At 53.7% G+C, this 57,417-nt stretch carries 55 protein-coding genes and 4 tRNA genes (1 of these 59 only partly in view); 20 read left to right on the forward strand and 39 right to left on the reverse strand.

Going from position 1 to position 57,417, the window contains the following annotated elements; translation table 11 throughout:
* Positions 1-643: transglycosylase domain-containing protein (locus KK078_RS13925; RefSeq protein WP_254090895.1), on the reverse strand; the 643-nt coding region annotated here is incomplete at its 3' end.
* Positions 644-739: 96 nt separating this feature from the next.
* On the opposite strand from KK078_RS13925, the gene KK078_RS13930 reads away from it, so the two are divergent.
* Together KK078_RS13930 and KK078_RS13935 are read left to right on the forward strand one after the other, a co-directional pair.
* On the forward strand, positions 740-1,063 hold the full coding sequence (locus KK078_RS13930; protein ID WP_254090896.1) for a hypothetical protein: 324 nt from the start codon (positions 740-742) through the stop codon (positions 1,061-1,063).
* Complete coding sequence (locus KK078_RS13935; RefSeq protein ID WP_254090897.1) at positions 1,060-3,570, forward strand: Hsp70 family protein; 2,511 nt, start codon at positions 1,060-1,062, stop codon at positions 3,568-3,570. Before KK078_RS13930 ends, KK078_RS13935 begins: the two co-directional genes overlap by 4 nt.
* A gap of 9 nt (positions 3,571-3,579) precedes the next feature.
* Here KK078_RS13935 and KK078_RS13940 read toward each other — a convergent pair whose 3' ends face one another.
* The 3 genes from KK078_RS13940 to KK078_RS13950 form a co-directional block, all read right to left on the reverse strand.
* On the reverse strand, positions 3,580-5,142 hold the full coding sequence (locus KK078_RS13940; RefSeq protein ID WP_254090898.1) for a hypothetical protein: 1,563 nt from the start codon (positions 5,140-5,142) through the stop codon (positions 3,580-3,582).
* 117 nt (positions 5,143-5,259) lie between these two features.
* Positions 5,260-6,717 carry a hypothetical protein gene (locus KK078_RS13945; RefSeq protein WP_254090899.1) on the reverse strand — a complete coding sequence of 486 codons (1,458 nt, stop codon included), beginning with the start codon at positions 6,715-6,717 and terminating at the stop codon, positions 5,260-5,262.
* 95 nt (positions 6,718-6,812) lie between these two features.
* The gene (locus KK078_RS13950; protein ID WP_254090900.1) at positions 6,813-12,413 is read right to left on the reverse strand and encodes an alpha-2-macroglobulin family protein; all 5,601 of its coding nucleotides are present in this window, start codon (positions 12,411-12,413) and stop codon (positions 6,813-6,815) included.
* Between the two features lie 115 nt (positions 12,414-12,528).
* Here KK078_RS13950 and KK078_RS13955 point away from each other — a divergent pair, with 115 nt between their 5' ends.
* Complete coding sequence (locus tag KK078_RS13955) at positions 12,529-13,161, forward strand: response regulator transcription factor (protein ID WP_254090901.1); 633 nt, start codon at positions 12,529-12,531, stop codon at positions 13,159-13,161.
* Here KK078_RS13955 and KK078_RS13960 read toward each other — a convergent pair.
* The 5 genes from KK078_RS13960 to KK078_RS13980 form a co-directional block, all read right to left on the reverse strand.
* The gene (locus KK078_RS13960) at positions 13,153-13,983 is read right to left on the reverse strand and encodes a sensor histidine kinase (protein WP_254090902.1); all 831 of its coding nucleotides are present in this window, start codon (positions 13,981-13,983) and stop codon (positions 13,153-13,155) included. The two genes, KK078_RS13955 and KK078_RS13960, sit on opposite strands and share 9 nt — an antisense overlap.
* Before the next feature lie 324 nt (positions 13,984-14,307).
* On the reverse strand, positions 14,308-15,411 hold the full coding sequence (locus KK078_RS13965) for a chorismate mutase (protein ID WP_254090903.1): 1,104 nt from the start codon (positions 15,409-15,411) through the stop codon (positions 14,308-14,310).
* 12 nt (positions 15,412-15,423) lie between these two features.
* Positions 15,424-16,335: a prephenate dehydrogenase gene (locus tag KK078_RS13970; protein ID WP_254090904.1), complete on the reverse strand. Its 912-nt coding sequence runs from the start codon at positions 16,333-16,335 to the stop codon at positions 15,424-15,426.
* Complete coding sequence (locus KK078_RS13975) at positions 16,332-17,501, reverse strand: pyridoxal phosphate-dependent aminotransferase (RefSeq protein WP_254090905.1); 1,170 nt, start codon at positions 17,499-17,501, stop codon at positions 16,332-16,334. The genes KK078_RS13970 and KK078_RS13975 overlap by 4 nt, the downstream gene beginning before the upstream one ends.
* A 29-nt stretch (positions 17,502-17,530) precedes the next feature.
* Positions 17,531-18,373, reverse strand: coding sequence for a prephenate dehydratase (locus KK078_RS13980; RefSeq protein WP_254090906.1), 843 nt, complete (start codon positions 18,371-18,373; stop codon positions 17,531-17,533).
* 334 nt (positions 18,374-18,707) lie between these two features.
* Between KK078_RS13980 and KK078_RS13985 the strand changes: the two genes are divergently transcribed.
* The 3 genes from KK078_RS13985 to KK078_RS13995 all read left to right on the forward strand — a co-directional run bounded on the left by KK078_RS13985 (position 18,708) and on the right by KK078_RS13995 (position 21,162).
* Positions 18,708-19,169 carry a hypothetical protein gene (locus tag KK078_RS13985; RefSeq protein ID WP_254090907.1) on the forward strand — a complete coding sequence of 154 codons (462 nt, stop codon included), beginning with the start codon at positions 18,708-18,710 and terminating at the stop codon, positions 19,167-19,169.
* A 126-nt stretch (positions 19,170-19,295) separates the two neighbouring features.
* Positions 19,296-20,381: a glycine cleavage system aminomethyltransferase GcvT gene (gene gcvT / locus KK078_RS13990; protein WP_254090908.1), complete on the forward strand. Its 1,086-nt coding sequence runs from the start codon at positions 19,296-19,298 to the stop codon at positions 20,379-20,381.
* Positions 20,382-20,454: 73 nt separating this feature from the next.
* The gene (locus KK078_RS13995; protein ID WP_254090909.1) at positions 20,455-21,162 is read left to right on the forward strand and encodes a 2-phosphosulfolactate phosphatase; all 708 of its coding nucleotides are present in this window, start codon (positions 20,455-20,457) and stop codon (positions 21,160-21,162) included.
* A 112-nt stretch (positions 21,163-21,274) separates the two neighbouring features.
* On the opposite strand, the gene KK078_RS14000 is transcribed toward KK078_RS13995, so the two are convergent.
* Positions 21,275-22,393 carry an acyltransferase family protein gene (locus KK078_RS14000; RefSeq protein ID WP_254090910.1) on the reverse strand — a complete coding sequence of 373 codons (1,119 nt, stop codon included), beginning with the start codon at positions 22,391-22,393 and terminating at the stop codon, positions 21,275-21,277.
* A gap of 93 nt (positions 22,394-22,486) precedes the next feature.
* Positions 22,487-22,813, reverse strand: coding sequence for a nucleotide pyrophosphohydrolase (locus tag KK078_RS14005; RefSeq protein WP_254090911.1), 327 nt, complete (start codon positions 22,811-22,813; stop codon positions 22,487-22,489).
* A 142-nt stretch (positions 22,814-22,955) separates the two neighbouring features.
* Between KK078_RS14005 and KK078_RS14010 the strand changes: the two genes are divergently transcribed.
* A complete protein-coding gene (locus tag KK078_RS14010; protein WP_254090912.1) occupies positions 22,956-23,624 on the forward strand; it encodes a DUF2459 domain-containing protein in 669 nt (222 codons plus the stop codon).
* A 57-nt stretch (positions 23,625-23,681) separates the two neighbouring features.
* Here KK078_RS14010 and KK078_RS14015 read toward each other — a convergent pair whose 3' ends face one another.
* From KK078_RS14015 to KK078_RS14040, 6 genes are read right to left on the reverse strand one after another with little or no spacing between them, the layout of a single operon-like run.
* Positions 23,682-24,356, reverse strand: coding sequence for a M15 family metallopeptidase (locus tag KK078_RS14015; protein ID WP_254090913.1), 675 nt, complete (start codon positions 24,354-24,356; stop codon positions 23,682-23,684).
* 18 nt (positions 24,357-24,374) lie between these two features.
* Positions 24,375-24,893 carry an O-acetyl-ADP-ribose deacetylase gene (locus tag KK078_RS14020; RefSeq protein ID WP_254090914.1) on the reverse strand — a complete coding sequence of 173 codons (519 nt, stop codon included), beginning with the start codon at positions 24,891-24,893 and terminating at the stop codon, positions 24,375-24,377.
* Positions 24,890-25,342, reverse strand: a complete 453-nt coding sequence (dtd, locus tag KK078_RS14025; protein ID WP_254090915.1) for a D-aminoacyl-tRNA deacylase — start codon at positions 25,340-25,342, stop codon at positions 24,890-24,892. Before dtd ends, KK078_RS14020 begins: the two co-directional genes overlap by 4 nt.
* A 15-nt stretch (positions 25,343-25,357) precedes the next feature.
* Positions 25,358-25,993, reverse strand: a complete 636-nt coding sequence (locus tag KK078_RS14030; protein ID WP_254090916.1) for an NAD-dependent epimerase/dehydratase family protein — start codon at positions 25,991-25,993, stop codon at positions 25,358-25,360.
* On the reverse strand, positions 25,990-26,391 hold the full coding sequence (locus KK078_RS14035) for a YkvA family protein (RefSeq protein ID WP_254090917.1): 402 nt from the start codon (positions 26,389-26,391) through the stop codon (positions 25,990-25,992). The genes KK078_RS14030 and KK078_RS14035 overlap by 4 nt, the downstream gene beginning before the upstream one ends.
* A 49-nt stretch (positions 26,392-26,440) precedes the next feature.
* Entirely contained in the window at positions 26,441-26,962 is a 522-nt protein-coding gene (locus KK078_RS14040; protein WP_254090918.1) for a DUF7935 family protein, read from the reverse strand.
* Positions 26,963-27,031: 69 nt separating this feature from the next.
* Between KK078_RS14040 and KK078_RS14045 the strand changes: the two genes are divergently transcribed.
* The 5 genes from KK078_RS14045 to KK078_RS14065 all read left to right on the forward strand — a co-directional run bounded on the left by KK078_RS14045 (position 27,032) and on the right by KK078_RS14065 (position 29,946).
* A complete protein-coding gene (locus KK078_RS14045) occupies positions 27,032-27,409 on the forward strand; it encodes a HesB/IscA family protein (RefSeq protein WP_254090919.1) in 378 nt (125 codons plus the stop codon).
* Between the two features lie 82 nt (positions 27,410-27,491).
* Positions 27,492-28,301, forward strand: a complete 810-nt coding sequence (locus KK078_RS14050; RefSeq protein WP_254090920.1) for an MOSC domain-containing protein — start codon at positions 27,492-27,494, stop codon at positions 28,299-28,301.
* A 14-nt stretch (positions 28,302-28,315) separates the two neighbouring features.
* The gene (locus tag KK078_RS14055; protein ID WP_254090921.1) at positions 28,316-28,852 is read left to right on the forward strand and encodes a CopD family protein; all 537 of its coding nucleotides are present in this window, start codon (positions 28,316-28,318) and stop codon (positions 28,850-28,852) included.
* A 10-nt stretch (positions 28,853-28,862) separates the two neighbouring features.
* Positions 28,863-29,498, forward strand: coding sequence for an SCO family protein (locus KK078_RS14060; protein ID WP_254090922.1), 636 nt, complete (start codon positions 28,863-28,865; stop codon positions 29,496-29,498).
* On the forward strand, positions 29,488-29,946 hold the full coding sequence (locus KK078_RS14065; RefSeq protein WP_254090923.1) for a c-type cytochrome: 459 nt from the start codon (positions 29,488-29,490) through the stop codon (positions 29,944-29,946). Before KK078_RS14060 ends, KK078_RS14065 begins: the two co-directional genes overlap by 11 nt.
* Positions 29,947-30,074: 128 nt before the next feature.
* Here KK078_RS14065 and KK078_RS14070 read toward each other — a convergent pair whose 3' ends face one another.
* Entirely contained in the window at positions 30,075-30,491 is a 417-nt protein-coding gene (locus KK078_RS14070) for a DUF2141 domain-containing protein (RefSeq protein ID WP_254090924.1), read from the reverse strand.
* 215 nt (positions 30,492-30,706) lie between these two features.
* Here KK078_RS14070 and KK078_RS14075 point away from each other — a divergent pair, with 215 nt between their 5' ends.
* From KK078_RS14075 to KK078_RS14095, 5 genes are read left to right on the forward strand one after another with little or no spacing between them, the layout of a single operon-like run.
* A complete protein-coding gene (locus tag KK078_RS14075; RefSeq protein ID WP_254090925.1) occupies positions 30,707-31,183 on the forward strand; it encodes a (2Fe-2S)-binding protein in 477 nt (158 codons plus the stop codon).
* Between the two features lie 37 nt (positions 31,184-31,220).
* Positions 31,221-33,368, forward strand: coding sequence for a xanthine dehydrogenase family protein molybdopterin-binding subunit (locus KK078_RS14080; protein ID WP_254090926.1), 2,148 nt, complete (start codon positions 31,221-31,223; stop codon positions 33,366-33,368).
* 52 nt (positions 33,369-33,420) lie between these two features.
* Positions 33,421-33,846, forward strand: a complete 426-nt coding sequence (locus tag KK078_RS14085; protein ID WP_254090927.1) for a c-type cytochrome — start codon at positions 33,421-33,423, stop codon at positions 33,844-33,846.
* Between the two features lie 50 nt (positions 33,847-33,896).
* The gene (locus tag KK078_RS14090; protein ID WP_254090928.1) at positions 33,897-35,093 is read left to right on the forward strand and encodes an XdhC family protein; all 1,197 of its coding nucleotides are present in this window, start codon (positions 33,897-33,899) and stop codon (positions 35,091-35,093) included.
* Positions 35,094-35,153: 60 nt separating this feature from the next.
* Positions 35,154-35,750: a nucleotidyltransferase family protein gene (locus tag KK078_RS14095; protein ID WP_254090929.1), complete on the forward strand. Its 597-nt coding sequence runs from the start codon at positions 35,154-35,156 to the stop codon at positions 35,748-35,750.
* A 299-nt stretch (positions 35,751-36,049) separates the two neighbouring features.
* Here KK078_RS14095 and rpsJ read toward each other — a convergent pair whose 3' ends face one another.
* The 20 genes from rpsJ to recF form a co-directional block, all read right to left on the reverse strand.
* Positions 36,050-36,355, reverse strand: coding sequence for a 30S ribosomal protein S10 (gene rpsJ / locus KK078_RS14100; RefSeq protein ID WP_079688288.1), 306 nt, complete (start codon positions 36,353-36,355; stop codon positions 36,050-36,052).
* 28 nt (positions 36,356-36,383) lie between these two features.
* Positions 36,384-38,498, reverse strand: a complete 2,115-nt coding sequence (fusA, locus tag KK078_RS14105) for an elongation factor G (RefSeq protein WP_254090930.1) — start codon at positions 38,496-38,498, stop codon at positions 36,384-36,386.
* Between the two features lie 17 nt (positions 38,499-38,515).
* On the reverse strand, positions 38,516-38,983 hold the full coding sequence (rpsG, locus tag KK078_RS14110; protein WP_254090931.1) for a 30S ribosomal protein S7: 468 nt from the start codon (positions 38,981-38,983) through the stop codon (positions 38,516-38,518).
* Positions 38,984-38,996: 13 nt separating this feature from the next.
* Positions 38,997-39,419 carry a 30S ribosomal protein S12 gene (rpsL, locus tag KK078_RS14115; RefSeq protein ID WP_254090932.1) on the reverse strand — a complete coding sequence of 141 codons (423 nt, stop codon included), beginning with the start codon at positions 39,417-39,419 and terminating at the stop codon, positions 38,997-38,999.
* A gap of 173 nt (positions 39,420-39,592) precedes the next feature.
* Entirely contained in the window at positions 39,593-39,925 is a 333-nt protein-coding gene (locus KK078_RS14120) for a DUF3467 domain-containing protein (RefSeq protein WP_254090933.1), read from the reverse strand.
* Between the two features lie 82 nt (positions 39,926-40,007).
* The gene (gene rpoC / locus KK078_RS14125) at positions 40,008-44,321 is read right to left on the reverse strand and encodes a DNA-directed RNA polymerase subunit beta' (RefSeq protein ID WP_254090934.1); all 4,314 of its coding nucleotides are present in this window, start codon (positions 44,319-44,321) and stop codon (positions 40,008-40,010) included.
* A gap of 36 nt (positions 44,322-44,357) precedes the next feature.
* A complete protein-coding gene (gene rpoB, locus KK078_RS14130) occupies positions 44,358-48,230 on the reverse strand; it encodes a DNA-directed RNA polymerase subunit beta (RefSeq protein WP_254090935.1) in 3,873 nt (1,290 codons plus the stop codon).
* Between the two features lie 163 nt (positions 48,231-48,393).
* Positions 48,394-48,768 carry a 50S ribosomal protein L7/L12 gene (gene rplL, locus KK078_RS14135; protein WP_254090936.1) on the reverse strand — a complete coding sequence of 125 codons (375 nt, stop codon included), beginning with the start codon at positions 48,766-48,768 and terminating at the stop codon, positions 48,394-48,396.
* A 36-nt stretch (positions 48,769-48,804) separates the two neighbouring features.
* Positions 48,805-49,341, reverse strand: a complete 537-nt coding sequence (gene rplJ / locus KK078_RS14140; protein WP_254090937.1) for a 50S ribosomal protein L10 — start codon at positions 49,339-49,341, stop codon at positions 48,805-48,807.
* 11 nt (positions 49,342-49,352) lie between these two features.
* A complete protein-coding gene (gene rplA / locus KK078_RS14145) occupies positions 49,353-50,051 on the reverse strand; it encodes a 50S ribosomal protein L1 (protein ID WP_254090938.1) in 699 nt (232 codons plus the stop codon).
* Between the two features lie 8 nt (positions 50,052-50,059).
* Entirely contained in the window at positions 50,060-50,503 is a 444-nt protein-coding gene (rplK, locus tag KK078_RS14150) for a 50S ribosomal protein L11 (protein WP_254090939.1), read from the reverse strand.
* 6 nt (positions 50,504-50,509) lie between these two features.
* Positions 50,510-51,067, reverse strand: coding sequence for a transcription termination/antitermination protein NusG (nusG, locus tag KK078_RS14155; protein ID WP_254090940.1), 558 nt, complete (start codon positions 51,065-51,067; stop codon positions 50,510-50,512).
* 10 nt (positions 51,068-51,077) lie between these two features.
* Positions 51,078-51,272 (reverse strand): preprotein translocase subunit SecE, encoded by a 195-nt coding sequence (gene secE / locus KK078_RS14160; RefSeq protein WP_254090941.1) that lies wholly within the window; start codon positions 51,270-51,272, stop codon positions 51,078-51,080.
* Positions 51,273-51,300: 28 nt separating this feature from the next.
* Positions 51,301-51,373: transfer RNA gene (locus KK078_RS14165), tRNA-Trp, on the reverse strand.
* 198 nt (positions 51,374-51,571) lie between these two features.
* Entirely contained in the window at positions 51,572-52,759 is a 1,188-nt protein-coding gene (gene tuf, locus KK078_RS14170; RefSeq protein WP_254090942.1) for an elongation factor Tu, read from the reverse strand.
* Between the two features lie 150 nt (positions 52,760-52,909).
* Positions 52,910-52,981, reverse strand: a tRNA-Thr gene (locus tag KK078_RS14175).
* Positions 52,982-53,054: 73 nt separating this feature from the next.
* Positions 53,055-53,127, reverse strand: a tRNA-Gly gene (locus KK078_RS14180).
* 116 nt (positions 53,128-53,243) lie between these two features.
* Positions 53,244-53,326, reverse strand: a tRNA-Tyr gene (locus KK078_RS14185).
* A 168-nt stretch (positions 53,327-53,494) separates the two neighbouring features.
* On the reverse strand, positions 53,495-53,803 hold the full coding sequence (locus KK078_RS14190; RefSeq protein ID WP_254090943.1) for a DUF721 domain-containing protein: 309 nt from the start codon (positions 53,801-53,803) through the stop codon (positions 53,495-53,497).
* Between the two features lie 19 nt (positions 53,804-53,822).
* A complete protein-coding gene (gene recF, locus KK078_RS14195) occupies positions 53,823-54,917 on the reverse strand; it encodes a DNA replication/repair protein RecF (protein WP_254090944.1) in 1,095 nt (364 codons plus the stop codon).
* Positions 54,918-55,001: 84 nt separating this feature from the next.
* Here recF and pdhA point away from each other — a divergent pair, with 84 nt between their 5' ends.
* The 3 genes from pdhA (at position 55,002) to ribH (ending at position 57,358) form a co-directional block, all read left to right on the forward strand.
* Entirely contained in the window at positions 55,002-56,045 is a 1,044-nt protein-coding gene (gene pdhA / locus KK078_RS14200) for a pyruvate dehydrogenase (acetyl-transferring) E1 component subunit alpha (protein ID WP_254090945.1), read from the forward strand.
* An 80-nt stretch (positions 56,046-56,125) separates the two neighbouring features.
* Positions 56,126-56,815 (forward strand): YfgM family protein, encoded by a 690-nt coding sequence (locus tag KK078_RS14205; RefSeq protein ID WP_254090946.1) that lies wholly within the window; start codon positions 56,126-56,128, stop codon positions 56,813-56,815.
* Between the two features lie 75 nt (positions 56,816-56,890).
* A complete protein-coding gene (gene ribH, locus KK078_RS14210) occupies positions 56,891-57,358 on the forward strand; it encodes a 6,7-dimethyl-8-ribityllumazine synthase (protein ID WP_254090947.1) in 468 nt (155 codons plus the stop codon).
* On the opposite strand, the gene KK078_RS14215 is transcribed toward ribH, so the two are convergent.
* On the reverse strand, positions 57,355-57,417 hold the 3' portion of the coding sequence (locus KK078_RS14215) for a virulence RhuM family protein (protein WP_254090948.1). The gene runs 942 nt beyond the window's last position; the window shows 63 of its 1,005 coding nt (coding positions 943-1,005); its start codon lies off the right edge, out of view — the gene reads right to left on this strand; its stop codon occupies positions 57,355-57,357. The two genes, ribH and KK078_RS14215, sit on opposite strands and share 4 nt — an antisense overlap.

The raw sequence follows: 57,417 nt of genomic DNA on the forward strand, positions 1-57,417 counted from the left end.
ACCGGTCGGGTTTGGCTTTGAGGTGGTCGCGGTTGGGACCGGGGGGGATCAGCGCGGGCGCGTTGGGCAACACCGCCAGCAGGGCTGCCTCCCCCCAGGAAAGCGACCGCGCGTCGCGGCCGAAGTAACGCCAGCAGGCGGCGTCTATACCCACCACATTGCCGCCGAATGGCGCGTGCGAGGCGTACAGGGCCAGGATCTCGTCCTTGCTATGCCGCCATTCCAGGCGGGTGGCGAGTATGATCTCGATCAGTTTTTCGCCCACGGTACGCCCCGCTCCCTTCCGGGCCAGCCGTATCACCTGCATGGTAAGCGTACTGCCGCCGCTCACCACACGCCGGGCGGCCAGGTTCTGGCGGAGTGCGCGGCCCAGGGAAAGCACGTCCACCCCCGGGTGGCTGCGAAACCGTTTATCCTCATAGGCCATGAGGGCGACCGTAAATTTTTCTGGGACAGAGTCCGTTTCCGGGAATCGCCATTGGCCGTCGGGGGCAATGACGGCGCTCAGCAGGTCGCCACGGGCCGATTCCAGCACCGTAGAGTAGGGATCGGTAAAAAGCGTGGCCGGTAACGAGAAATAGTAGGCTATCAGGGCGACACCCAGTAAGACCGCACTAATTTTCCATTTTAACCCGCGTGACATGTTTGGGCAAAAATACCATTTTCCTGGCCGCGGGGAGTTACTAAATTCACCGCCTGAGAATTATTATCTACATCTATCTAACCGCTACCGTTTCGCATGAGTGCATTGATCAACCTGGTGAACCAGATCTTTGAGATCGAGCAAAAAAATGCCAGTAAAGGAGATCCCGCGGACCTGGGCCGCAACATGGAACGCCTCCGTCACCACCTTGACGAGCTGGGCCTGCAATACCACAGCCCCCTGCACGAAAAATATACCGACACCCGCACCGACTGTGTGGCCAGCATTGTTGGCGACCTGGTAGACGCCTCGATGTATATCACGAAGGTGATCAAACCCGTGGTCTTTCAAAAAGATGCCGGGGGCAACCGTACCATTATACAAAAAGCGGTCGTTATCGTTGAACATCGTACCGTATGAGCAGCACCATCGACTTTGCCATTGACCTGGGCACCACCAACTCGCTTATCGCGAAAGGACAGTTCGGAGCCATCGAAGTATATAAAAACCCCATCGGCCACAAAGAGACGCTGCCGTCTGTCGTAGGCTTCCGCAACGACCGGATCCTGATCGGCGACAAAGCCCGCGAGTATGTTGAAAAAGACCCTGAGAATGTATTCGGAGGGTTTAAACGCAAAATGGGCACCTCGGAGACCTTCTTCGTCAAAAACCTGCAGGCGCAAAGGACACCGATCGAGCTCTCGGCCCTCGTGCTGAAAGAGCTCAAGACGTTTGTACATAACGCTCCGGCTATACCGTCGGTGGTCATTACCATACCCGCGTCGTTCGACACGGTACAATCCAACGCTACCAAAAAGGCCGGCTACGAAGCTGGTTTCAAAGAAGTGGTGCTGCTGCAAGAGCCCATCGCTGCCTGCCTGGCCTTTGCCAACAAAACCGACGGCGTACAAAAGCAAGGGAAGTGGCTGGTATACGACCTGGGCGGCGGCACGTTTGACGTGGCCATCGTCTCCATCTCCGATGCCGAGCTGACCGTGATCGACCACAAAGGCGATAACTACCTGGGCGGTCTGGACTTCGACAACCTGCTGGTAGAGCGGATCATTCTTAAGCAGCTTTTCCAGCGCCCCAACCTGACCACCCTGCAAGCGAAAGCTGCCAGCCAGGCCATCGAGTTCAAGCGCTTGTATCAGATCCTGCTGCACAAAGCCGAGAACGCCAAGAAGGAACTGTCGGTAAGTCCGCAAACCGAAGTGGAGATTTCGGTGGAGGACGATGCGGGCGACACACAAGATATATTCTTAACGATTACCCGCGCGGACTTCAACAGCTGTATCGAAGAAAAAGCGCTGTATACCATCGACCTCATCCATGAGCTGCTGCAACGCAACGCCATCGCCAATGCCGACATTCAGCAAGTGGTGCTCGTGGGTGGCAGCACTTATATACCGTTGGTGCGCGAACTGATCGAACGCAAGCTGAACATCAGCGTCAATGCCTCCGTCGATCCTACAACGGCCGTGGTGGTGGGCGCAGCCCAATACGCCGCTACAAAACGGGTCGAGGTACAGGCCGATGTTGTCGCGCCGCCGAAGAGCACCGGCACCGCGGCCCGCATACGCGTAAAGGCATCGTACCTCAAGACCAGTATGGATACCGAGGAGCTGTTCCTCGCCACGCTGGAAGGCGACATCAACAATGTACACTATCGCATTCAGCGGGAAGACGGCGGCTACGACTCCGGTCTGAAGAAGGCCACCGAAAAGATACGGGAGTATCTCACGCTGCTGCCCGGCCAGCTGAGCCGGTTCCAGGTGAAGTTCTTCGACGAGCGCAACGACCCGGTGGAGGCCGATATCGACCCCATCGAGATCGTGCAGGGTAAGTACAACATTCACGGTCAGCCACTGCCGAACGACATCTGCCTGGAAGTAGACGATCTGCAGGAGCGCACCACCAAGCTGGAATTGATCTTTGGCAAGAACAGCGTCCTGCCGCTCAAGAAGACCATCTACCGCGAGGTGTCCAAAACGATCTATAAGAACAGCAAGGATAAACTTATCGTCAGCATCCTGGAAGGAGATCGCTTTGCTTTCCCCTCCACCAACCAGGTTATCGGCCTGATCGAGATCAACCCCGAAGAGCTGAATGCCGACCTGGTCAAAGGATCGGACCTCGAGATCAAGCTGGAGATCTCCGAGTCACGCGATATCAATGTGAATGTATATCTCAGCATGACCGAACAAGAGTTCAAGAACGTCTTCAGCCCGTCAGAGCGCTATGTAAGCATCGGCAAGCTGGAAGAGGAGGTCGACATTCTCATTGCTAAACTAAAATCGGAGCTTCGTCAGAATGAAGCCAGCGAAGACTATGAGACCGCCGGCAAGCTCGACAACTACTTGCAGGAGGCGATGATTATCCGCCAGGGCCTGGATAACCTAAGCACATCGCTGAACAGCGACGAGAAGTATCACCTGGAAGAACGCAAGCGCAAGCTGGCCCAGAAGTATGATCAGCTCGGCAGGTTCCGTAAGCTGACCGCCGCACGGATAGAATACTTTGAAGTGAAAAACCGGCTCGCCTTTGAACTGGACCACAGTGCCGAAGCGCGTGCGAAGTATGAATCGCAGTATAAACAGGCTATCGAAAGCGAACCGAGCTTTATTGCGTCCGAAAGCGTGTTCCTGGTGGAAGCGAAGACCAAACAGCTCCGCATCATTCTGAACGACGTACTGCTCGCCTCGACCGATTTCCTCATCAGCCTGTACTACGACCTGGCCAGCCGGTCTAAAGACGAGTTTACGGACAAGCAAAAGGCGATCGGCTATCTGGAGCAAGGCGAGAAGGCGCTGGAGCGGCAGAATTATAGCGAGCTGAAAGTTATCAACCTCAACCTGCTGCATTTGCTGCCCGACAAGAGTGAATACGCACGCCTCAAAAATTTCAAAGGAACGGGCATCGGTTGATGCCTGTTCTTATTTATACTTGGCAAAGCCCTCGAATTCTGTAAAATTTTCGTTGTTACACCCCAGCACCTGCAACCCGTCTTCGTTGGGTGAAGTAAAGGCAATGCCTATCACACCGTGTGACGGATACGAACCGAGGTACTGATAGGACCGGTTGAGATAATTCAACGTGGTCGAATCCGACGACAAGAACGCGCCGTGCACTGTGCGCTCGACACCGGCACGCATAAACAGGTGCGCCTTGAATGTAACGTCATAGGACCAGTCATTGCCGGCATAGAACGACAGGGCGTCCTGTGCGACCATCTTCGTTTCTACCTTTTGTCCTTTCGCCAAGAATGCCACGTAGGTGGCTTGCTGGTTGCGCAGGAAGACTACGATGTCATACTCCGAGTTATTGGTCAGTTCCGTACGAACGGCGTTCTGAGGTTGATAATTCAACATTGGCTCGCAGAAATCAGGATATAGCGGTGCTTCTGCAGGTGGAATATACAGCGGCTGCCGACGAATGACCTCGGCAATGGAATCTTTCCCGTGGGCCGTTAGCTGTCGTTTTACAATATGCTGAATCTGTGCGGTAAAGGTTTGATACCCCATTTCTGAAAGCGTGATGACAGCCGCGCTGGGAATGTCGACCTGGTTAACGCCGGGCGGTGTATACCCCTGGTCGTCGTCGTCGGCAATATTGATCAGGACCCGAAGTAACGTAATGATAAAAAACGCAATGCCGACAAAAGCCCCGCACCCCGTCCGTGAGCCCCCCCTGTTCGAGGACGCTTCTTGCTTCTCCTGGTGGCGGTTAAAGACGGCGCGGTTTTGCATAATGATCCGCTTCGTCTCCTGGCTGCAATGAAGGCCTTGCAGGTAAGAGTATATATGCTGGCAAAAGTCGGGATGTGTAGTTTGTATCTCTACCGACAAGTTGATGAACGCGATCGCCAGCATCTCGCGATACTGCGAAAGCGCCTCGGGCAGGTCGTTCAGAAAATCGACAAACGTGCCGTCTACAAAACCATAGTGGCCCGGAACAAAGTTAATCTCCTTCCGTTCCGTGCGCTTGATCTCCTCCGCCAACGACTTGAGCGAGTGTCCCAGCTTGCCAAAAGTGTCGTCAAAAAATGTCGGCTCCAGCGGGTGGCGCGCGGAAAGGAACGCACGGGCCGTGGCAAAGTCCCGTTTCAGAACGGCCTGGTTCACTCCCTTGCCTACGGGTTGCACCAGGTAGGGCGACACAAATATTTTGAACTGCCTGAACTCCGCCCGATAGCTCAAATTACGGTCGTACAACGGCCCGCCTCCGGGCGCAGTACCCTTCTCCAGTAAAGCCAGCAGGCGGGGGTTATCGTATACCCACTGGTGGAACAGAAACGATTGTTGTTGTTTCAGGTCCTCGATCAGCGTCAGGATGTCGTCCTTGGTAAGTGACTGGGTGCCTATGGGCAGGCTGCCCGTGCCGCCGTGGTCCAGCTCGACCAGCAGCCGTTTTTGAATGCGCAGCAGGCTGTTTACGTCGGGTTGCTCCTGGGGCGCTCCGGCATATTGCAAGACGGGGATCGGCGATCGGTACTGCATGATACGCCGGAAAGATAACGCAAACCCACGCCGTTACGCTGCTATTTGCGGGTGAAACCTTACGTGCAGGATAATTCATCCGGAAGTAAAGTTTATCCGGCCTATCGGTTGGGGTCGTTAGGGGCTCTTTTCCGATATTTCTTCCAGCACCTGGCCTGGATCGAGCAGCAGCCCGCTGTCACCCGTCGTCAACCGAATACATGCCGGCATTGTATGCGCGCCGGCCGCAGAAAGGCAGTAGATTTTATCAAGCAAAAGCAACGTCGTACTATCTACGCTGGTAAAAATTCCATACAGGGCCTTAACGTCCGTCCACGGATAGACACCGCGCTTCATACTGCCGGGGGGCACCCAGCTGTTCCCCACATAAAACGCCAGCCTGTCGCCTGCCTGGATCGGTACTTGCAACGAGTCGCCCCGGGCAAGAAAACCATTATACAACGCCGAATCACTCATAACGAACAGCACCGCGTCGTAGGGCGACCGGTTGACCATCGTCAACGGTTGTGCGCCAGCGGCCCTATAATCCGACAGATGCGTGCCCGGCACAGCATGATGCCACAAGGTATGATCGTTGTTCACCTGTGGATTGGTGAGCAATATATACCGCATGGAGTCGGCGCCCGAGGGTGTCATCTGCTTTTGAACAAGCGTGCGCAGGTGATTGCGATAGGAACGATATGTATCGGTGCCCACGGCCGACGAAGGATACGAATCAATATCGCCGAGCATGATCAGACTATAGACTATTAAACACAAGCTCATCCACATCGCCAGTAGCTTGACCGGTAGCCACCTGAAACTGCGGTAGTTGGATAACAATACCTGGCGCACATGCGGGGGGCACTGCATTTCCAGCAGGCACTTGTAGGCCTTGCGGGAAAAGGCGAAGCCCGCTACTTTTTTTGCCAGCACGTTTACAAGCCCCACGCTCAGCCATTCGCGAAGGGCGGCCTGGCTTTCAGGAAGGCCGTTCAGCAACGTGATAAAGTCTGGGGTAACGAACCGGCCAAACCGTTCGCGATCAAACGCCTCTTCCCCCATCTCCACCCGCCTGAGCGCGTGCGCCAGGTCCTCCAGCAAACCGGCCAGCCGCGCCTGGACCTCTTCCACATGCGCGGTTGTCAACAACGCGGTCGCCTCCAGAAGGCGCCGTACCCCACTGAAATTATACTGTGCAAATGCCTGACTTAACGCCCGGCCGATCGACTCCGCCAGGTAAGGAGAGACAAAGGACTGAAACGATTCGAAGGCGGGGTGGTCTGCCAGGGCAGGATTATAGAGCGGGCCTTTGTCGGACACCTGTCCTCGTTCCAGTAATCGCAAAAGCGCGGGATCCGCGCTGATCCACTGGTGATACATACGCTCTTCTGACGGGCGCAGGGCATCGGTCAGCTTGAGAATGTCGTCTTTGGTCCATCCCTCCTTCTCTATTTGCAGCATACCGCCACCGTGGTGCTCGAGCTCCAGCAACAAATCCTTCTGTATCCTCAAGATCCAGGCTTCGTCCCAGGAGCCGGGGTCGGGCCGGTAACCGTTCAGGTATAGAAGCGAAAAAGGGGACCTGTATCGCATTTACCGGAAAGGTATAGAGAAGTAGGGTATCTCGGAAATAAAAAGATCTCCGGAATCGTCCGGAGATCCTTTATAGTATACAAACAGCGCAGCAGCTACTGTGCGGGGGTGCCTTTTACGACCTCCACCACCTGGCCTTTTTTGCGGGCGTAGATGCTCTTGTCGTACATCGCCTCGCAGCTGACCGCCGGCAGATAATACGAACCGGCGTAACCCGCCGTCAGCATGACGTGGAACGTCTTGCGCTGGTTGGCATAAAGATCGAAGTAGGTATATACCCGGTCGTCGCGAATGTCCTGGTATTGGAAAGCGCTGTTGGCCAGCTGGCCTTCGTCGTCGGTAATGCGCAGGTTGTTGATCTCCCAGCCCGAGGGGAACACCTGCGACAGGGCCAGGTTTTCATACGACGAGCGCGTGCCATTGTGAATGACCGTTACCTCAGCCAGGAACTCCGTGCCCTGCTCCAGGCGCGTTATGTCCAGGTCTTTGCCATCGGTGTCGGTATACCGCACGGCGAGGGTCAGGTTGCTCTGCGCATCTTCTTCCTCTCCGCGGGCCGGCGTGCCTTCCAGGATCAGGCGCGTAAACAGCATGCCGCCGCTCTCGTTGGTGATCCGGACGCTCTCCTTTTTCAACCCCGTCAACGGGATGGCAACCTGCGCTACGGGCAGCTCGGTGCTGGCCTGTACCGTCTTGCCGTTGAGCACATACGAGAATTTCAGCGCACCCCGTTTATCCATACCGGCAAAGGAACCGATCGCTTTCAGACAGAAGGCTGTCTCTTGCGTGCTCATCCAGTAACCATAGTCACCCAGGTAGCGCGATACATCTTTCAGTACCGCAAAGGCCTTGGTCTTGTCGTCCAGCAGCACCAGTGTTTCCAGGATCAGCGCCTTGTCGCGAACATCCGAACCATAACTGTACCCCAGCTCGCGATACGGCTTCACCGTGGTCGACAGGTTGGCGATCAGTTTCTTCGCGGCTTCGGGCTGACCAGCCTTTGCATAGGCGGCCGCCAGCATCCAGGCGGAGGTGGTGTTGAGGTTGCCCAGCTCACGCAGGCGGTTCATAGCGCCCATTTCCGGAGCACCGGCCAGCGCCAGTGTATACAGACGGTACGCCTGCATCAGGTCGTTGTTATAGTATGCGTCGTTGCGCCGCCACTCCTGCGCTTTGCTCTTCTGGTACTTCTTCCAGCGCTTCATCATATCGGCCGGCACATAGTAGCCCTTCGCCTCCGCGTCTACCAGGAAGTGCCCGGCGTACGTAGTGCCCCAGGGATCGGAATGCTCGGCCGGGCCGGGCCAGTAGCCAAAGCCGCCGTCGCCCTGTACAAACGACTTCAACCGTTCGATACCTGCCGTGACGTTACGCTGGATATTTTTCTTTTCGAATTCCGTCAGCTCCTTTACCTGTGCCAGGTAGAGTTGCGGCAATACCGACGATGTTGTCTGCTCGATACAACCGTGCGGGTATTGGATCAGGTATTTCAAACGGCTGCCCAGGTTGATCGGCGGCAGGTTGGAAACTTCCACCACGGCCGTGTTTGTACCCGTTATGCCGAACGGCACCGCTTCGCCGGCCCAGCTCTTGCCAGCTTCCAATACCGACTCCGTTACCCGGGTTACCGGCGTGTTCGGGTTCCGCACCTCGATCTCGATCACATCCGTCGATTGGAATTTACCCGCGCTGGCTGTTACCTCTACCTTGGCAATACCGGCTTCGGCCTTCACCGCCAGGTCAAAGTCCACCGTCAGGTCGCCGCCGGCCGGCATAGCCACCGACTGGCTGGCGTCACCCGCCAGGTGCAGCGGGCCCGATACCTTCACGTCTATTTTTACGTTCTTGATCCCTTTCTCTTGCGTAAACAAGGTGACCGGCAGCTTTACCGTTTCCTCCGGTCCCAGCACACGCGGCAGCGTGGCCAGCACCATCAGCGGCTTACGCACCGGCGTAGCCTTCTCGGCTTTGCCATACGCGCCTTCATAGCCCGCTACCACCATCGTTTTCACCGAACCGATATACTGCGGCATGACAAACGTGTGGCTATTGCTGCCACTGGAAAGCGTATAGGGGCCGAAGAACTTCACCACCGGCTTAAAGCGGTTGGCACGGGCATCGTCTTCCTTCGCGGCCAGTTCTGCGTCACCCCCGATCGCCAGCAGGCGTTCGAGGCGTGCGCCGAACGCGCCCATCACATCGTCAAATACATCCCACGTGCGAACGCCCAGGGCCTCACGCGCATAGAAGCGGCTCCAGGCATCGGGGGTCTTAAAGCGCGTAATATCCAGCAATCCTTCGTCTACCACGGCAATGGTATACGTCATTTTGCGGTTGGTCTTTTCAGAAATGCGGATCGTTACCTCTTTACCCGGTTCGAGCTCCTCGGGCATCGCAATGACCGGTTCCAGGTGTGTATTCGGATCTTCTACGCGAATGGACGACACGCCATACAACCGGATCGGCAGGTCGTTTTCCGTTTGCGCGTGCGGTTGCAACAGCGACACGTGCACATAAATATTCGGTGCCATGTCCGGCGAAGTGTCAAAGCTGAACTTCGTCTCTCCTTTTTGCGTCTCTACCCAGAAGGTTTTCAATACACGGCTGCCGTTCTCGAGGCTGACCAGCGCACGGCCACCCGAGGCACTGCTGGGGATCGTGATGTTCACTTTCTCACCGATGTTATAGTTGGTCTTATCCGTCGTGAACGAAAGCATCGTGGCACCGCCACGCGAGTCTTCATCACGCGAGCGGCTGTACCAGCCGGGCTCGTCGACATACACGATCTGGCCTGTGCAGTGACCCGACACGGGGTCGCACGCGCGTACAAAGTAACGACCGTACTCGTACTCGCCCATCTTCATTTCAATCGTCCAGTTACCCTTACCGTTAACCGTCCTGGCTTTGTCGCTCTTCACCAGTTTAGAATACGAACCTTCTATATAATTGGCGATGCTCTCCTCGGAGTTGTCCCACCACCAGCGCCAGCCCAGCTTATATACCGACACCTCGATGTCGTCTCGCGACACCCCCTGGCCGTTTGCGTCCAGCGTTGCCAGGTTGAACGTATGGGGCTTGTCGAAATACAGGATGCCACTATACTTCTCACCCTCCGGTGCCTTCATACCGATGTACGATTCATACGGGTAGTACGGTATGCTGAAACGATCCGTGCTGAAGTTACCGCTCTCCTCAAATACTTTTCCGCGGAAGACCGCCGTCAGGAAACCCGGCGCAGCCGACGTAGTTTCCAGGTTCACATTCACCAGCGCCTTACCGTCGTCGTCGGTCAGGCCTTCGAATACCGGTTGTGCTTCGCTATAGAACTCGCGGGCAGGATCTTCAAAGACATAGTCAGGATACCTGGTAAAGGTAGTCGGTGCTTTCAGCAGCAACATGTCGAACTCGGCCTTCAGGTTGCGGCCGGGCGCACCGTGCAGCCATTTTACATCCAGCTTGCCGGAGGCCGTGGAAGAAGTGAACTTGTCCGTACCAAAGTCGAGGTTGATCTTGAGCCGGTTGGGTTTAACGGTCTCGATCTTTAAGGTTTGTGTAAATTCCGTACCGCCCACTTTGACGCGGCCGGTCCAGTTGCCCGTAGGCGCATCCGCGGCCGTAGCCGTGGCAAAGGAGTAAAAACCGTTCTCCGAGCCTGACCGCACCAGGCGGTTCACCACCTGTCCTTGCGGGTTCTGCATTTCAAACACCACGGGGTGCGTGGCCGGCAACAGCTTGTTTTTGTCTTCGAGGATGAACGTGAGGTACAGCGAGTCGCCCGGGCGCCATACACCACGGTCGCCATACAGGAAACCCTTCAGGCCACGCTGGATCACTTCACCCGTTACATCAAAGTTGCTGACGGAAAGTGCGTCGCCGTTGCTCAGCTTTTGATATCCCCGTTGCTGGCCGTTCTTCGCGATCAATGCAAACGGCGGCTCTTTTGTATTGATCGTGGCCTTACCGTCAGCGTCCGTCGTGGCAGAGCCGATCACCTGTTGCTGGAAATCATAGATCTCCAGCTGTACCCCCGACAGCGGCTGCGTTGTTTTCAGGTCGGTTACAAACACCAGTGTGTTGCCGTCGTCACCGCGTTTGGCGGTAATGCCCAGGTCTGACGCCAGCACGTTGCGTGTAATGGCGCGGTTGTTCGTGTAGTATGATGAGTGGCACGGATTGTCGCGTTGCTCCCAGTCGTAGTCTTCGTAGTAGTAATAATCTTCGTAGTAGTAGCCTTCTTCATCGTAGTAGCCATACGACTCTTCGTCTTCAAACTGGCCGACGTTTTCCTCCACGGCCTCTTCCGCTTCTTCGCCCCCTTCACAGGTATAGGTAGAATATGCCTTCTTGAACGAGACCTTTACCTGGTAGATCGCGCCCGGCTCGGTGCTGATCAGCTTCGACAGGTCCAGTGTATAGCGATTCCACTTGCCCAGGTCGGTAACACCGGTATTGTCGAGCTGCACGGTGGTCTTCAGCATTCTCTTGCCTACCCGGTTCATTTCCTGGCTGCCCTGGATGTTGTTCACCTGCAGGAATTGTAAAATATTACGCTCGTAGATCTTGAGAATGGTCACATCTACCGACCGCAGGTTCACCGCCTCGAACGGCAGCACCATGCCATCGCTGCTCGGCAGAATGGAACCTTTACCCGTAAACCGCACCGCCGGCGATACTTGTTCAAAAACCACTTCGGCCGTGGCGGGCTCTTTCATTTTATAGTCCAGGATGTTGCGCACACCGGCTTCGATGCGGATGACCTTCGAACCTGTCTGCCGCACCGGCGGGTATACATTGATCTCGTTATCGCGGATCTCGAAGTCCAGCGTGCCGGCTTCGGCCATCGAGATGAGGCCGGTCAGATCTTGTTTTTCTTTCAGGGGGTCGGAAAACTGCAACACAACGTACTGGTTAGGGTGCTGCACCACGCGGGCCTGCATCAGCTTGAAGTCGCTCAGCGAAGGAATCTCCACCACTCTCTTTTCGTCGTGGTCTACACCCAGCGGTTTACCTTCTACAGCCAGGGTCACCTCGCTGGCCTGTTCCTTTCTCGCCACGTCCTCCACCACAAAGGAGTGCTGCTTGCCATCCGGGTTGTGTGTCCATGTTACTTTCAGGGCGCCACCGTCCTGGTAGGGCGTCATCATTTTTTCGACGGCATCTTTTTCGGCAAAGTCGGCGGTGTATAGGTTGCCTTCGATCTTCTGACGCTTCAGCTCCGTCTTGACATAGGGCTTCACATTGTCTACGATAACCTCGAAGTTCTGAGGCATAACCTGAAACGTATAGACAAACGAGCTCAGTTCACCCGTAGCCTCGGGCATGAGCTTCGACAAAGCAAAGTTCACTTCGTAGATCTGCCCGGCGATCAGGCGGTTGTCGGGCCGGAACTCTACCGTGCGGCGGTCGAGCCAGAAGGTCTTGCCCCCGACAGACGGGCTGAGGGAAAACAGCTTGGCCGGGTTCTCCTGTCCGATCAGGGTCGAATCGACTACATCCTTGGTCAGCACAATGCGTACCGTCGTGCCCGACGAGACGACACCCGCCGTGTACGACGAGATGTACTCACCGAAAGCAGGATTGATGTAACTGGGGCCGGGCTTAGAGCCGGTTGACGTGGTGAAATAGAAAATACCAAAGGCAATAATGCCTATGACGGCCACACCGAGGCCGATCTTCTTCCAGGAAAGACTTTTCATGAAGCGTTCGAAGCGTTAAAAATGACGTTTAGGCGGACTGTAGACCACCTGATAAATCAGGGGTGTCTTTTTACTCAAATTTAAAGTACTTTGTGAAACCTTACCGACTGTTACCATGAAATCTCTGTCAATCCTTGCTGTTGATGATCAATCCCTTTTTCGCGAGGGGTTGGCGCTCGTGCTGAACCGGCTTTTCCCCGATGTAACCCTCCGCCAGGCCGGTAGTGGTCCGGAAGCCCTGGAAATGCTCCAGGAGCATCGTTTTAACCTGCTCCTGCTGGACATTGGCATGCCCGGTATGAACGGCATAGAAGTAGCCCGCCAGGTATTGCGGCAATACCCCGACCTGCGCATAATCGTCCTGACGCAATACAACGGCGAAGGCATGATTACCCACCTGGTACGCCTCGGCGTGCACGGTTTCCTGTTAAAGAACAGCGAGTCGCAGGAGATCAAAAAGGCCATCGAAACCGTGTTGGATAACCGCCAGTATATCACCCCCATGATCCACCCGTCGCTGCTGAAAGACGAACCCGGTGTCAGCGCACCGTCCATTCAGTTCAGCAAACGCGAAGCGGATATATTGATATACCTGAAAATGGGTAAGTCCAGCAAAGAGATCGCCGAACGCCTGGCGTTAAAAGAAAATACCATCAACAGCTACCGCGAGGACATGTTGCAAAAGACCAAGACCCGCAATGTGGCGGAGCTGATCTCGTATGCGTATGAGAACGGTGTGCTAGGATAACACGTCGGCGGCCGCGGGCATCGCGGGGAACTTGTTGGACGTGGTATCTTTCTGCTGTTGCAGGTTGAATTCGATGATCACGCGCAACCCCCGGGGTGAAACATCCTCGCGGCGCAACGTGGCGCCAATGCTGTTGGCCCGCTTCAGCAGGTTGATCATACCCATGCCCGAAGTCTTTTGCTCGTGCTCCTGCCGGCGATAATCAGAACCATCGTCCTCTACGGTGATGGTCAGGTTTTCTTTGTCCCAGTGTATATGTACCGAGATGTTCCAGGCATTGGAATGCTTGATGGCGTTGGAGAAAAGCTCCTGCACCATGCGGAACAGGCTGAGCTTCTGCCGTTGCTGGATCGGCACCGGTGTACCGCTTTGTACAAAATGCACGTGCGTGCCCTTCATCGCGTCGAGCTTGTGACACAGCTCGCGGATGGCAAAGTTCAGGCTCATGCCTTCGATGAAGTCCGGCGACAAATTCCAGATGATGTTGCGGATGGTTTCGATCGTCAGGTTAAGGTTCTTTTTGACAGTTATGAGCTTCGCCTCGATGTGCGGCGGCAGGGCATCCGCCTCGCGCATGACCAGTTCCAGATCTAAGTGTATCAGGCTCAACACAGTACCCAGTTCGTCGTGCAGGTCGCTGGAAATGCGCTGGCGATCGTGCTCGATAAACTCGTTCACCCGCGACCAGGGAATTAATTCGGCCGTAGATTCCGTACCTCCGCGCGATGTTTTCTTCGGCGTCTTTTTACCACCAAAAAGATACACCAGCAGGCCGGTAAAAATGGCGCTGCTTAAAGCCACCAGAATATAGGTAGTTACCATATAGCTAACAGAAAGAGTTGAAGTTATACCAGTCACTAAATTACATACGCTAAAATATCGCACCTACCGACAGCTCCTCATTCCCAGACTAAATACCGCCACCCGCACAGATGTAACTGCAAGAAGATCCGCAAGGCGTAGTGCAACGGAGATACGACAACATGTGCGTGGAGATCAGCCCGTGATACTCAGGGGAATAGATCAGGGCGCGGCAGGTGTTAGGTTTCTTGTATAAGTTCGATTTTTCCAACGTAAAAAACAACGGTGCTGTGAGTTAGTTTCACAGCACCGCAAGTTTTTTGGGCGATAAAAAAAACACTATGCTTAAACGCGTTCTGCCACTTTGTTCATCACGCCAGTCTGGATCTGGATCGACTCGTTGTGGATCAGTTTCAGCAACTCTTGCGTGAAGGCCTCGTTCAGCCCCATCGCCTTACCCAGCGTGATACGGGTCTGCATGATCTCTTCCCAGCGGTTTACCTGGAGAATGGTTACGTTGTTTTCCTTCTTGTATTGGCCGATCTTCTCCGAGATTTTCATACGCGAAGCAAGCTTCGACATGATCTCATCGTCCAACTGGTCGATCTGCTCGCGCAGGATGCTGAGCGTATCTTTGAAGCTCTTATTGTCAGACGATACCTCGCGCACTACCAGGCCTTCTACGATCTTGCCGAGAACAGCCGGTGTAACCTGTTGCTTGGCGTCGCTCCAGGCAGCATCGGGATTGATGTGGCTTTCGATCATCAGGCCGGCCATGTCCAGGTCGAGGGCCTTCTGAGAGATCAGGGAGATCAGATCACGGTTACCGGCAATGTGGCTGGGGTCGCAAATGATGTCGAGCTCGGGAATGCGGGTCTTCAGCTCGATGCTCATGTCCCACATGGGCGCATTGCGGAAGGGGCCTTTTTCGAATGATGAGAAGCCGCGGTGGATAGCCGCCAGCTTGGTAATGCCGGCTTTGTTGAGGCGCTCCAGCGCGCCGATCCACAGCTCGAGGTCCGGGTTGATGGGGTTCTTTACCATCACCGGAATGTCAACGCCTTTCAGCGAGTCGGCCACCTCTTGTACCGAGAAGGGGTTTACCGTCGTACGGGCACCCACCCACAGAATATCGACACCAGCCTTCAGGGCAGCCTCCACGTGCGCGGCATTGGCTACTTCGGTTGTGATGGGCAGCCCGGTCTCTTTCTTTGCCGCCGCCAGCCATTGCAGGCCGGGTTCGCCGGCACCCTCGTATTGACCCGGCCGGGTGCGGGGTTTCCAGATACCCGCGCGCAACGCGTGGATCTTGCCGGTAGCCGCCAGCTGTTTCGCTGTGGCAATGGTCTGTTCTTCTGTTTCTGCACTGCAGGGGCCGCTGATGATAACGGGTTTGCTGGCCGTCGGCAACCAGGAAGAGATCGGTTCAAGTTTCAGTGAATGTTTCATATAGGTGAGTAGTTAAATTTTTGCAGTTGTTGATATAGGTTGTTGTTGTTGTTGAGTCTGTTGTTGTGTCTTGAGCTCGATACCGTCCAGCACGCGGCGGATCTCGTTGGCGCCCGACATGATGCGGCTCAGCTCCTGCGTGTCTCGCTTCAGTAAAAGGTAGTGGAACCGTTGCAGGTGCATGATATACTCCTGCAACGCCTGGCTGAGGTATTCGAGGTTCTGCTCGAAGATCGGCGCCCACATGGCCGGCGAGCTTTTCGCCAGACGCACCGTAGACGCAAAACCGCTGCCCGCCAGGGCGAAGATATTTTTCTCGTCCTTCTCGATGTCGAGTACGGTTTGCCCCAGCAGGAACGAGCTGACGTGCGAGAGATGCGATACATAGGCTACGTGCTTGTCGTGTTCCTCCGGCTCCATAAAGATCGTGTTCAGCCCCAGGGCATCGAACACGCGGCGCGCCACGGTCAGGGCATGCTCTGAAGAGCGCTCCTGCTCGCAGATGATGTTCGTCTTGTGTTGGAACAGCCCGCGGAAGGCTGCCGTCGGGCCGGAGTTCTCCGTACCGGCAATGGGGTGCGCCGCCACAAACTGTGCCCGCCGGGGGTGGGTCGCTACTGCCCGGCAGATCGAGCTTTTGGTCGATCCGGCGTCTACCACGACAGCGTCGGGCTTTACCAGGTCGAGCACGTTCGGCAACGTCTTTGCCAGGGCATTTACCGGTATCGCCACGATCACCAGGTCGGCCTCACGCAACGCTGCGTCTGCAGGCTGCACGCGGTCCACCAGGCCCAGCGCCACGGCCTGCTCGCCGTTGTCGGCATTCTGGTCGACGCCCGTCAGCGATGTGGCCAGCCCCGCGTGACGCAGGTCGAGCGCCATCGAGCCGCCGATCAATCCTAACCCTATTACAGCTACGTTCATACTTTCGCGGTCTTTAGAAAATTCTTCACACGTTCCAGTGCTTCTTTCAACATCGTCTCCGTGCAGCAAAGCGACACGCGGATGTAGCGGCGGCCGGCCTCACCGAAAATAAAACCCGGGGTGATAAACACCTTCGTACCGTATAAGATCTCGTCGATCCATTTCTCTACATCGGCAATGCGGTCGGGCGCCTTCGCCCACACAAACAAACCCGATTGATCGGCATAGGTACAGCCCAGCGCATCCAGCAGCTGGAGCGCCACCTGCTTGCGCTGGCGGTATACCTGGTTCAGTTCCTTGAACCACACATCGCCGTTCTTCAGCGCTTCCGTGGCAGCATGCTGCAGGCCCAGGAACATGCCCGAGTCCATGTTGCTTTTTACCTTCAGCACGGCATCGATAAACTCTTTCTTACCGGCCACCCAGCCCAGACGCCAGCCGGCCATATTGTGCGACTTGCTCAGCGAGTTTAATTCCAACGCCACCTCGTCAGCACCTTCGATGGAGAGGATGCTCATCGGGTTATCGTTCAGGATGAGGCTATAGGGATTGTCGTTTACGATCAGGAACTGATGTTTGCGCGCCAGGTCCACCAACGCCTTCAGCTCTTCGCGCGAAGCCACCCGACCCGTGGGCATGTGCGGAAAGTTCACCCACATGATCTTTACCTTCGACAGGTCGCTCTTCTCCAGCTCGGCAATGTCAATGCCCCAGTTCAACGACTCTTTTAAGGCATAGGGACGCAACCTGGCGCCTACCAGGTTGGCTACCGACGAATACGTGGGATAGCCCGGGTTGGGGATCAGCACTTCCTCCCCTTCGTTTACAAAGGCCATCGCGATGTGCATGATACCTTCCTTCGAGCCCATCAGCGGCAGGATCTCCGTCTCGGGGTTCAGCGTCGTGTTATATACCGTGCGATAGAAGTCGGCGATGGCCTGGCGGAACGCCGGGATCCCTTTGTAGTTTTGATAGCCGTGGTGCGCCGGGTTCTTCGCCGACGCGATCAGGGCATCGATCGTGGCGGAAGACGGTGCCTGGTCGGGGCTGCCGATGCCCAGGTTGATCACGCGCAGCTCGGGCGTGTCCAGGCCACGTACCTCGGCCAGCTTCCGGCTGAAGTAGTACTCTTCCACATTGGCAATTCGTTTCGCTGTCTGTATCATACGTTCTGTATCGCTATCGCGCTCTTTTATTACTTGTATTCGATCTTCGCCTTTTTATACTCACCCAGAACATTCAGGTTCTTTACCTGCCGCATGACGGCGCTCATCGCATCGTCATAGCTCTTGCGGCGCTTCCACTCTACGTCGATGTGAATAGAGTATTCGCTGGGCCGGCCGATGATCGGAATCGACTGGATCTTGGTCAGGTTAATGCGGTGGGTCTTGAACGTGGTAAGCGCGTCCGCCAGGCTCCCCACCTCGTTGGCTACCTCAAAACACATAGAGGCCTTGTTGCTTTCGATCTTGCGGTCGGCACGCTTGGCCAGGATCAGGAAACGCGTGAAATTCTTCTTATGCGTCTCGATGCGTTTCTCCAGAATCTGCAACCCGAATTTCTTGGCCGCAAACTCGTTGGCAATGGCCGCCGTATTCTTCAGTTTCAGCTCCTTCACACGGCGGGCCGACAACGCCGTATCGTCGCTCTCGCGGATCTCCACGCCGTTCAGCGCGTGCAGGAAGTCCGAGCACTGACGGATGGCCATGGGATGCGACTCAATGGTCTTAATATCGCTCAGCTTGGTGCCAGGCAGCGCCAGCAGGTTCATGTGGATCGGCAGGTACAGCTCGCCGATGATGCTGAAGTGATAGTCTTGCAATAAAAAGTAGTTCGGCAGAATGCTGCCGGCAATGGAATTCTCGATGGCCATCACCGCATAGTCGCTGTAACCATGTTTCAGGCTCTCGCACAGCTGGTGAAAGGAAAGACACTCTACCGTTTCGATCGCCTCGGTAAAATACGTGAGGGCCGCTACCTCGTGAAAGCTTGCTGCGATACCCTGAATTGCAATTTTTAATTTCTTCTTTTTGGCCATATACGTAATCTGTTCCCGTCCACCGCGATTAAAAACATGCGCAAAAAAAAAGTCCCGGCTTTACCGGGACCTTTCTGAGTTATCTTGCTATTCTTTACAATAACACCACTCGTTAGAGTCCCGTCTGGGGTCTAAAAAAGTAGTAGTAAAAGTAAAAGAATGTGTTGGTGTTCATTTCAATCTTGATGTGCTTCAAAGATACGTGCATTTTTTTCGCAGATCAAAGTGGCGGTAGCATCTTTTATAAACTTTTCAAGAAACTAATGATTGTTAGTCAGTCAGTTACAGGCAAATTCACGCCGGAATTGTACTTTTGGCAAAAATCGATATCCAAATGAATACAACGCTGAAAACCGCCCTGTTCGTTTCCGCCCTGCTGGTGGGGGCCTGCGGCCCCAAAAATCAAGAGCACAACCATGACCACGAGCATGGCCACGACCACGAACATACCGCGGCCGACGGTAGTCCCAACCAGGCCCTGGGCGAAGAAGTCATGAAGGTACACGACGAGGTCATGCCCAGGATGAACGATATCTATAAACTGAAAGAAGGTCTCAAAAAGAAATTGACAGAAACCGGCCTGGCCGACGATAAGAAAAAGGAGATCGAGCAGACCATTCACCAGCTGGACTCCGCCCACAACGGCATGATGGTATGGATGCGCTCCTTCAACCCGCAACCGGACTCGCTGGACGAAGAGAAGACCCGCAAGTACCTGGAGAGTGAAATGGAGAAGGTAACGAAGGTGAAAGAGGACATCAACCAAGCCATCGCAAAAGCCGAAGCTATACATTGATCCGCAACGGGTATAATTACAAAAACAACACCTATAAAAGAGGCTCCTTTAGGGGACGCCTCTTTTTGTTTGACACCGTGTATGGAAATAAGATTTAATTACATTTGCGCCACCTAAACGAGCACTATGGATATAAAACATGTTCCCCTCAACGATCTCCACGCAACACTGGGAGGTAAGATGGTACCCTTCGCAGGCTTTAACATGCCCGTGCGCTATTCTTCCGACATCGAAGAGCACATGACCGTACGAAACGGCGTGGGCGTATTTGATGTATCGCACATGGGTGAGTTCACCCTCAAAGGCCCCAACGCCCTCGACCTCATTCAGCGCGTGACGAGCAACGACGCCGCCAAGCTCATAGACGGCCAGGCACAATACTCCTGCCTGCCCAACGAAACCGGTGGCATCGTAGACGACCTGATCGTATACAAGATCAAGGACAACGATTACCTGCTGGTGGTCAACGCCGGCAACATCGATAAAGACTGGGCCTGGATCAGCCAGTACAACACCAAAGGCGTAGAGATGAAAAACATCTCCGACGATACCTGCCTGTTTGCCATCCAGGGTCCCAAAGCCGCCGCCACGCTCCAGAAGCTTACCGGGACAGACCTGTCGGCCATCAAATACTATCACTTCGCCATCGGCGAGTTTGCCGGGCTGCCCGATGCCGTTATCTCCAACACCGGCTATACCGGCGCGGGCGGCTTCGAGATCTATATACACAAGCAATACGCCGAGAAAGTATGGAAAGCCATCTTTGAAGCAGGCGCCGAGTTCGGGATCAAACCCATCGGCCTGGGTGCACGCGACACCCTGCGCCTGGAGATGGGCTTCTGCCTGTACGGCAACGACATCGACGATACAACGTCGCCGCTGGAAGCCGGGCTGGGCTGGATCACCAAATTCACAAAAGAGTTTACCAACAGCACCGCGCTGAAAAAGCAGAAGGAAGAAGGCGTCACCAAAAAACTGGTAGGCTTTAAGATGTCCGAGAAAGGCATTCCCCGCCACGACTACGCAGTGAAAGATGCAGCAGGCAACGTGATCGGTAAAGTTACTTCGGGTACCATGTCGCCCCTGCTGGGCATCGGCATAGGCCTGGCGTATGTCACCACGCCCCACGCCGCCGTAGGTACCGAGATCGCCATCGACGTGCGGGGCAAAGCCCTGAAAGCCCAGGTCAGCAAACTCCCGCTGATCGGATAATTGAACGTATATTGCTGCCCCGGAGCCCGGCCAGACCGCCGGCCGCTCCGGGGCATTGTATTTCTATAAGCGTATGACGAAAACCATTGACGTATGCCTCAGCCCCGAGCTGATGCATCTTTATAACGTACACGACCGCACCGTAGTCGTTGTAGACATCTTTCGCGCCACGTCCTGCATGACAACGGCCCTGGCACACGGGATTCACAGCATCAAGCCCTTTGCGAAGGTAGAAGACTGCATGGCCATGAAGTCCGCTGAATATTATACCGCCGGCGAACGCGATGGCAAAAAAGTAGAAGGTTGCGACCTCGGCAACTCGCCTTTCGAATACATGGAAGATCATCTGAAGGGTAAAAAGATCGCCTTCACCACCACTAACGGCACCCAGGCCATTGCCAGATCCGAAGGCGCCCGCGAGATCATCATCGGCTCCTTCCTCAATCTTTCCGCTGTGGCAAATTACCTGCTGGCAGGCGCCAACAACGTACTGGTCGTATGCGCGGGCTGGAAAGGCAAAGTAAACCAGGAAGACACCCTCTACGCCGGTGCCCTGGTAGAGCTATTGAAAGAGCACATCGAACCCGACTGCGACGCCCCCGTCATGGCCCGGCACCTCTACAACCAGGCCAAGACCGACATGATGGACTTCCTCAAAGACGCCAGCCACGTCCGCCGCCTCGCCAAGCTGAACATCTACAAAGACATCAGCTTCTGCCTCACCCCCGACCAATACGACGTCGTCCCGGTCCTGAAAGAAGGCTTCCTCATAAAAGCATAATCGATAGCCGGCACATACGTAGCACCTGGCGCAAGTTTAGCACCAAGCGATAGCGTAGGTACGTAACTTGTGCCGGGTCGGTAGGCAGTTTGTAACTGCCGTCCGCACATTGTCAAACGCGTATATAAATCTTCTTCCTGTCAAGCAAATACCCCACCACCCAACAGATCATCATAAAGGACAGCGCAAACAGCAAAGAAGCATTCACCGGACTGGCGAAGCTCCCAAACACATCATGGAATAACCATCCCACAACATTACTCTCTCCCACCGGGATCAGATAAAAAGTAATCAACAACAATTCCGAAAGCAGGTAGATAAAAAGCGGATTCTTTCCGAACACCACAAAGAACCCCGTCCACTGTGTCTTTCTCATCATCTCGATCACATACAGAAGCAACGGGATCAGCAGCAGATCCAACCCCACGGTGAGCAATACGAACGAGCTCGTCCAGATCTTCTTATTGATCGGGAACACCATATTCCAGGTCAGCGCAACAAAGATCAGCACCGCGCCCACCATCAACAGTTTCGCCAGTGTCTCATACGTCACGCCCTTCCTCCGGATGAAGTCTCCCGCCAGGTACCCGGCAATCACATTCACCAACGAAGGCAACGTACTGAGTATTCCTTCCGGCTCAAACGCCACGCCCTCGCCATGATACATATGCGCCTCTCCCAGCAAAAGCTTATCCAACGCATTTCCCGCATACCCCGTCATGCTGTACGGATCAACCGCGTCGCCCATCGCATAGAGGATAATCCAATATGCCAGCAGCACGACGATGCTAAAGATCACCGCAAAGGTCTTCGAACCATAATACACCACCACGGAAGCCACCAGGTAACAAATCGCAATCCGCTGCAACACCCCCAGTATGCGCGTTTCCGCAAAAGGTTTTAACGTCCAGGTCTGAAAATCTACATAGGGGAACCAATACATCAGGAAGCCCAGCAAAAAGATAATAGCAAACCGTTTCAGCGTCTTACGCCAGAACAAATTACTGCTATTTTGCGTGGTGTATTTATACATCACAAATGCCATGGCGTTGCCCACGGCAAACAGAAATGACGGAAAGACAAGATCGGTCGGCGTAAAGCCGTGCCATGCGGCGTGTAGCAAGGGCGGGTAGGCAATGCTCCAGTCGCCCGGAGAGTTTACAATGATCATGAAGCAAACGGTCATTCCCCGGAAAACGTCGAGGGCCAGGAAGCGCTGGTTTTCAGCCATAAATACGGTGTGGTTAGGTATACGAATCTGCCGTAAATTTTTGACAGCCGCAAGTACACACCGACACACTTTTGTACCCAACAGGGTTACATGCTATTGCAGCTTGGGATTGTTCTTGTGCCGGTCCTTGTCGCGTGCGGTCTTCTTGGCCAGATTCTTTTCAAAAGCCTCCGTGAGATTCACTCCAGTTTGATTGGCCAGGCAGATCAGCACCCACAGCACGTCGGCCATCTCGTCGCCCAGGTCCTTGCCCTTGTCAGACTCCTTCTCTGACTGCTCGCCATACCGCCGCGCCATGATGCGCGCCACCTCGCCTACTTCTTCCGTTAGGATCGCCATGTTCGTAAGTTCATTGAAATAACGTACACCGGTGGTTGTAATCCATTGGTCTACTTGTTCTTGCGCTTCTTGTAAAGACATGAGAGAAAAGTTGAATGTTTAAAATACGATTGGTGAACAGGGATTAAAAATAAAAAGAATCCAAAATCCCCGGGTCAGACGACGGGTTACTTTTTGGGAGATTTGTAATAAAGCATGCTGGTTTCCACCGGAAAAACTCTATATGAAAAAGAGAAACCTTTTAAAGAGAACGATTATCTCGGTTCTGCTTCTACTTGCAATTCCCGTAAGCTACTTTGCAATCTCCATCCTGCTGACATTTACAACCGTGAACGGTAATACGGCTGAGTTTAACAACCAGAATAAAACAGTTTATCTAAGTACAAACGGTGTTCATCTGGATATCATCATCCCAAAACAGGATATTGATCCAGGGTTGCTTGAAAACCTCATTCACCTGGAACGTGAAGAATATATTTCATTCGGGTGGGGGAACGAGAACTTTTATATCAATACCCCCACCTGGGGCGATCTAACGTTCAGGAACGCGTTCCAGGCAATGTTCTTAAACGGACCGACGTTAATGCATGTAACGCGCTACAAACAAAAAAGCAGTACCTGGATCGAAGTCCGCCTGGATGAAACTGCGTTGAAAAAATTAAACCACTATATCCAACGATCATTTCAGCGGGATAATACCGGAAGCACGATCATACTAGTAAATGCCGGATATTCCGAGCACGACAATTTTTATAAAGCCAACGGCGGCTATTCCTGTCTGAAGACCTGCAACACGTGGGTAAACACTGCGTTCAAGGAAAGCGGCTTGAAAGCATCGTATTGGACGCCCTTCGACTTTGGATTAATCAGGAAATATGAACGTTCTATTTAAATCGCTCGCAGCAGGTATCCTTGTAACCGCAATGACATCCTGCGACTACGTGGCACATTACTCCAACTCCTCAAAATCAATATCCAATACATCGTACTTCGTCCACCCGATAAAATCGAAGTGCCACCACTCCGAGCTATTGACCTTAAAACCTTGCTGCTTCATCACATCGATGATCAGTTGCCGGTTCTTTCGCACCTCCGGATCTTTTACCGGTGTGGACGGCCAGGCGGCCTTTTGAAAAGAATCATACCCCGTAGGCATCTTGAGCTCCTGTCCGGTCTTCAGATCGATCAACGTCATATCGATAGCACACCCCCGGTTGTGTCGTGACCCCTTATAGGGCGAGGCAACGTACGTCGTATCTTTATATACCTCATAGAACCTGACCGTAGCCTTATACGGCCGGTAGGCATCAAACACCTTTATTCCCAGCCCTTTTTCTTTCAACGCCGCCTGCGCCCGCTTCAACCCCTCTGCCACGGGCTTACGCGCATAAGCCTTCGCCAGGGTATAAATCCGCTCACCCGTAAAATTGTTGGTCGTAGCATACCGTATATCCAGCACCAGGCCCGGAATAAATTTTTCCAGGTCGATCAGCTCCTTGTTCGGGTTCGTCTTTACAGAAGCCTTGTACGCCTCGAGCTTCGTAGGATTGAGCCCATACTTATTCTTCTGCGCAACCGCCATTAACGGCAAGAGAAAAACGAAAAGCAATATGCGACGCATCATGATGAGAGGTTAAACCCGTTAAGACTTTGACAATCTCGCCTGGTACAAAGCCAGGTTCTCGGCATCGAAACAACAAAAGATCACCTTCTCCAAAGAAGGCTCATGCTCCAGGAAGCGCTGCACGGTGCCGATAGCGATATCGGCAGCGCGCTCTTTCGGAAACCGGTACACACCGGTGCTGATGTTCGGAAACGCCACCGTCTTTACACCATTCTCCACGGCTACACGCAGGCTGTTCTCGTACGCCCGCGTCAGCAGCTCATCTTCTTTCGCCTTGCCGTTCCACACCGGCCCGACGGTATGGATCACATACCGCGCCTTCAACTTCCCACCCGTCGTGATCACAGCCTCGCCCGTTGGGCACCCACCCTGCCGGGCGACGATCTTGCGGCACTCCTCCAATATCTGCGGTCCGCCGGCGCGGTGTATCGCACCGTCCACACCACCACCACCCATCAGGCTGGTGTTCGCGGCGTTTACGATGGCATCCATCGCCAGTGTGGTAATATCGCCCTGCATAACCTCTATCCTGCTCATACTTTATTCTTTGTATCGATAATGATCGTCACCGGACCATCGTTCAGCAAACTCACCTTCATATCCGCGCCAAACTCACCCGTCTGCACGCCCTTGCCCAACTCCGCTTCCACCGCCTTGACAAACGCCTCGTACAACGGCACCGCCACGGGTGGCTTCGCCGCTTTGAGATACGACGGCCGGTTGCCTTTCCTGGTACTGGCCTGCAATGTAAACTGGCTCACGACAATAATGTCGCCGCCTTGCTCCTTCACACTTTGATTCATCACGCCCCCGGCATCGTTAAAGATCCGCAGGTTCACGACCTTGCCCGACAGCCAGGCAATATCCTCGGCCGTATCGGCATCTTCAATACCCACCAGCACCAGCAGCCCGGTGCCAATGGAAGCCTTTACACGTTGGTCGATCGTAACAGAAGCAGACGTGACACGTTGAATAACGGCGATCATACAATACACGCAGCACTAGAACTGCTGCAGATCTTTAGATTCATGAATAAAGGTTCCCTTCTGTTCCTGCGAGGCATACTGTAACATGGCCCGCGCAACCTTTGCCGAGTCGATAGCCTTGTACTTCCGGGGGATCAGGAATCCGAATATTTTATATATGAACTTCGCCGCGTCTTCTCCCGTGCGTTGCTCCTGGCGGGGACCTAACAACAACGAAGGACGAAAAATGTGCAGCGTTTCAATTCCCACCGCGCCGATCGCCTCTTCCACTTCACCCTTCACACGGTTATAATACACCGTCGAGTCTTTGCTGGCCCCTAGCGCCGAGATCAGCATATACTGCCGCGCACCATGGGCATAGCCGCTCCGTGCCAGCAGCAGCGGGTAATAAAAGTCCACCTGGTAAAAATTCTCTTTGGTTTTGGCCTTGGCGATGGTTGTACCCAGGCAACAAAAGACATCGTCGACCTTCATGTGTTGACCGCCGCTCAAAGTCTCCTGCGTAACCGGCACTTGTTCCAGCTTCGGATGCACGGGCAGTGCTGAGCGCGTCAACGCCACGACCTTACCATAGCGGTCGCTCGCCAGTAAAAGCTGCAACAGCTGACTTCCGACAAGACCGGTGCCGCCGGCGATCAGCGCGGTTCTCATGCTGTCAATGAGCGTTTTTTCTCCCACAGCAAGAACTTGTCCACATCTCCGCTCGCGGCATTGAATACCGCCATGAGCACGGCCACGTCGTCTGTCAACCCGGTGATCGGCACGAGATCGGGCAGCAGATCGATCGGCATGACAAAGTATGCCAGGGCGGCCACGATCATGACCATGGTCTTCCACGGTATCTCCCGATAGTGTCCCGACGCATACGCACGCGAGATCCGGCCCAGCACCAGGAACTTCTCCTTGACCGCGGCAGCATTCATATCTTTCCACGAAACACGTTGCAACTTCATACCGAGCTTTGTCAGCAGCAGCACCAGCCGCGCGCGCGTTCCCAGAATACCAGACGCTTTGCTCAGCGCCAGATCAAAAAAACGATTCTTCAGCATTTCTTTCGTTGTTAGGTGTTTCTAATCAAATAGCCACCCGGCCGGCTGCTTAGAACGTGCGCTGAATCTCTTTCTTCAGCTCCGTCAGGGCGTGGGCCATCGGGTCTACCGGTTTGTTGACCGACTTTTCAAAGATCTTTTTCGAAAGATCGAGGCTCGAGCTCTCGGGTCCCATTTCACTGGCCGAGTCGTTGATCGTCACGATCAGGTCCTCCTTGGCGCCTTTCAGCAAGTTCCACACGTCTTCACTCATGTACACTTGCTGCGAGGCATTGTGGTTGTACTCATTGCGAATCTCCGCCAGCAGCAGCTGGTGGAACTCACGGGCCTGCATGCCGGGGGCATTCAGCCGCACCAGCAGGTTTTGCGGCGAGATGCGCTCCAGGAAGAGCGTCATCCGCTCGTAGGCCTGCAGCCGGCTGGGAAGCAGCGTTTCGATGCTGCGGCTCCGCACTTCCAGTTTCCTCAGCTCGATCTCTTTTTCGATAAACATGCGCACCAGCAGATACGCCAGATACAAAACGATAGAAGCGGGAATTAGTATTTTACCAAACTCAATAAGTACATCCATATGCGGAAAAACTAAACTTTATTTACGGTTTGAAAGTTAATAATTTTGTGTCACTAAGCCTTTATTTTCATGTTCGACAACCTGCGCCCCGTCTCCCTGTCTGATCGTGCTGCCGAAGAGGTCCGCAAAATCATGGAAACCAAGAACATCCCGGCCGACTACGGCCTGCGGGTGGGCATCAAGGGCGGCGGTTGCGGCGGCGTAGCCCTCCTGATCGGCTTTGATAAGCAAAAAGACACCGACCTGGCCTACACCGTCGCCGGCATCCCCGTGTACGTCGACAAAAAACACACCATGTACATCATCGGCAAGGAAGTCGACTTCTACGACGGCGAAGACGCCCGCGGCTTCACTTTCGTGGACCTGCCTGCCGAAGCATCAGCGCAGGAAGGTTTACCCGCCGAAGCCGAACCGAAAGATGTCCCGTCCACAACGTCTCAAGCCTAAAAAAAGAAAAAAGCGGGCTTATCCGCCAAAGCTTCCGCGAAGGAGGATACCTTTACACCGCAAAACACGTTGAAAGCGGTACATGACCGACCTCCGACTCACCGAAATCTGGATTTACCCCATTAAATCCCTCGGCGGCATCCCACTGACCTCTGCCCGGGTAATGGGCAAAGGACTGCAGTACGACCGCCGCTTTATGCTGGTAAGCCCCGACGGCGTCTGCCTCACCCAGCGCGAGCACCCCATCATGGCCCTGTTCAAGCTTTCGCTGGAAGGCGACCAGATCCTGATCCGTCACAAAGACGAAGTCCTGACCCTGCCCGCCGTTCCCGCTTCCTTACAAGCCCCCGAGCAGGTGCGCATCTGGGACGACACCGTCACCGCTCACGGCGTAGGCACGGAGAATGACCAGTGGTTTTCCTCCCGCATGGGCCTGGATGCCCACCTGGTATACTTTCCGGAAGACAACGCCCGCCCGGTGGATCCCAAATACAAAGTAAATGACGAGCACGTCGGACTGGCCGATGCCTACCCCTTCCTCGTGATCGGCCAAAGCTCCCTCAACGACCTCAATAGCCGTCTCGACATCCCCTTGCCGATGAACCGCTTTCGCCCCAACCTGGTGATTACCGGCGCCGAAGCCTATGCCGAAGACACCTGGCGCGACTTCCGCATTGGCGACACTCGCTTTGTCGGAGTAAAGCCCTGCGCACGCTGCGTGCTCACCACCGTCAACCAGGACACCGCCGAGAAAGGCAAAGAACCCCTGAAGACGCTGGCCACCTATCGCTCGCGCAATAACAAGATCATGTTCGGACAAAATGCCGTGGCACGCGATCAGCAATACATCTCCGTAGGCGACCCCGTCACCATAGAAACTACCAACCCGTAGCACACCGTAGGCCGATGACGCACCTGTATTTAAAAGCCGCACACATCATATTTATCGTCACCTGGTTCGCCGGTATGTTTTATATGCCGCGGCTCTTTGTCTACATCGTCGAAGCTCACGCCAAGCCCGAACCCGAAGGATCGATCGTGCTGAAGCAGTTGAAGATGATGGCGTCGCGTCTGTGGTTTGGCATCACCTGGCCCTCGGCCATCATCACGCTGTGCCTGGGCACCTCGATGGTGATCAACCAACCGGAGTGGCTCACGTTCGGCTTCATGCACATCAAGCTCACCCTGGTATTCCTTTTATACCTCTACCACATCTCTCTGCACGTCATCTTCCGGCAACTGCAAAATGACGTCGTAAAATATACTTCCACCCACATGCGTATCTGGAACGAAGTGGCAACACTCTTCCTGATCAGCATCGTATTTTTGATCGTATTAAAAAATGCCTTGAGCATGCTCTGGGGCCTCGCCGGCTTGCTGGCAGTCACCATCCTGATCATGATCGGGATCCGTACCTATAAGAAATTCCGCAAAAATGACTAAGACGAACACTATGTCCCGCGCACTGTTTTCATACCTGTCACCCGTACTGCTGGCAGCCGTATTGTTACCTGCTGCCTGTATCGAAAAGAAAGAAACGCCACTGCCGATCCTCGGCGCCCGCGAAGTGAACGGCGCCGACACGGTATACCATACCATCGCCGATTTTAAATTCACCGACCAGGACAGCGCCACCATCACCAACAGCACGTTCGACAATAAAATCTACGTGGCCGACTTCTTCTTCACCTCGTGCCGCACGATCTGCCCCATCATGAAAACCCAAATGCTGCGGGTATACGATTCACTGCAAAACGATCCGAACGTAGTATTGCTCTCGCACACCATCGACCCCGAATACGACACGGTTGCCCTGCTGCACGACTACGCCGCGCGCCTCGGTGTAAAAAGCGATAAGTGGCACTTCGTGACCGGCGCCAAAGACGACATTTATAAGATCGCCCAGACAAGCTACTTCGCCACGGCGATGGAAGCCAAAGAAGAACCCGATGGCTTTATCCACAGCGGCGCCTTCTTGCTCATCGATAAACAACGCAGGATCCGCGGCAAGTACGACGGCACCAAAGAAGAGGACGTAAACCGACTGATCGTCGACATCCGCCGCCTGGAAAAAGAAAATGCAAAGTAACTACTACGTATTGATCATTGTTGCCCTGACGGGAAGCCTGCTGTCGTCCTGCTCGAACCCGAAACAGGACGGCACCACGGGATCGGTACCCGAAGGTAATACCAAATTCAAACAATATTATATTCAGGGCGAGCAGCTGTACACCAGGCACTGCAGCAACTGCCATCAAAAGAACGGCACCGGCCTGGGTCTGCTGTTTCCCCCACTGAACGTCTCCGACTACATGGAGCAGAATCAGTCCGAGGTGCTATGCCTCATGCGCCACGGCAAACAAGGCGAGCTGGTGGTAAACGGCAAAAGCTTTAACAAAGCCATGCCCCCCATCCCTTCACTGACCGACCTGGAGATCGCCGAGATCGCCACCTACATCTACAACACCTGGAATCACAAGCAAGGCATCATCGACGTCCGCGAAGCCACGAAGGTCCTAAGCGATTGTAAAGAATAGCGTGTATTGTTGGGGCAAGTTTTAGCGTGATTGCTGGCGCAAGTTTAAGCGCCAAGCGTTAGCGGAGGTACGTAACTTGTGCCGGGAACTGACGGCAGTTTGTAACTGCCGTCGTGAATTTTCCTACACTACATATACTTCAACTTCAGCTCCTGCCGCACGCTCCCCTTCTTCACAACAACCTTCGCCTTCTCAAACGAGGGCGGCCCGAACGCCCCCATCGCATTGTTCCCAAACGCAAATCCCTCTTTCGGGATACCCACTACGTTGCTATCCAGCTCCCCGTTTCCATTCTCATCATGGATCACACTCACCGCATAATCCCCCGCCGGCAGATTTTCAAACACCACCGTCACTCCTTCCTTCTCCGCCTTCACCACCTTTCCGTCGATCGCCTCCTTCAAAAAACTGTTTTCGTTGTTGAACAACCCCACACGGATCTCCCCCTTCGCTTCGCGAATATCCGTCACCACCACCTCAATGGCACCCTGGCTCCACGCTGCCACCGGCAGCCACAGCAAAAAGATCATCAGTAGATTTTTCATAGCGGATTACCTTATTTAAAACCATTCTACCCAAGATATCAAAATACGTCCGTTTTTCCATCCGCTACAATCTGTCGTTCGTCTACCGCCTGGGCCCGCTTGTAACGCAAATGTATACTTCCCCGGAAATGAGTGTCTCTACACACCGACAGGAATGCTACCGATCCTTCCTAATTTCGTAACTTAGTTCTGTTAGCAACTCAAACACCTGAACCATGGCAGCATTAACCCTGAAAATCAATAACAAAAACTACACCGTAGAAGCCGATCCGAAGATGCCCCTGCTCTGGGTCATCCGCGACATCGTCGGATTGACGGGCACGAAATACGGCTGCGGCATTGCCCAATGTGGGGCATGCACCGTACACCTCGACGGTGTCCCGATGCGCTCATGTTCACTGCCCGTATCGGCCGTGGGCAACAAAAGCGTCACGACCATCGAAGGCCTCTCCGAAGACAACAGCCACCCCGTACAGCAAGCGTGGATCACCGAGCAGGTACCACAGTGTGGCTACTGCCAGTCCGGCCAGATCATGGCGGCCACCGCATTGCTCAAGAAAACACCATTGCCCACCGACAAAGACATCGACACCGCCATGCAGGGGCACATCTGCCGCTGTGGCACCTACCCGCGCATCCGCAAGGCCATCAAAACGGCCTCTACCCTCATGACGCAAAAAGCGTCGAACTAAAATATACTATCCAGCATACCGTACCATAACAGACACTATGAGCACGCTATCCAGAAGAAACTTTATAAAGCTTTCAAGTCTTACCGGCGCAGCCCTCACCCTGGGCTTCTATTCACACGGCAAAGAAACCACCATCGTGAAGGCAGACACCGCCGAAAGCCTGGGCATCGACCTAAACGCCTGGATCTCCATCGATACCTCCGGCAAAGTCACCATCACCAACCACCGCGCCGAGATGGGCCAGGGTTCTTTCCAGTCCGTACCGCAGATCATTGCCGAAGAACTGGAAGTAGACCTCAACGCTGTCAACATCGTCTTCGCGCAAGGCAACAACGCCAAGTACGGCAGCCAGATCACCGGGGGTAGCTCCACCATCCGCGGCTCCTATAAAAAGCTGCTGAACCTCAGCGCCACGGCACGCGAGATGCTGATCGAAGCCGCCGCCAACAAATGGAAAGTACCGCACAGCGAGTGCTATGCCGAGAACGGCCACGTTATACACAAACCCAGTGGTAAAAAATTCCACTATGGCGAGCTGGTGCAGGAAGCCTCCAAGCTTACACCGCCGAAACACGTCAAACTGAAACTGCCCGAAGAATACAAGATCATTCGCAAGCCAGTGCCGCGCCAGGACACGCCGCTGAAAACAAATGGCAAAGCCATCTTCGGCATGGACAAACGCCTGCCCGGCATGCTCTATGCAGTAGTAGAACGCAACCCGCGCTTTCAGGGTAAAGTAAAAAGCTTCGACGACACCGAGACCAAAAAAGTACCCGGGGTCAAACATGTCATCCCCGTCAAGACGAGCGTATTCGCCACCTTTCGCGAAGGTGTGGCCGTGGTGGCCGACAGCCTGTGGGCCGCCATGCAAGGCCGCAAAGTACTGAAAGTAGAGTGGGACGATACCGGCTTCGAGCACCTCGATACAGAGCAACTGTATACGCGCATGAATGAGTCGCTCACCAAACCGGGTCTTTCCATCCGCACGCAGGGAAACGCCAAAGGTGTATTCGAAAAATCGGATAACAAACTGGAAGCTGTATATGAGACTCCCTACGAATCACACAGCTGCATGGAGCCCGTGAACTGCACCGCGCACTATCACGACGACATGGTTGAGATCTGGGGACCGATCCAGGGCCCCGACTGGGTACAGGACTTCCTCAGCCCGCTGCTGAATTTGCCAAAAGAAAAGATCGTCGTGAACATGACCTTCCTCGGTGGTGGCTTTGGCCGCAAAGCGTTCATGGACTACCCGCACGAAGCCGCCATCATCTCCAAAGAGGTAAAGGCGCCCGTACAAGTGGTCTGGACACGCGAAGACGACACCACCCAGGGCCCCTTCCGCCCGGGCATGGTATACGGCTGTAAAGGTTCCCTCAGTAAAGACGGGAACATCACATCCTATGCCTTGCATACGGCCGGCCAGAACATGGACCACCAATGGCTCAACGCCAACAAAGAGGCCTATAACAACTCAGGGTCGGAAGGATTCCTCGAAACATACTTCCGTTCCATTCCCAACTACGACTTCTCCGACTCACCGCTGGATGTTCCCATCCCCGTCATGTGGTGGCGATCCGTATATGCATCGACCAACGCCTTCGCCATGGAAAGCTTCATGGATGAGCTCGCCCTCAAGGCGGGTAAAGATCCCCTGGCCTTCCGTCGTCAACATTTGCATGACGAACGTTACCATGCATTGGCGGATAAACTGGAAGAGGTGTCCGGCTGGAAGAATCGTAAGAAAAACGAGGGTTACGGTATCGCCATTACAGAGTGCTTCTCCACTATCGTTGGCGAAGTGGTAAAGGTCTCGAAGAAGAGCGACGGCAAGATCAAGATCGATAAAGTATGGGCCGTAATGGACTGCGGCTGGTATGTAAACCCTGATATCATCCGGCAACAGGTAGAAGGCAGCATCGTCATGGGCCTCGGCGCCGCGATAACACACGCTACGCACTTTAAAGATGGCAAGGCTGTCGAGCAAAACTTCAACACCTATAAACAGCCCCGCATCATCGACACACCGGAGATCGAAGTTCACATTATGGACAACGAAGAGAAAGCCGGTGGCGTCGGCGAGCCGTCCCTACCGCCCTTCGCCCCGGCACTGACAAACGCTATCTTTGACCTGACCGGCAAACGCGTGCGCAAACTGCCCTTTAGCCTGGACACCGTCTGAAGGCGCACGGGAATAACATTTGAATAGTACTCTATAGATCGACAGACACAGAATGAACAAAGTAATCACGACAACCCTGATCCTTGCCGCTGGCATCACCTTCTTCTCTTTTCAACAACCGGCCACCTCGCCTAACAGTGTGGCTACCGGCAAAGAGATCTACGAAGCCCAATGTATGAGCTGCCACATGGACCAGGGACAAGGCCTGGAGGGAGTATATCCTCCCCTGGCAAAATCAGACTATCTCGCCGACAAAGACCGCCTGGTGAAAGTGATCCGTAAAGGCCTGCGTGGCCCCATCACCGTCAACGGTGTACAGTACGACGGCGAGATGACAGGCTTCGAGCTGACCGACCAGGAAACGGCCGACGTCATCAATTATATCCGCACCACCTGGGGCAACAAATACGCCGCCGTCAAAGCCGCAGACGTGCCCGCAGCCCTCAACAAAGCATCTAAAGGTTACCAGCCGTACTAAGCGGCTGGTAATTCCTAATTGTTAGAAGAAGTATGAACGTGTGACGACCGATGAAAGAGTTTAAGAATATACTGGAAGCGTATAACAAAGTAGACTTCACCCAACGGCGGGCCGTCCTGGCCACGGTGGTAAAAGTACGCGGCTCTTCCTATCGCAGCCCCGGTGCGCGCATGCTGATCACCGACGACGGCAAGTGGGTAGGCTCGATCAGCGGCGGCTGCCTGGAAGGTGACGCCCTGCGCAAAGCCCGCCAGGTAATGAGTAACCGCGTGCCCCTCACCGTCACCTACGACACGAGCGAAGAAAGCAATCAGAACCTGGGCATCGGCCTGGGCTGCAACGGCATCATCGACGTGCTGCTGGAACCGCTGGACCCTACCGACCATACCAACGCCGCTACCTTCTTCGACAGCATTGTCAAGCGTAATCTCCCGGTGGCACTCGCCACGGTTTTCACCGGCGATACCCCAACCGAGACAGGCCGCAAGCTCCTCCTCACCGAAGAGCGTACCATCCTGCATCAAACAATCGGGCAGCCGGCACTGGCCGACGCCATCGCCACTGACCTGGCCACGCTGTTCGCCACACGCAAGTCCGAGACACGCCAATATGCCGTCTCCGGCACAACCACAGAAGTATTCATCGAGCTGATACAACCCACCGTAGATGTCATCATCTTCGGTGGCGGGTTTGACGCCCGCCCCGTGAGCCAGCTCATGAAAAGCCTCGGCTGGGGCGTGACCGTCACCGACGAATGCGTCGCACACATCGCCCCACTCTTTTTCCCGGCGGCCGACAAGCTCTCGCTCTGCCAGCGTCAATACATCGACCGCGACTTCGCCATCACGCCCTACACGGCGTGCGTGCTGATGTCACACAATTACGAATACGACCGCGACGTACTCCGCAAGCTACTGCGCACGGAGACACCCTATATCGGCATCCTGGGCCCGCGCAAACGCTTCGACAAAATGGTGAAAGAATTCAGCAATGAAGGAATCACCCTGACCGCAGACGACTACCATCGCATCCACGCCCCCATCGGTCTGGACATTGGCGCCGAAACACCCGACGAGATCGCGATCGCCATAGCCGGCGAGATCCAGGGCAAGTTCTCCAACCGCTCCGGGGGCTTCCTGAAGTACCGTCAGGCGCCCATTCACCAGCGCGACGGCCATAGCGACCAGGTCTTCAAACAAGTATATTTACATACGCCAGACGCCGCCCGGTCCGCACAGGGAGCTTGATCACCCCCGCGGCAACCCATCGCCACACTTCTTCGGAATAAAATTTTAACAAGCAGGAAAATGAATATCGGAATCGTCTTGCTGGCCGCCGGCGCATCGGTACGCATGGGCACGGCCAAACAACAACTGTTGCTGGACGGTGAGCCCCTTCTGTGGCACGCCGCACAAGCAGCCCTGCACGCAGCCGCCACCCACACAGTGGTGGTACTGGGCGCCCAAGAAGCCACCCACCGCGCCATGCTGGAATCCCTGCCCCTGGACATCATGTACAACCCCGACTGGGAAAAGGGCATGGGCAACTCCCTCAAAACCGGCATGCACCGCCTGCTACGCATCGCCCCCGAAACCGACGCCGCCCTGATCATGGTCTGCGACCAACCCGGCGTGACCGCCCATTACCTCAATAGCATCATCCTGAAATACGGCAAGACCGAAGCCCCCGTCATCGCCTCCCACTACGCCGGCACCATCGGCGTCCCCGCCCTGTTCGCCAAAAAACTCTTCCCCGAGCTCATGTCCCTGGACGATAAACAAGGCGCCAAAAAAGTCATCCAGCAACACCAATCCATCACCACCACCCTCGACTTCCCCGAAGGCGCCGTCGACATCGACACCCCCGAAGACTACCGCCGCCTGGCCGGCGCAACACTACAATAAGTTTTAGAAGAAGCATAGCCGACGAATTTCTATAACTATACAAAGATGATTAGGCCCGTTTATACCATTCAGCTCTGAAAGAGCGAGACACAATAGCCCAGGCTGAAGCGCCAGCGGCGGCCTGGGAACAAGGACAGACAGGTAATAAATAAGCCCTGAAAGGGCGTAACAAACAGCTCAAGGCGCGCATATAGCCATGTCGCGTCCTTTCAGGGGGCTGCATCTTCGATCGACGAGCCCGCACATAAAAAAAGCCACCCTAAAAGGATGGCTTTTCCAATATTCGCAAGTGCAGATAACTACACCTTAATCTCAACATCAACACCGCTGGGAAGCTCAAGCTTCATCAGCGCGTCAACCGTCTTGGCACTGTTGGAATAGATATCCACCAGACGCTTGTAAGTACACAGTTGGAACTGCTCGCGTGACTTTTTGTTAACGTGGGGTGAGCGCAGTACCGTAAACTTTTCCTTTTCGGTAGGCAGCGGAATAGGACCGCTAACCACAGCACCGGTTGCCTTAACAGCTCTTACGATTTTCTCGGAAGACTTGTCCACGAGATTGTGATCGTAAGACTTGAGTTTAATTCTGATTTTCTGATTCATAGGTTTATCTAAACGCCTTTTAGATGAATTATTTTGCAAGGGCAGCGCCCTTCAATTCTTCAATTACTTTATCCGCGAGGTTTTTCGGTACCGCAGCGTAGTGCGAGAACGTCAGCGTTGCCGAAGCACGGCCAGACGTCAGCGTACGCAGGTCGGTGATGTAACCGAAGAGTTCTTTCAGCGGTACGTCAGCCTTGATAACCTGGGCACCACCACGGCTATCCATACCTTTCATCACACCGCGTCTTCTGTTCAAGTCACCCGTCACAGAACCGGTGTATTCATCCGGGCTCAGTACTTCTACCGACATGATCGGCTCGAGCAGCTGAGGAGCGCATTTCGCAGCAGCTTCTTTGAAGCCCAAGCGAGCGGCAAGTTCGAACGACAGTGAGTCGGAGTCAACGTCGTGGTACGAACCGTGGAACAGACGTACACGCATCGAGTCGATCGGGTAGCCGGCCAGCGGACCGTTTGACATCGCGCTTTCGAAACCTTTTTGAACCGGCTGAATGAATTCGCGGGGGATCACACCACCTACGATATCGTTCACGAACTCCAGTCCTTCTTTATCGCCTTCCTTCAGTTCGCGGGGCCCGATCTCGAATACGATATCGGCAAACTTACCGCGACCACCGGTCTGCTTCTTGTAAACTTCTTTGTGTTCAACCGACTTGGTAAGCGCTTCCTTGTAAGCCACCTGGGGAGCACCCTGGTTGATCTCCACTTTGAACTCGCGTTTCAGGCGGTCGATGATAATCTCGAGGTGAAGCTCGCCCATCCCGCGAAGGATGGTCTGGCCAGTCTCCTGGTCCGTGTTAACACGCAGCGTAGGATCTTCTTCCACCAGTTTGGCAATCGCCATACCCAGTTTATCTACATCGGCTTGTTTCTTCGGCTCGATCGCGTAACCGATTACAGGCTCAGGGAACACCATCGATTCGAGGACTACTTTGCGTTTTTCGTCGCAAAGCGTATCACCGGTCTTAATATCTTTAAAGCCTACTACCGCACCGATGTCACCCGCCACCAGACGCTCGATCTGGTTTTGCTTGTTGGCGTGCATCTGGAATACGCGGGAGATCCGCTCTTTGCTTTCAGAACGTGTGTTGTATACGTAAGAGCCTGACTCCAGTACGCCGGAATATGCGCGTACGAAGCAAAGACGGCCTACGAAGGGGTCAGTAGCAATTTTGAAGGCAAGCGCTGCGAAAGGCTCTTTTTCATCGGGACGGATCACAACTTCCTGGTCGTTATCCGGGTTTGTACCGATGATGTTGTCTTTGTCGAGCGGTGAAGGAAGAAGCTCCATCACGTAGTCCAGCATGGTTTGAACACCCTTGTTCTTGAACGAAGAGCCGCATACCATCGGAACTACCTTCATCGCGATCGTAGCCTTGCGAAGTGCCGTCAGGATTTCAGCTTCCGAGATCGAATCAGGATTCTCGAAGAACTTCTCCATCAGGGTTTCGTCAAAGTCGGCAACGGCTTCCAGCAATTTCTCGCGGTACTCGTTCACCTCGTCCTTCATTTCCTCCGGAATGGGTACCACTTCATAGGTCATACCTTTGTCGTGCTCATTCCAAACGATACCACGATTGTTAACCAGGTCAACTACACCGCGGAAGTTATCTTCAGAACCGATCGGCAGCTGCAGGGCTACTGCATTGCTTCCCAGTTTCTCTTTTACTTGCTTACATACGCCGAGGAAGTCAGAACCGGCACGGTCCATCTTATTGACGAAACCGATACGGGCAACTTTATAATTGTCGGCCAGGCGCCAGTTAGTCTCAGATTGCGGCTCAACACCGTCAACAGCGCTGAACAGGAACACCAGACCATCCAACACGCGCAGCGAGCGGTTTACCTCTACGGTAAAGTCCACGTGACCAGGCGTATCGATGATGTTGACGTTGTATTTATTTTCTCTGTAGTTCCAGAATACCGTTGTGGCAGCCGAGGTAATGGTGATACCACGCTCCTGCTCCTGCGCCATCCAGTCCATGGTAGCGGCACCTTCGTGTACTTCGCCAATCTTGTGGTTCACACCGGCATAGTACAGAATACGCTCCGTCGTGGTAGTCTTACCCGCATCGATGTGCGCGGCGATACCAATGTTTCTGGTGTATTTGAGATCTCTAGACATTACCTGGTCCCTCTGAATTAGAATCTGAAATGTGAAAACGCCTTGTTCGCTTCAGCCATGCGGTGCGTATCGTCTTTCTTCTTGATAGCTGCACCTTCACCTTTGGAGGCCGCGATGATCTCGGCCGCCAGTTTATCCATCATGGTCTTTTCACCACGCAGACGAGAGTAGTCGATCAACCACTTAATGCTCAGGTTGATTTTGCGCTCGGGGCGGATTTCCACCGGCACCTGAAAGGTAGCACCACCGACACGGCGGCTCTTCACCTCAACACCCGGCATCAGGTTGTTCATAGCACGTTTCCATACTTCGATACCCGCTTCGTTGGTCTTCTTCTCAACTTGCGCTACGGCATCATAGAAGATGGTGTATGCTGTGCTTTTCTTGCCTTGCTCCATCAGGTAGTTCACGAACTTGGTTACCAGCGGATCGTTGAACTTAGGATCGGGCAGAAGATATCTCTTTTTAGGTTTTGACTTTCTCATGGCTTAAATCCGATTATTTTTTACCTTTTGCTGGTGCACCTTTTCCGGCAGGCGCTGCTGCACCCGGCTTAGGACGTTTTGCTCCGTATTTAGAACGGCTCTGCTTCCGGCCGTTTACACCTGCAGTATCCAATGCACCACGAACGATGTGGTAACGAACACCGGGAAGATCTTTCACACGACCACCGCGGATCAGCACGATCGAGTGCTCCTGGAGGTTGTGGCCTTCACCCATAATGTAAGCGTTAACCTCTTTGCCGCTCACCAGGCGAACCCGGGCAACCTTACGCATCGCGGAATTAGGTTTTTTAGGAGTTGTTGTGTACACACGTGTACATACGCCTCTTTTCTGAGGGCAAGAGTCAAGGGCAGGAGACTTTGACTTAAAATTCAGTGTCTTGCGGCCTTTTCTTACAAGTTGTTGAATGGTAGGCATTTATATTTCTTTTTAGAAACCTTTCAAAATTTTGGACTGCAAAGGTATTTAAAGTAAAATTCCTTGCAAAGCCTCCTCGCAATATTTTTGTGCAAGATGGCCTAATAATGAGACAAATACGTGTTCCGGCAGCCGATTTAAAGAATTCTTAACGCACCGCCATACCCGGTTTTTCAGGCTTCACCCACCGCACCCCCAAAATTCATGGGAAACTTGGGCATGTCGTCGGTACGCTTGATCGCCCCGAAGCTCGCTTCGTATTTGTCTATGTTGTCTTTCAACGCCTGTAGCAGACGCTTGGCATGCTCCGGCGTGATCACGATCCGCGACTTCACCTTCGCCTTTGGCACCCCCGGCATCAACCGGATAAAATCGATCACGAACTCGCTGTTCGAGTGCGCAATCATCGCCAGGTTCGAATAAATCCCCTCCGCGATCTCCTCCGTCAGCTCGATGTTGATCTGACCTTGCTGCGCCTGCTGCTGCTTGTTCTTGTCTTCTGCCATAAATGCTCACAAGTAAAAAAACGTGCGGATGGCACCCGAAGGCCGCACATCCGCACGATTCATAGTCATTTAATAAATCGTATCAGTCCTGAAGCTCCTTTTCACGGTCGCGCGTCGTACGCTCCGGTGCATTCACCAGCGAATCGTACTCGTCTTTGTGGGTAACGATCAGGTCGGCAAAGCGACGTTGACCTGTACCGGCAGGGATCAGGTGCCCTACGATAACGTTCTCTTTCAATCCGTTCAACCAGTCCGTCTTGCCGCGGATCGCCGCTTCGCTCAACACCTTCGTCGTTTCCTGGAAGGATGCCGCCGACAGCCAGCTTTCCGTCTTCAAAGACGCCTGCGTGATACCCTGCAGCGTCGGTCTCGATACGGCCGCCAGCGCGTCGCGTACCTCTACCAGCTTCTGGTCTTTGCGGCGCAGCAACGAATTCTCATCGCGGAACTCACGTCCTGTAATGATCTGGCCTGGTTTCAGGTTCGCTGAATCACCGGCGTCAACCACCACTTTCTTATCCAGGATCGCGTCGTTGTCTTCGCGGAACTGCAGCTTGTCAACATACTCGCCCGGCAGGAAGCTGGTATCACCCGGATCGAGGATTTCCACCTTCTGCATCATCTGGCTTACGATCGCCTCGATGTGCTTGTCGTTGATCTTCACACCCTGCAGACGGTATACTTCCTGGATCTCGTTCACCAGGTACTCTTGTACCGCTGTGGGGCCTTTGATCGACAGGATGTCTGAAGGTGTAATAGAACCGTCAGACAGCGGCTGACCAGCTTTCACGAAGTCGTTGTCCTGAACCAGGATGTGCTTCGACAGCGGCACCAGGTAGCGTTTCTGAACACCGTCGCGTGACTCGATGAAGATCTCGCGGTTACCGCGTTTGATACCTCCATAGGTCACCACACCGTCGATCTCCGATACAACCGCCGGGTTCGAAGGGTTACGCGCTTCGAACAATTCCGTTACACGCGGCAGACCACCCGTGATGTCGCGTGACTTACCCATCGTACGCGGGATCTTCGCCAGTACCGTACCGGCCTTGATCTTCTCACCCGCGTCTACCGCCAAGTGAGCGCCTACCGGAATGTTATATCCTTTTGTATCTGTCTTACCTTTTACCACCACGGCAGGGTTCTTGGTCTTATCGCGTGTTTCGGTAATTACCTTCTCACGGTGACCGGTCTGCTCGTCCGATTCCTCTTTGAACGTCACGCCTTCGATGATGGATTCGTATTCGATAACACCGTCGAACTCCGACAGGATCACCGCGTTATACGGATCCCAGAAGCAAAGCTCTTCGCCTTTCTCAACCTTCTGGCCATCCTTCACCTTCAGGAACGCACCGTACGGCACGTGGTTCGTGATCAGCACACGGGTACGGTCGTTGTCCACGATCCGGATCTCACCCGTACGGCCCATCACCACTTGCACCGGGTTGTTCTCGTTGTCGGTGGTCTCGATCACCCGCACACCTTCGAACTCGAGGATACCGCTGAACTTCGCCTTGATGTTTGCTTCCACCGCGATGTTCGATGCCGTACCACCCACGTGGAAGGTACGCAGTGTCAGCTGAGTACCCGGCTCACCGATGGACTGTGCAGCGATTACACCCACAGCCTCACCCGCCTGTACCATCTTGCCCGTCGCCAGGTTGCGGCCGTAGCATTTCGCACAGCCACCCACTTTCGACTCGCACGTCAGCAACGAGCGGATCTCGACTTCTTCAATATTGGTTTCTTCAATACGCTTCGCGATCTCGTCGGTGATCTCTTCGTTCGCACCGCATACAAGCTCGTCCGTCAGCGGATCGTAGATGTCGTGTACAGTCACACGGCCCAGGATACGCTCCGACAGCGGCTCCACGATATCTTCGTTGTCTTTCAGCGCCGTTACCTTCAGACCACGCAGTGTACCGCAGTCCTCTTCAGAGACGACGAGATCTTGCGCTACGTCTACGAGACGACGTGTCAGATAACCGGCATCGGCCGTCTTCAACGCCGTATCGGCCAGACCTTTCCGCGCACCGTGCGTCGAGATAAAGTACTCCAATACGTCCAGACCTTCTTTGAAGTTCGAGAGGATCGGGTTCTCGATGATCGAGCCTACCGAACCGGCAAGGTTCTTCTGCGGCTTCGCCATCAGACCGCGCATACCGCCCAGCTGGCGGATCTGCTCGCGCGAACCCCGTGCACCGGAGTGCATCATCATGTAGATCGAGTTGAACCCTTGCTGATCGTCTTCCAGCTGCTTCATCAGCGTGCTGGTCAACATCGTGTTGGTACGGGTCCAGATATCGATCACCTGGTTGTAACGCTCGTTGTCGGTGATCAGACCCATCATATAGTTGTTCCATACGGCATCAACTTCCTCCTGGGCATTGGCCACCATCACTTCTTTCTCAGCCGGTACGTTTACATCGTTCAGACCCATCGACAAACCGCCTTTGTACGCCATCTGGAACCCGAGCTCCTTGATATCATCCAGGAACTTCGCAGTCTTCGACTGGCCGGCAAATTTGTAGATGTCGGAAATGATCGTCTGCAGCTTTTTCTTCGTCAGCAGCTCATCCACGAAACCGACTTCCTCCGGCACGAACTGGTTGAAGATCACCCGTCCTGCAACGGTGTCGATCATCTTGTACGACAGCTCGCCGGTCTTTTTATCTTTTACGTTCGCACGAACCTTGATCAGGGCGTGCTTCGACAGTTTACCTTCATTGAAAGCGATCACCACCTCGGCAGCCGAGTAGTAACGCTTGCCTTCGCCCTTGATCGGATACTCCGGCGTGCTCTTGCGACCTTTGGTCAGGTAGTACAGACCCAACACCATGTCCTGCGACGGTACCGTGATCGGCGCGCCGTTGGCAGGGTTCAGGATGTTGTGCGACGACAGCATGAGCAGCGACGCTTCCAGGATAGCCTCCTGGCCAAGCGGTACGTGCACCGCCATCTGGTCACCGTCAAAGTCGGCGTTGAAGGCCGTACACACCAGCGGGTGCAGCTGAATAGCCTTACCTTCGATCAGCTTCGGCTGGAAGGCCTGGATACCCAGTCTGTGCAACGTAGGGGCACGGTTCAGCAGTACAGGGTGGCCCTTCAGTACGTTCTCCAGGATATCCCAGATCACAGGGTCTTTGCGGTCGACGATCTTCTTGGCCGACTTCACTGTCTTCACAATACCTCTTTCGATCAGCTTGCGAATGATGAATGGCTTGAACAATTCCGCCGCCATATCCTTGGGCAGACCGCACTCGTGCAGCTTCAGCTCAGGGCCTACGACGATAACCGAACGACCCGAGTAGTCAACACGCTTACCGAGCAGGTTCTGACGGAAACGGCCTTGCTTACCTTTCAGCATGTCGCTGAGGGACTTCAGGGCACGGTTACCATCGGAACGTACCGCGTTCACCTTACGTGAGTTGTCGAACAGCGAGTCGACAGCCTCCTGCAACATACGCTTCTCGTTCCGCAGGATCACTTCCGGCGCCTTGATGTCGATCAGACGCTTCAGACGGTTGTTCCGGATGATCACACGACGATACAGATCGTTCAGGTCGGAGGTTGCAAAACGGCCACCATCCAGGGGCACGAGCGGACGCAGTTCCGGCGGAATCACCGGCACCATTTTAATTACCATCCACTCAGGCTTGTTCTCAATACGAGTCTTCGCGTCACGGAATGCTTCCACTACTTTCAGGCGCTTCAACGCTTCAGCCTTACGCTGCTGCGATGTATCGGTAGCGGCCTGGTGGCGCAGTTCGTATGACAGCGTGTCCAGCTGTGTGCGCGACAGCAGCATTTCCAGCGCGTCGGCACCCATCTTGGCGATGAACTTCTTCGGATCGTTGTCGTCCAGCAATTGGTTCTCGCGGGGCAGCTTGTCGATAATGTCCAGGTACTCCTCTTCGGTCAGGAAGTCGAGGCGGTTCACGCCGTCTTCTTCTTTCACACCGGGTTGGATCACCACGTAACGCTCGTAGTAAATGATCTGGTCGAGCTTCTTCGTAGGAAGGCCGAGCAGGTAGCCGATCTTGTTCGGCAGCGAGCGGAAATACCAGATGTGTGCCACCGGTACCACCAGCTCGATATGGCCCATGCGCTCGCGACGAACCTTCTTCTCGGTTACTTCTACACCGCAGCGGTCGCAAATGATGCCCTTGTAGCGTATACGCTTATATTTTCCACAATGACACTCCCAGTCTTTTACGGGACCGAAGATCCGCTCGCAGAACAACCCGCCCATTTCGGGCTTGTAGGTTCTGTAGTTGATCGTCTCCGGCTGCGTAACCTCGCCGTGTGAGCTCTCCAGAATAGATTCCGGAGAGGCCAGGCTGATGGTGATCTTGGAGAAGTCGTTGTTGATCTTTTTATTCTTTCTGAAAGACATAGTGTAAGTTTTCAGTTATGATATATACCCCAGTAATTAGTCCATGGTGATCTCCAGCGCCAAACCTCTGAGCTCGTGCACCAACACGTTGAACGACTCAGGAATATTCGGTTTGCGCATGTTCTCGCCCTTCACAATCGCCTCGTACGCCTTCGCGCGGCCGATCACGTCGTCGGACTTGATGGTCAGGATCTCCTGCAGGATGTTCGAAGCACCGAAGGCCTCGATCGCCCATACCTCCATCTCTCCGAAACGCTGGCCACCGAACTGCGCCTTACCACCCAGCGGTTGCTGCGTGATGAGCGAGTAAGGCCCGATGGAACGTGCGTGCATCTTATCGTCCACCAGGTGACCGAGTTTCAGCATGTACGCCACTCCTACCGTTACCGGCTGGTCGAACTTGTCGCCCGTCAGACCGTCGTACAGATAGGTACGACCGTAAGGAGGCAGACCCGCTTCTTTCAGCTCGGCTTGTACTTCGTCCAGCGATGCACCGTCGAAGATCGGCGTCGCATACTTGCGGCCCAGCTTCAGACCGGCCCACGCCAGTACCGTTTCATAGATCTGACCCAGGTTCATACGCGACGGTACGCCCAGCGGGTTCAAACAGATGTCTACCGGTGTGCCATCTTCCAGGAACGGCATGTCTTCCTCGCGTACGATACGCGCCACAACACCCTTGTTACCGTGGCGACCCGCCATCTTATCACCTACCTTCAGCTTGCGCTTCTTGGCAATGTATACTTTCGCCAGCTGTACGATACCCGTCGGCAGCTCGTCACCAACCTCCAGCGTAAAGCGCTCGCGCTTGAATTCGCCGGCAAAGGTGTTGCGTTTGATGATATAGTACTTCACCGTCTGGCCGATCAGCTCGTTGGTGTGCTCCTCGCTCGTCCAGTTTTCCAGGCTTACGTCGGAGATCAGGTTCACTTCTTCCGGAACGTTGTAGTTGCTTTCGTCGCGGTAGATGTTCTTGTCGGGGAACAGGTTGTTCTCGATCACTTTCGCAGAGAACTTAACACCTTTGCTCACTAACTCATCACCGAACTTGTGCTTCACACCGTTGCTGGTCTTGCCGTTCAGCAGCGTCGACAGCTTCTTGATCATTTCCTCGCGGAGATCGGACAGCTGCTTGCTGTACTTGTTCTTCAGGGCATCCAGCTCCTTCTTCGACTTCGTGCGCACATCTTTGTCGCGCTTCGGACGGGAGAAGAGTTTCGTGTCGATAACCACACCTTTCAGTGACGGAGGTGCCTTCATCGAAGCATCTTTCACATCACCGGCCTTATCACCGAAGATCGCACGGAGCAGTTTTTCTTCCGGCGTCGGGTCGGTCTCACCTTTCGGGGTGATCTTACCGATCAGGATGTCGCCTTCGCGAACTTCTGCACCCACGCGGATGATACCGTTCTCATCGAGGTTCTTCACCGCCTCCTCGCTCACGTTCGGGATCTCCGAAGTAAGCTCTTCTTCACCACGCTTCGTGTCGCGTACTTCCAGCTCGAATTCTTCGATGTGGATCGACGTATACACGTCGTCTTGTACCACTTTCTCCGAGATTACGATCGCATCCTCGAAGTTGTACCCCTGCCACGGCATGTATGCCACCAGCAGGTTGCGGCCGAGGGCAAGCTCGCCGTTCTGGGTAGCATACCCCTGGCACAGCGGCTGGCCTTTTACCACCTTCTGGCCTTTGAACACCAGCGGGGTCAGGTTGATACAGGTATCCTGGTTGGTTCTTCTGAACTTGATCAGGTTGTACGTGCGAAATTCGTTGTCGAAGCTTACCAGGCGTTGCTCCTCGGTAATTTCGTATTTGATCGTGATCTTCTTCGCATCCACGAAGTCTACCACGCCATCGCCTTCTGCCAATACCAGCGCGCGTGAATCCAGGGCGACACGGCCTTCGAGACCGGTACCCACGATCGGCGCCTGCGGCCGCATGAGCGGTACCGCCTGGCGTTGCATGTTCGAGCCCATGAGCGCACGGTTCGCATCGTCGTGCTCCAGGAAGGGGATCATCGATGCGGCCACCGACACGATCTGGTTCGGCGCAATGTCCATATACTTCAGATCCTTCGGCTCGATCACGGGGAAGTCACCCTCGAAACGCGCCTTCATCTTCTCGTCGATAAACTCACCGGTAGGCTTCAGTTTCATCTTGGCCTGCGCGATGTAGTTTGTATCTTCTTCCTCGGCTGTGAGGAACACAACCGGGTCTTTTACTTTCACTTTACCATCTTCCACGCGGCGGTACGGTGTCTCGATAAAGCCCATCTTGTTCACCTTGGCGTGAACGCAGAGAGACGAGATCAGACCGATGTTCGGACCTTCCGGCGTTTCGATCGTACACAGACGGCCGTAGTGCGTATAGTGCACGTCCCGAACCTCGAAGCCTGCACGCTCGCGCGACAGACCACCGGGACCGAGGGCCGACATCCGACGCTTGTGCGTGATCTCGGCCAGCGGGTTGGTTTGGTCCATGAACTGCGACAGCTGGTTCGTGCCGAAGAACGAGTTGATCACCGACGACAGCGTACGCGCGTTGATCAGGTCCACCGGCTTGAAGTCTTCGTTGTCGCGTACGTTCATTCTTTCTTTGATCGTACGGGCCATACGCGCCAGACCTACACCGAACTGTGAATACAACTGCTCGCCTACTGTACGTACGCGACGGTTGCTCAAGTGGTCGATGTCGTCGATCAGCGCCTTGGAGTTGATCAGGCCGATCAGGTACTTCACGATCAGGATGATATCCTCTTTCGTCAGTACGCGCTGGTCGGAGCTGATGTCCAGGCCGAGTTTTTTGTTGATCCGGTAACGGCCGACTTCGCCCAGGTCATAACGCTTCTCGCTAAAGAACAAGCTGTTGATGATATCACGGGCCGTTTGCTCGTCCGGAGCTTCGGTATTCCGCAGCTGGCGATAAATATACTCCACAGCCTCTTTCTCCGAGTTGGAAGTATCTTTTGCCAGCGTGTTGAAGATGATGTTGTAGTCGGCGATGTTGATATCGTCGCGGTGTAAAATAATGGATTTCACACCTGACTCTACGATGATGTCTACATCTTCCGCTTCGATGCTGTGATCGCGCTCCAGCAACACTTCGTTACGGTCGATCGACACCACTTCACCGGTATCCTCGTCCACGAAGTCTTCCGTCCAGGTCTTCAGCACCCGGGCTGCCAGCTTGCGGCCGACAATTTTCTTGAGCGTGTTTTTGTTCGCCTCCACTTCTTCAGACAGGCCGAAGAGGTCGAGGATATCTTTATCCGAACCATACCCGATCGCGCGGAGCAGGGTGGTTACGGGGAATTTTTTCTTCCGGTCGATGTAAGCGTACATCACCGCGTTCACGTCCGTCGCGAACTCGATCCACGAGCCTTTGAACGGGATGATCCGGGCAGAGTACAGTTTGGTACCGTTGGTGTGCTTGCTCATCGCAAAAAATACACCGGGTGAACGGTGCAGCTGCGACACAATTACACGCTCGGCGCCATTGATCACGAAGGATCCCTTCTCGGTCATGTACGGGATGTTGCCGAGGAACACTTCTTGCTCAATGGTCTCAAAATCTTCGTTATCCTCGTCGTTGCAGGTCAGGCGAAGCTTGGCCTTCAGGGGTACGGAGAATGTCAACCCGCGGTCGATGCACTCGTCAACCGAGTACTTCGGCGGATCGATCGTATAGTCTACAAACTCCAGCACGAAGTTTTCACGCGAATCGCTGATCGGGAAATTTTCTGCAAAAACCTTATAAAGACCTTCATTCTGTCTTTTTTCGGCTGGCGTTTCAATCTGTAAGAAATCTTTGAAAGACTGGAGTTGAAGGTCCAGAAAATCGGGGTATTCGAGGATCTTCTCAATGCCTGAGAAGTCGATTCTACCGTTAATAGTCTTCTTTGCCAAGGTGTTTAACGTTTAAGTTCTTTGATCCCGGACGGAGAACAATAAGAAATAGTGAGTACAAACAGGAATAGACCCTGTCCATCCCGACCCTGCTTTTACAGGGTCGGGAAAGACACAGGGTCTAACCGAAGCTTTCAGACGGTACTCTTCGTCTGCAGAAGAATTACTTCAGCTCAACTTCGGCACCAGCCTCAACGAGTTGCTTCTTCAGGTTCTCAGCTTCGTCCTTCGGTAAGCCTTCTTTGATAGTCTTCGGAGCGCCGTCTACCACGTCTTTAGCTTCTTTCAGGCCAAGACCTGTCAGGTCTTTCACCAGTTTCACGATTTGAAGCTTGTTAGCGCCAGGGGCTTTCAGGACCACGTCAAAGTTAGTCTTTTCAGCGGCAGCAGCAGCGCCACCAGCAGCAGGACCAGCAGCTACAACTGCAGCAGCAGCAGGCTCGATACCATAGGTATCTTTCAGGTATGCTGCCAGTTCGGTAACTTCTTTAACAGTGAGTTCAACGAGTTGATCTCCGAGTGCTTTAATATCAGCCATTTTTGTAAGTTTTAAGAATTCTAGGTAAGTAATTAATTATTTGTTTCCGCGTTCTTCCAGCGCTTTTACAAGGCCGGCCACGGTGTTCTTGCCGCCATTTTGAAGTGCAGAAACCAGGTTCTTGGCAGGTGCTTGCAGGGCTGCAATAACATCGCCAATAAGCTCGTTCTTCGACTTCAGCTCGGCCAGCGTAGTGAGGTTTTCATCTCCAACAAACAAGTCGGAGTTGATGGAAGCCGCTTTCAAAACAGGCTTGCCTTCCATTTTCTGACGAAACTCTTTAATGATCTTCGCAGGCAGGTTGCCGATCTCTTTGGAGAACATTACTCCTGAGAAACCCGCAAGCGCGCCGAACAAAGGTGAGTAGTCAGTGCCTTCTTGCTTCTCCAGCGCTTTGCGAATCAAGGTGTTCTTATACACTTTGTATTCGATACCGCTTTTGAAACACAGTCTTCTAAAATTATTGATCTGTGCTACGGTGAAACCACCTGCATCAGTAATATAGAAGTGGGCATTGTTGGCAAACTTCTCTGAAAGCTCTTCGATAATCTGTGCTTTTTCTTCTCTGGTCATGTCGTTGATGCTTAAATGCCAGCAATAGAGTTTTTGTCAACCGTCAGACCCGGACTCATGGTTGTCGAAATGGTGATGCTTTTGAAGTACTCACCTTTCGCAGAGGACGGTTTCAGTTTGGCAACAACATTGATCATTTCCACAGCATTGTCCCGGATTTTATCAGCCGAGAAGGAAGCTCTGCCAATGCCGACGTGAATGATACCTTGCTTATCAATTTTGAAGTCGATCTTACCCGCTTTTACTTCTTTCACGGCTTTACCGACTTCGAGCGTAACAGTTCCTGATTTAGGATTCGGCATGAGGCCTCTCGGACCGAGTACTTTACCCAGCTTACCAACCTTTGCCATAACAGTAGGTGTACAGATGATCACATCGATATCCGTCCAGCCACCTTCGATCTTCTGGATATAGTCATCCAGACCTACGTGATCCGCGCCGGCGTCTTTCGCATCCTGAACTTTGTCAGGCGTGCAAAGCACCAATACACGAACATCTTTACCGATACCGTGGGGCAACGCCACCACGCCACGTACCATTTGATCAGACTTCTTCGGGTCTACACCCAAGCGAATATCCAGATCAACCGACGCGTCAAATTTTGTAAAGGTGATGTCCTTTAAAACCTTTGCTGCATCTTCGAGAGAGTATTCTTTCTCCCGGTCTACTTTAGCAAGGACTGCTTTTCTGTTTTTTGAAATTTTCGCCATTGCCTTAATTATTTATCCCAAGGGGCAGTTCCTGATACCGTAATACCTAAGCTTCTTGCAGTACCTGCCACCATTTTCATGGCCGACTCAACCTTGAAGGCATTGAGGTCAGGCATTTTGGTTTCTGCGATGGCCTTCACCTGATCCCAGGTAATAGAGCCCACCTTGCTGCGATTCGGCTCAGCAGAGCCTTTTTGCTTCTTTGCGGCGTCCAAAATCAGGTTCGCTGCGGGGGGCGTCTTGATCACAAAATCAAACGACTTGTCGTTGTAGATGCTGATCAAAACGGGAAGCACTTGTCCGGGCTTGTCTTGCGTACGAGCATTGAATTGCTTACAAAAGTCCATGATGTTCAGACCTTTGGAACCCAACGCAGGACCAATCGGAGGTGCCGGGTTTGCTGCCCCGCCCTTTACCTGTAATTTCAGATAACCAATAATCTCTTTTGCCATGTTATCTTATTCTAGCTTTTCTACCTGCATGTAACTTAATTCCACCGGAGTGTTCCGGCCAAAAATCTTCACCATTACGTTGAGTTTCTTCTTGTCTTCAAAAATCTCCTCAACCGTTCCGGTAAACCCGCTGAATGGACCATCCATTACTTTCACGGACTCACCTTTGATAAATGGTGTCTCGAGTTTTTCATCGAGCTCGTCAATCTCTTCAACTTTACCGAGAATCCGGTTAACCTCTGATTGACGAAGAGATACTGGATCCTTGGAAGCCCCGGTGCCGTTGTTGCCGAGAAAACCGATCACACCGGGAATTGTGTTCACCGCGTGATAAGCCTCCCCATTCGAGAGATCTGCTGAAACGAGTACGTAACCCGGAAAAAAGTTGCGCTCACGAACACGCTTCTTTCCGTTTCTCATTTCATATACTTTTTCGGATGGGATCAGCACCTGGGGGATAAAATCCACCAGCTTGGAACGCTCGATCTCAGTCTCCAGGTAAGATTTAACCTTCTTTTCCTGGCCACTGACGACCCTGAGAACATACCATTTCAGCTCGCCCATTGCCTTTTAATTAAAATTCGCCTTTGTAATAGATCTGAAGACCGGTCTTGAAAACCCAGTCGATCGCACCAATCACCAGTGCAAAAACTGTCGACGCCACCAGCACCAGGATGGCACTTCCCTGCAATTCGCTGTACTTTGACCAAGTCACTTTGTTCTTGATCTCGTCCCACGATTCTGCAAAATAGGTTTTTAACTTCTCCATAGGGTTCTGGTTTTAACCTCGATTCTAGCACGGGTGGAGAGACTCGAACTCCCAGCCAATGGTTTTGGAGACCACTACTCTACCAATTGAGCTACACCCGTTTTTTGAGTTTACTCTACCTCCCGATAACTATCGGGATGAGTACACCCGTTTATTTAATTTCCCCCCTCCAACACCTTGAGACCCATGCCGATGTCACTCGGCCCAAAAAGGGACTGCAAAAATAGAAGAATTGCCAGGAAAATAAAAGCGTTCTTGAAAATTATTCCAAGAACGCTTTAATATTGATTATCAGTCGATTAGTCGACGATGTCAGTTACCTGACCCGATCCTACGGTACGGCCACCTTCACGGATAGCGAAACGCAGACCTTTTTCCATCGCAATCGCGTTGATCAGCTCAACTTCGATCGAGATGTTGTCGCCAGGCATAACCATTTCCACACCGGCAGGGAGTTTCACCTCACCTGTAACGTCCGTCGTACGGAAATAGAATTGAGGACGGTATTTGTTGAAGAACGGCGTGTGACGGCCACCTTCTTCTTTCGACAGTACGTACACTTCAGCCTTGAACTTAGCGTGCGGCTTAACCGAACCAGGCTTACAGATAACCATACCACGACGGATTTGCTCTTTTTCAATACCGCGGAGGAGCAGACCTACGTTGTCACCGGCTTCACCTCTGTCGAGGATCTTACGGAACATTTCCACACCCGTGATAGTAGACTTCAGGTTTTCTGCACCCATACCGAGGATCTCAACAGCATCGCCAGTGTTAACAACACCGCGTTCGATACGACCGGTAGCAACGGTACCACGACCTGTGATCGAGAACACGTCTTCTACAGGCATCAGGAAGTCTTTGTCGATCAGACGAACCGGCAGCGGGATGTATTCGTCAACCGCTTTCATCAGTTCTTCTACTTTCTCAACCCACTTCGGCTCGCCGTTCAGCGCGCCAAGAGCAGATCCGCGGATCACCGGCATGGTGTCGCCAGGGAAGTTATAAGCAGACATCAGTTCGCGAACTTCCATTTCTACGAGATCCAGCAGCTCAGCGTCGTCAACAAGGTCAACCTTGTTCATGAACACTACCAGCGCAGGTACACCTACCTGGCGGGCCAGCAGGATGTGCTCGCGTGTTTGGGGCATCGGACCGTCAGTAGCAGCTACTACGAGGATCGCACCGTCCATCTGGGCAGCACCCGTAACCATGTTCTTCACATAGTCAGCGTGACCCGGACAGTCTACGTGCGCGTAGTGTCTGTTTTCAGTTGCGTATTCCACGTGCGAGGTATTGATAGTAATACCGCGCTCTTTTTCTTCCGGAGCGTTGTCGATAGAAGAGAAGTCACGCATAGAAGCAAGGCCTTTGTTTGCAAGTACTTTTGTAATTGCAGCTGTCAGCGTGGTTTTGCCGTGGTCAACGTGACCGATAGTACCCACGTTCACGTGGGGTTTCGAACGATCAAATGTTTCTTTAGCCATATTTGAAAATCCCAGTTAAAGTTTTAAAGTAAATAGTGTTAGTTATTAAAGTTCTGTTCTATGTCAATTCGTTGATCGGCTATCGGTTAATTCAGTGATTCCGTAACAAATCAACTCATTAACGAATGAACAAATCAACACTTTCCAGAGAGCTGTTGATGAGGATTGAACTCACGACCTCTTCCTTACCAAGGAAGTGCTCTACCACTGAGCTACAACAGCATTACAGCCGTCACACGTTATCCGTCAACTGCAAAAACTTGCAGCAAACGTCTAACGGACAACAGCTCCGAAGAGCGGGAGACGAGGCTCGAACCCGCGACCTATAGCTTGGAAGGCTATCGCTCTACCAACTGAGCTACTCCCGCTTGTACGCCGTAGCTTCAGCGAAGGCGTCCGTGCGTTTGAACGCCGTACACCGTGCTTTCGCAAAGGCTCGTTGAAGCGGGTATGCTTCCCGTTGACCTCGCCTGTTCTCGGCTTGTGGGGGAAATAGGATTCGAACCTATGAAGTCGTAAGACAACAGATTTACAGTCTGTCCCAGTTGGCCGCTTTGGTATTCCCCCAATCTTTCAATAAAACGTAAGAACGATTCCTGTTTTTTTGCCCTTTTTAGAGGCCCTTCAAAAACAGGAGTGCAAAATTATACGCTTTTACACTTTTTCAAAACTTCTGTGAAAAATTTCCTCAAATCTTTAAGAATTTTTCTGCTCCATCCTGTCCTTTCCACACGTTTACATGGCAACGATCTCCGTAATCACCCCCGCACCAAACTCTTTTTTGAACATGTCCAGCACCTGCGCCCGGTAGAGCGAAAAATCATGACGCATCGTCGGCGAATCGAATTCTACAAACAACACCTTATTCCGAATGTACAGCTTCTTCGTGCGCCGCGCGATCGGCCGCCCCGCCACCCGCTCCCACGAGTCGATCAGGTTGGCCTCGTCAAACCGGGTCGTCAGCTGATACGAATTCAACATATTCCGGATGGCATCGCCTACCGATTGAATATCCTCCTTCCCGCTTTTGTACCGTTTCGACATGCCGCAAAGGTAAAAGAAGTTAGCGGATCTCGCCACGGTCTACCGTAAACACCCGCGCCGCCACGTCGATCGACTTCAGCAACGCCGCCGTGCGGTCCGGCCGTGCATCGGTAATAAACAACTGCCCCAGATCGCCCTTCACCAATTCCAGCAACCGCGCGATGCGATAGTCGTCCAGCTTGTCGAAAATATCATCCAATAATAATACTGGCTTAAATCCCTTGTGCAGCAGCATCACCTCGTATTGCGCCAGCTTCAGCGCGATCACAAATGACTTTTGTTGTCCCTGCGAGCCCAATCGTTTCAAATCGCCGCCCCCCAGCGTAAACTGGTAATCGTCGCGATGTATACCCACGCTGGTGCGCTGCAGCGCCAGGTCTTTCTGCCGGTTCTTCAGCAGCCCGCTGGCCAGGTCCGTTTCGTGCAGCGTCGATACATACTGCAGGTCCGTCTCTTCCACCGCGTCGACAATGAACCGGTAAAACTTCTGGAACACCGGCAGGAACTCGGCGGCAAACGCCTCGCGGCGCGTGAAGATCACCTGCCCGGCCTGTATCAGCACGTGGTCGTATGACTCGAGCATGACCCAGTCGGCCGTGCCGCGCTCCTGGAACATGCGCAGCAGGCTGTTGCGCTGCTTCAGGGCCTGATTGTATTGTATGAGCGCCTCCAGGTAACGCTTATCTACTTGCGCGATAATTCCATCAAAAAACTTACGCCGCTCCTCGCTGCTCTCCCGCACCAGGTCCACGTCGTCGGGCGCCAGTAAGATCACCGGGTACTTGCCGATGTGGTCGCTCAGCCTGGCATAGTCCTGCTGGTCTTCGCGAAAGACCTTTTTGGTGCCCACCTGCACGGCGCTGACCAGCTCGTGCTCGCGCCCCTCCTTGTCAAAATAGCCCTTGACCATGAAGGCGCCCTGGCCGGCACGGATGCACTGCTGGTCGGACGAGGCAAAGGCGCTTTTGGTGAACGCGAGCGAATAAATGGCATCCAGCAGGTTTGTTTTGCCGCTGCCGTTCTTGCCCACAAAAACATTTACCGAGGGCGAAAAATCCAGGTTGCATTCCTCGTAATTCTTAAAATTCAGCACATGAAGTTTCGCAAGGTACATCAGGAATTGCCGGGAAAGTTTGGCGAATGTTCGTTGGGGGGTTAATTTCGCAACTCGGATAAAAACCGGATCAAAAATAGGGATATGGCTACGACAACAAAAGCTAAAAGCGAGCCTGCCGCGGCAAAAAAGGGCGGAAAGACAGAATTCTCGAAAGAGACCTACCTGTATTGGTATGAGAGCATGCAGCTCATGCGCAAGTTCGAGGAGAAAGCAGGACAGCTGTACGGCATGCAGAAGATCAAAGGATTTTGCCACTTGTATATAGGACAGGAAGCATGTGCTTCCGGCGCCGCTTCCGCCCTGAGAAAAGGCGATAAGTGGATCACCGCTTACCGCGACCACGGCCATCCCCTGGCACTGGGCACCGACCCGAAGGCTATCATGGCCGAGCTGTACGGCAAAGAGACCGGCACAACCAAAGGTAAAGGCGGTTCCATGCACATTTTTGACAAATCTGTCGGCTTCGTAGGGGGTCACGGCATCGTAGGCGCGCAAGTGCCCATGGGCGCCGGCATCGCCTTCGCCGAAAAATATAATAAGACCGGCAACCTCTGCATCACATACATGGGCGACGGCGCCGTGCGTCAGGGTGCCTTCCACGAGGCCCTCAACCTGGCTATGCTCTGGAAACTGCCCGTTATCTTCTGTATCGAAAACAATGGCTACGCCATGGGTACTTCCGTAGAGCGCACATCGAACGTACACGAGCTGTACACCCTGGCCGAAGCCTATGACATGCCCGCCGAACCGGTCAATGCCATGGACGTAGAAGCCGTACACATCGCCGTGGCCAACGCCGCCGAGCGTGCCCGCGCCGGTGAAGGCCCTACCCTGCTGGAGTTCAGAACCTACCGCTACAAAGGACACTCCATGTCCGACCCGCAGAAATACCGCAGCAAAGAAGAGGTAGAACAATACAAACAACGCGATCCGATCGAAGCGGTACGCAAAACCATCCTCGAAAAGAAATTTGCGACGGAAAAGGACCTGGAGGACATCGATACCAAAATCGTCCAAACGGTCGAAGAAAGCGTGAAATTCGCGGAAGAATCGAAGTTCCCCGATCCTTCTGAAGCACTGACCGACGTTTACGTACAACAGGACTACCCGTTTGTACTGGACTAAGGCCAGGCTTTTGTTTAATATGATCTAATTTGTAGTTTTGCAGCCCTCCTGACCCCAGGAGGGCTTTTATATAGAATACAATGGCTAAGAAAACAGAACACAAGCACGAACTGCTGGAAAATCCGGAAGCGATCCGGGAAACACTGGAGGGGGCCGAAAGCTGGGTTGAGAACAATTCCAAACTCTTCATCGGAATCGCCGTCGTGCTGCTCCTGGCAGTAGGCGGGTACTTTGGCTTCCAATACTGGAAAAACGGACAAGACGAAGAAGCCCAGCGCGAAATGTTCCAGGCGGTGTATTATTTCGAGCAGGACAGCCTCAACCTGGCCCTGAACGGCGACGGCAACGCCCTTGGCTTCAAAGCCATCATCGACGACTACGCCATGACCGACGCGGCCAAGCTGGCCAACTTCTACGCCGGCGTAGCCTACCTCAAACAAGGTAAGTTCGCGCTGTCGCGTCTCCACCTGGAAGACTTCAGCTCAAACGACCTGCTGGTACAGGCCCGTGCGTACAGCCTCATCGGCGACACGTACATGGAAGAAGAAAAATATGACGACGCCGCCAAATTCTACAACAAGGCCGCCAACTACAAAGAGAACAAATATTTCTCTCCCACCTACCTCATGAAGGAAGCCCTCGCCTACGAGAAGGCAAACCAGAACGACAAGGCCCGGGAGGTGTATGATAAGATCATTAATCAGTACTGGGAGTCGTCCGAGTTCCAGAACGCCCGCAAATTCCGCGCGAGACTGGAGCCCAATTCCTAAGGTATTTTACCGTACTTTTGAAAGGATAGAATTTTCTATCCTTTTTTTATTTATACCCTAACCCCCACCCTGCAGATGGCCGGTTCATTAACATCAGGAAGTGTAGAAAGCAGTGTAGACCTCTCGAAAAAGAAATTCGCCATCGTCGTGGCGGAATGGAACTCAGAAATCACCGAAGCGCTCTATAGCGGCGCCGTGGAGTCGTTGCTCAGCCACGGCGTTAAGAAAAAGGATATCATCCGCAAGAACGTGCCCGGCACTTTCGAGCTTACCCTCGGCGCCCTCTGGCAAGCTGAAGAAAAGAACATCGACGCCGTGCTCTGCCTGGGCTGCGTCATCCAGGGCGAGACCCCGCACTTCGATTACATCTGCCAGGCCGTTGCTTACGGCATCACCGAGGTAAACATCAAGACCCGCAAGCCCGTCATCTTCGGTGTGCTGACAACGCTCGACAAACAACAAGCCTTCGACCGCGCCGGCGGCAAACACGGCAACAAAGGCGAAGAGGCCGCCCTCACCGCGATTAAGATGTTGAATTTCTAAGGGGCTTGCTTTTTAAGCCCCTTCAATTCACGGTCGAAATCACTTTCATAGTTACGATC

Source organism: Dawidia soli (assembly GCF_018598185.1).
Lineage (GTDB): Bacteria > Bacteroidota > Bacteroidia > Cytophagales > Cyclobacteriaceae > Ohtaekwangia > Ohtaekwangia soli.

Bases quoted from the DNA above. Each gene is read 5' to 3' on its own strand.
- KK078_RS13930 (WP_254090896.1), top strand. From the start codon at position 740: ATGAGTGCATTGATCAACCTGGTGAACCAGATCTTTGAGATCGAGCAA.
- KK078_RS13935 (WP_254090897.1), top strand. From the start codon at position 1,060: ATGAGCAGCACCATCGACTTTGCCATTGACCTGGGCACCACCAACTCG.
- KK078_RS13940 (WP_254090898.1), bottom strand. From the start codon at position 5,142: ATGCAGTACCGATCGCCGATCCCCGTCTTGCAATATGCCGGAGCGCCC.
- KK078_RS13945 (WP_254090899.1), bottom strand. From the start codon at position 6,717: ATGCGATACAGGTCCCCTTTTTCGCTTCTATACCTGAACGGTTACCGG.
- KK078_RS13950 (WP_254090900.1), bottom strand. From the start codon at position 12,413: ATGAAAAGTCTTTCCTGGAAGAAGATCGGCCTCGGTGTGGCCGTCATA.
- KK078_RS13955 (WP_254090901.1), top strand. From the start codon at position 12,529: ATGAAATCTCTGTCAATCCTTGCTGTTGATGATCAATCCCTTTTTCGC.
- KK078_RS13960 (WP_254090902.1), bottom strand. From the start codon at position 13,983: ATGGTAACTACCTATATTCTGGTGGCTTTAAGCAGCGCCATTTTTACC.
- KK078_RS13965 (WP_254090903.1), bottom strand. From the start codon at position 15,411: ATGAAACATTCACTGAAACTTGAACCGATCTCTTCCTGGTTGCCGACG.
- KK078_RS13970 (WP_254090904.1), bottom strand. From the start codon at position 16,335: ATGAACGTAGCTGTAATAGGGTTAGGATTGATCGGCGGCTCGATGGCG.
- KK078_RS13975 (WP_254090905.1), bottom strand. From the start codon at position 17,501: ATGATACAGACAGCGAAACGAATTGCCAATGTGGAAGAGTACTACTTC.
- KK078_RS13980 (WP_254090906.1), bottom strand. From the start codon at position 18,373: ATGGCCAAAAAGAAGAAATTAAAAATTGCAATTCAGGGTATCGCAGCA.
- KK078_RS13985 (WP_254090907.1), top strand. From the start codon at position 18,708: ATGAATACAACGCTGAAAACCGCCCTGTTCGTTTCCGCCCTGCTGGTG.
- gcvT (WP_254090908.1), top strand. From the start codon at position 19,296: ATGGATATAAAACATGTTCCCCTCAACGATCTCCACGCAACACTGGGA.
- KK078_RS13995 (WP_254090909.1), top strand. From the start codon at position 20,455: ATGACGAAAACCATTGACGTATGCCTCAGCCCCGAGCTGATGCATCTT.
- KK078_RS14000 (WP_254090910.1), bottom strand. From the start codon at position 22,393: ATGGCTGAAAACCAGCGCTTCCTGGCCCTCGACGTTTTCCGGGGAATG.
- KK078_RS14005 (WP_254090911.1), bottom strand. From the start codon at position 22,813: ATGTCTTTACAAGAAGCGCAAGAACAAGTAGACCAATGGATTACAACC.
- KK078_RS14010 (WP_254090912.1), top strand. From the start codon at position 22,956: ATGAAAAAGAGAAACCTTTTAAAGAGAACGATTATCTCGGTTCTGCTT.
- KK078_RS14015 (WP_254090913.1), bottom strand. From the start codon at position 24,356: ATGATGCGTCGCATATTGCTTTTCGTTTTTCTCTTGCCGTTAATGGCG.
- KK078_RS14020 (WP_254090914.1), bottom strand. From the start codon at position 24,893: ATGAGCAGGATAGAGGTTATGCAGGGCGATATTACCACACTGGCGATG.
- dtd (WP_254090915.1), bottom strand. From the start codon at position 25,342: ATGATCGCCGTTATTCAACGTGTCACGTCTGCTTCTGTTACGATCGAC.
- KK078_RS14030 (WP_254090916.1), bottom strand. From the start codon at position 25,993: ATGAGAACCGCGCTGATCGCCGGCGGCACCGGTCTTGTCGGAAGTCAG.
- KK078_RS14035 (WP_254090917.1), bottom strand. From the start codon at position 26,391: ATGCTGAAGAATCGTTTTTTTGATCTGGCGCTGAGCAAAGCGTCTGGT.
- KK078_RS14040 (WP_254090918.1), bottom strand. From the start codon at position 26,962: ATGGATGTACTTATTGAGTTTGGTAAAATACTAATTCCCGCTTCTATC.
- KK078_RS14045 (WP_254090919.1), top strand. From the start codon at position 27,032: ATGTTCGACAACCTGCGCCCCGTCTCCCTGTCTGATCGTGCTGCCGAA.
- KK078_RS14050 (WP_254090920.1), top strand. From the start codon at position 27,492: ATGACCGACCTCCGACTCACCGAAATCTGGATTTACCCCATTAAATCC.
- KK078_RS14055 (WP_254090921.1), top strand. From the start codon at position 28,316: ATGACGCACCTGTATTTAAAAGCCGCACACATCATATTTATCGTCACC.
- KK078_RS14060 (WP_254090922.1), top strand. From the start codon at position 28,863: ATGTCCCGCGCACTGTTTTCATACCTGTCACCCGTACTGCTGGCAGCC.
- KK078_RS14065 (WP_254090923.1), top strand. From the start codon at position 29,488: ATGCAAAGTAACTACTACGTATTGATCATTGTTGCCCTGACGGGAAGC.
- KK078_RS14070 (WP_254090924.1), bottom strand. From the start codon at position 30,491: ATGAAAAATCTACTGATGATCTTTTTGCTGTGGCTGCCGGTGGCAGCG.
- KK078_RS14075 (WP_254090925.1), top strand. From the start codon at position 30,707: ATGGCAGCATTAACCCTGAAAATCAATAACAAAAACTACACCGTAGAA.
- KK078_RS14080 (WP_254090926.1), top strand. From the start codon at position 31,221: ATGAGCACGCTATCCAGAAGAAACTTTATAAAGCTTTCAAGTCTTACC.
- KK078_RS14085 (WP_254090927.1), top strand. From the start codon at position 33,421: ATGAACAAAGTAATCACGACAACCCTGATCCTTGCCGCTGGCATCACC.
- KK078_RS14090 (WP_254090928.1), top strand. From the start codon at position 33,897: ATGAAAGAGTTTAAGAATATACTGGAAGCGTATAACAAAGTAGACTTC.
- KK078_RS14095 (WP_254090929.1), top strand. From the start codon at position 35,154: ATGAATATCGGAATCGTCTTGCTGGCCGCCGGCGCATCGGTACGCATG.
- rpsJ (WP_079688288.1), bottom strand. From the start codon at position 36,355: ATGAATCAGAAAATCAGAATTAAACTCAAGTCTTACGATCACAATCTC.
- fusA (WP_254090930.1), bottom strand. From the start codon at position 38,498: ATGTCTAGAGATCTCAAATACACCAGAAACATTGGTATCGCCGCGCAC.
- rpsG (WP_254090931.1), bottom strand. From the start codon at position 38,983: ATGAGAAAGTCAAAACCTAAAAAGAGATATCTTCTGCCCGATCCTAAG.
- rpsL (WP_254090932.1), bottom strand. From the start codon at position 39,419: ATGCCTACCATTCAACAACTTGTAAGAAAAGGCCGCAAGACACTGAAT.
- KK078_RS14120 (WP_254090933.1), bottom strand. From the start codon at position 39,925: ATGGCAGAAGACAAGAACAAGCAGCAGCAGGCGCAGCAAGGTCAGATC.
- rpoC (WP_254090934.1), bottom strand. From the start codon at position 44,321: ATGTCTTTCAGAAAGAATAAAAAGATCAACAACGACTTCTCCAAGATC.
- rplL (WP_254090936.1), bottom strand. From the start codon at position 48,768: ATGGCTGATATTAAAGCACTCGGAGATCAACTCGTTGAACTCACTGTT.
- rplJ (WP_254090937.1), bottom strand. From the start codon at position 49,341: ATGACCAGAGAAGAAAAAGCACAGATTATCGAAGAGCTTTCAGAGAAG.
- rplA (WP_254090938.1), bottom strand. From the start codon at position 50,051: ATGGCGAAAATTTCAAAAAACAGAAAAGCAGTCCTTGCTAAAGTAGAC.
- rplK (WP_254090939.1), bottom strand. From the start codon at position 50,503: ATGGCAAAAGAGATTATTGGTTATCTGAAATTACAGGTAAAGGGCGGG.
- nusG (WP_254090940.1), bottom strand. From the start codon at position 51,067: ATGGGCGAGCTGAAATGGTATGTTCTCAGGGTCGTCAGTGGCCAGGAA.
- secE (WP_254090941.1), bottom strand. From the start codon at position 51,272: ATGGAGAAGTTAAAAACCTATTTTGCAGAATCGTGGGACGAGATCAAG.
- tuf (WP_254090942.1), bottom strand. From the start codon at position 52,759: ATGGCTAAAGAAACATTTGATCGTTCGAAACCCCACGTGAACGTGGGT.
- KK078_RS14190 (WP_254090943.1), bottom strand. From the start codon at position 53,803: ATGTCGAAACGGTACAAAAGCGGGAAGGAGGATATTCAATCGGTAGGC.
- recF (WP_254090944.1), bottom strand. From the start codon at position 54,917: ATGTACCTTGCGAAACTTCATGTGCTGAATTTTAAGAATTACGAGGAA.
- pdhA (WP_254090945.1), top strand. From the start codon at position 55,002: ATGGCTACGACAACAAAAGCTAAAAGCGAGCCTGCCGCGGCAAAAAAG.
- KK078_RS14205 (WP_254090946.1), top strand. From the start codon at position 56,126: ATGGCTAAGAAAACAGAACACAAGCACGAACTGCTGGAAAATCCGGAA.
- ribH (WP_254090947.1), top strand. From the start codon at position 56,891: ATGGCCGGTTCATTAACATCAGGAAGTGTAGAAAGCAGTGTAGACCTC.